Genomic DNA, 41824 nt, shown 5'->3' with positions numbered 1-41824 from the left:
GATGGGGTGTTCTGTTGTCAGGAAAAGATTCTCGGCACCATCGTTTGGGAAGTCCTTCACTGCCAGTGTATCCTTAGCCGCCTATTCAATCTCAGCTCAGCATGGTGGCAGCTCTTGCCTTGATGCCGACTGCTGAGGACCGCCAGACTCCTGCCGAGAAGACGCGCATCATGCCTGAGATATCACAGCTGTCTCTGCTGCTGGACCACCTGAATTCATGGTCACTGTACGCGTCTCCCCTATCTCCCCCTGTCACGCTGACCTTGATCCTGTTTGCAGCGCTGACCTCTGCTCTCTCGGCTGCCGTGGGGGTTGGCGGTGGCACACTGCTGATCATTGTCATGGCTCAGGTAATGCCTGTCGGTGCCCTGATTCCGGTCCATGGCATGGTCCAGCTGGGCTCCAATGGCGGTCGCATGGCCATGACCTGGCGGCATATCGATTGGCAGCGATTTCTGGCATTTCTTCCAGGCGTCGCGCTGGGGGCAATGGTCGCGTCCTGGGTATTGATCCGGTTACCGGCTGGTATCCTGGAACTTTGCATCGCAGCATTCGTGCTGCTGAGTTGCTGGGGCCCAGATCTGCCCAAACGCGCACTCACTGCGACAGGTACGCTGATTGCCGGAGCGGTCACGACATTTCTCTCCAGCCTGATCGGTGCCAGCGGCCCTCTCGTTGCCAGTTTCATCAAACAAGGCGGCGGAGAGCGTCATGACAAGGTCGCCACCTTCGCTGCCTGCATGGTGGCTCAGCATCTGACCAAGGCCTTCGTTTTTGGCATGGCAGGCTTTGTCTTTCGCGATTGGCTCGGCCTGATCATGTTGATGATCGTGGCTGGATTGATCGGGACGCGCATTGGTCTGCTCTTCCTCGACAAGGTCTCGAACCACAACTTCGAAGGGCTGTTCAAATGGTCCTTGACGCTCTTGGCACTTCGCCTTGCATGGATGGGCGTTGCCTCATTGTCAGCAGGATAGAAAGTCGAAGGCACAGTACTCATCGCCAAGGACACTCTACCCACGAAGTTCTTGCCCTGATGCATGTCGACAAGTGGTAAATGTCTTTTGAGTGGAGTCGTGTTTACATGAGCCTTCGCTTAAAATGTGTCATTCCACGACCCACGCTTATCGCATCTTCAGACCGAGCGACTCTCCGCGATGCGCGGGGATTTCACCACTCACAGGACATCATGATGACTCTCGCAAAGCATGGGATAACCTCCCTCATCGTCGGCGGCATGCTGTTCAGCAGCCAGGTATTGGCACATGCCCATATCGATACGGCCAATCCTGCCGATGGCGCCAACGTGTCCTCACCCAAGACCATCAGCCTGACCTTTACCGAATCACTGGAGCTACCGTTCAGTGGCATCGAACTGACCAATGCCGACGGTCAGGCCGTACCGCTGGGTGACTCAGCACTCAGAAACAAGGACATGACGCTGACTGCGCCAGTCACGAAGGCGCTCACGCCGGGCGAATACGAGATCAAGTGGCACGTCCTCTCGACTGACGGGCACAAGACAGACGGCGACTATCACTTCAACGTCACACCGTGATCGCGCTGTCCGGGATTGATCTGATGGACATCGACCCCACCAGTGCACTTGCCATCAGCCGCTTCGTCTTTGACGGAGCGGCTCTGTTTCTCTGGGGTGTCACAAGTTATCTGCTGATACTGAAATCGAGCGGATTACGTCACAGGCTAGTGAGTCACTGCGACTGGACGCTTCGTGTAGCACTGGGCCTGATACTGCTTGCCACACTGGGTCAATTGCCGCTGCACACTGCCATTCTCGGTAGCGGCTGGCCTGATGCTCTCTCTACGTCCCTCTTGTGGCTCGTCGCGACCCAGACCACGATCGGCCTGGCCTGGACATGCAAGGTCATCATCACGCTGGCCTGCCTGATGGCACTCCTGGTGTCACCGGGCAGGCGACTGGAAATCATCGCGATATCCAGCATGGTGCTATTGGCCAGTCTGACGATTTCCGGCCACTCGGCCATGCACACCGGGGAGCTGAAGTGGCTGCATCGTGCCAATCAGTGGGTGCATCTGCTCGCCGGAGGCTTCTGGCTAGGCGCACTATTTCCGCTGATCACGGCGCTATCGCTGCTGCGTCATCCACGATGGCACGATGCTGTCATGAGTGCCCTAATTCGCTTTTCGCGTGTCGGCCATGTCGCTGTCGCACTGGTGATCCTCTCGGGCGCACTCAATACCTGGTTGATCGTCGGCGCATTTCCGATGAACTGGTCGCACGAGTACCAATGCCTGCTCAGTCTCAAGGCCATCCTTGTGTTGGCGATGGTCAGCATCGCGCTCTTCAATCGCTATCATCTGGCACCCAAGGTGTCACATGAGCCGCACGCGGGCGTGATGCTCAGCCGCCTGTCATGGTTGGAAATCGTACTTGCGACGCTGGTGATCGCATTGGTCGCACGCTTTGCCATGCTGAACCCGCACTGAATACGCGATAATGCCACGTCACCTTGCCCCCCCAGCCTATGAGACACAAGCCATGCGCCCCGAAGACCTGCAGAAACTGACGACCCAGAAGATGCCTTATGGCAAGTATGCCGGACGCTTCTATGCCGACCTGCCCGGCGACTATCTCGGCTGGTTTGCTCGCAAGGGCTTTCCGCAGGGCGAAGCTGGCCGTCTGCTGGCCTTGATGCACGAGATTGATCACAACGGCCTGAATGCGTTACTCGAGCCCTTGCGTCATCGCTAGACGGCGCCCCTCAATTGCGCCGATCTATAGAGAGCACGACAGATGACTGAGTCAGCTCACTTCGACAGCCGTCCACTCGCGACCAGCTGATCGAACATGTCGTGCAGCGTCGTCTCGAGGGGCCGGTAGACCAGTCCCAGCTGCTCACGGCTGCGAGTGTTGTCGAACACGAAGGCATGCCCCACGTTGCGTGAGACGATCTTGCGGGTCACCGCCCTGTTGGCCAGCGGACCCGCCAGCCACACCAGCCATTTGGGCAACTGGCGAGTGGGAATCGCATATTGCGGGCCGGCGTGATGACTCAACAGGCGCCCCAGCGCAATGAAGCTTGAGGAGTGCCCGGCGACCAGATGACGCCCAGTAGCCGTGGGCAAAAATCCCGCGGCCAGATGCGCCTCGGCGACATCACGCACATCCACCACGCCCATGCCGTAATCCGGCGCGCCTATCCTGAGCGTGCCGTCACAGAGCTGCGTCATCAGGCCGAAGGATTCGCCGTGCGTGTCATCGCTGATCGCGGGGCCGAGCACCAGCGAGGGGTTGATCACCACCAGCCGCCACTGCGTTTGCTGCTCGGCGATCTGCCAGGCGGCCTGTTCCGCCAGCGTCTTGGAGTGGGAGTAGGCCTGGTGTGTCAGCGACGCCGTGGTATTCCAGACACTCTCGTCGAAACAGCCACGCGGGGTGTCCAGCGCATCGGCATTGTCACTGTAGATGGCAGCACAACTGCTGGTCAGCACCACGCGTTCGACACTGCTCTGACGATTGGCCTCCTGGAGCACGTTGCGAGTGCCCTCCACTGCTGGCCGCACCAGATCGCGCTCGGGATCCTCGACACTGACCACGAAGGGCGAGGCGGTGTGAAAGACCACGCGACATCCCGCCATCGCCTCGGCGTAAGAGCCTTGCTCGAGCAGATCACTGGCGAAGACGCGCAGCTTGCCCGGCAAGCTGTCTTCCAGTGCCTTCAGTGCCGCCAGACGCTTGTGATCACTCGGATCCCGCACGGCGGCATGGACTGTCAGCCCTTCTTCGAGCAATCGTCGCACTAGTTGACCCGCGACATAGCCGGTCGCCCCTGTGACCAGTACCGGCGCTGCGCGATCATTGTCAGAGAGAGATATCATGGAACTCCGTGAAGTATCGGTTTACATGTACCCATACTTGCATAAATACGTATATCAAGACTCGCATCAAGAAAAAGCCCCGGCGAAGGCCGGGGCTTGAAAGACGAATCACGTGACCACTGATGGACAGCAACGCTACGTCAATGTCAGGCAGACAGCTTGACGAACCAGGTCCACAGGCCGCCGAGAATCAGCGACTCGGCAGCAAAGCGGAACAGATGACGCATGTCGATGCCATCCAGCATCAACCCCATCAGACGCGCGGTCATGATGCCGGCGATACCCGCCACCGCGAGCGTCAAGAGTATCGGCAGCCAGCCAAGACCAATCGGCGGATACATCAACAGATACCCCACCGCGATCAGCCAGCCCCAGCGAATGCGTCGTGCAATCGCGGCATGGCGTTCCTTGGGAACCTGGAGTGGGGTATCGCCTGGCCCCTTGAACCGGTTCACAAGCTCCGGCACCGCTGCCAGCAACACGCCAACGGTCAGCACCAACCCACCTATCACCTGCAACACCATTTCCATCGCGCCATTTCCTTTGTCGTGTAGCCAATGGCGCACATGCTACCAACACTGTCGGGCAAATGCCTGATTTACGCGGCTAGCGTACGTGCATGGCGTGCAGATGGGCGTGAGGATCCCGGCTCACACTCCCCTATCTCATCACCAACCACCGTTTGACAGCCTGCGGGTCTTCGAGGAAGCAAGCACTTGGAGATACAAGGCCAGCACATGGCATTCCAGGGCTCTTACTCCAGGACCCGCACTCTCATTTCAAGCACTGCTGGATCAGAGGCCGGTACTGAAGCGGATGCGGATGCGGATGCGGATGCTGGAGAAGTTGGCACATCAGAACTGAACGCTTCAGCCCTGAGCTTGAAAGCCTTGCTCCTGAAGGGCCTGCACTTGAAAGATCCCTATTGAACGCTTTCCACTTGAAAACATCACGATATTGACTATCATGTCGATACATCCCGACATATGGACATGACTATCAATACCGTACCCACCGCAGTCGACCCGCAGGCCACGCTGGACACCTTCGCGGCGCTATCCCAAGCCACGCGTCTGGACACGTTTCGGCTGCTGGTACGCCATGAACCAGAGGGACTGCCGGCCGGCGAGATTGCCCGTCGTCTCGAGGTCCCCCACAACACGCTCTCGACGCATCTGGGTGTATTGAGCCGCGCCGGGCTGATCCACTCCCAGCGCGAAGGCCGTTCACTGATCTACCGCGCCAACCTCGAGCACATGCTCGCCACCGTGCAGTTTCTGGTACGCGACTGCTGCGCTGGCTCCTCGGTGGTCTGCGACCCACTACTGGCCTCGCTCACCGTGCCCGACTGCAGCGTCTCTCCCACCCCCTGTGCTTCTCAGGAGCCTGACAACGATGACTGATTCCGCCCGTTCTTCCGGCAAGATCACGATGTATCACAACCCGGCCTGCGGTACGTCACGCAATGTGCTGGCCATGCTCAAGGCCTCCGGCGAGACACCAGAGGTGATCGAGTATCTGGTCACACCCCCGACGCGCGAGACGCTGGAAGCATTGATCGACGCCATGGGCGGAGGACCGCGCCCGCTGCTGCGCCGCAAGGGCACGCCTCTTGAGGAGCTCGAACTGGATGATCCCGCCTTGAGCGATGCCGAGCTGATCGACGCCATGATGGCCCACCCGATCCTGATCAACCGCCCCATCGTGGTGACGCCCGAAGCCACCCGCCTGTGTCGCCCATCTGAAGCAGTACTGGCGTTGCTGGACAATCCGGTCGCGCAATACACCAAGGAAGACGGCGACGTCGTCCATGCTCCCAAGGCTTGAGCAATGAATTCATACCCCCCTGAGCACATGAGCGACACGATGACAGAAGAGATGAAAGCGGCGCTGGCCGACCTGCCCAATATCGACGCCGAGCACTGGCGGCCGCTGGAGATCGAGCGCCTGGTCGGGCCGGATGCACCGCGTCATGCACCGCGCATACTGGTGCTGTACGGCTCCCTGCGTGAGCGTTCCTTCTCGCGCTTTGCCGCCGAGGAAGCGGCGCGCCTGCTGCACGCATTCGGCGCCGAGGTGCGCCTTTACTCGCCGGCCGGCCTGCCATTGCCGGATGACTGCGAGGTCGATCATCCCAAGGTGCAGGAGCTGCGCGAGCTGGCGCAGTGGTCCGAGGGCATGCTGTGGGCGAGCCCGGAGCGCCACGGTGCAATGACCTCGGTGATGAAGGCTCAGATCGATTGGATTCCGCTCTCGCTCGGCGGTGTACGCCCGACCCAAGGCAAGACCCTGGCCGTCATGCAAGTCAGCGGTGGTAGCCAAAGCTTCAACAGTGTCAACCAGATGCGCATTCTGGGTCGCTGGATGCGCATGCTGACCATCCCGAATCAATCTTCAGTACCGCGGGCCTTCAATGAATTTGATGACAACGGTCGTATGCACATGTCACCGCTGTACCTGCGTATCGTCGATGTCTGCGAAGAGCTGATGAAGTTCACCTGGCTCAATCGCGAACGTAGCGACTACCTGACCGAGCGCTATTCCGAGCGAGTCGAGAGTGCCGAACAAGTTTCCAGACGCGTCAATCAGTCCACGATCTGACCGCCTCCCTTCTTCACTCTTCTCTACTTTCTCCTCCTCCATTCTCGACAAGGAAACGTCATGCTTGCCTTGGTAATCTTCGCCATCACGCTGGCACTGGTGATCTGGCAGCCACGTGGACTGGGCATCGGTACCAGTGCACTCGGCGGTGCAGTGGTCGCGCTTGTCAGTGGCGTAGTGAATCTGCCGGATGTGCTGGTGGTCTGGGATATCGTCTGGGATGCCACCTTCACCTTCGTGGCGCTGATCATCATCTCGCTGATCCTCGATGAGGCGGGCTTCTTCAGCTGGGCGGCACTGCATGTCGCGCGTTGGGGCGGCGGCAATGGACGCAAGCTGTTCCCGCTGATCGTGCTACTGGGTGCGGTGATCGCAGCCTTCTTCGCCAATGATGGCGCGGCCCTGCTGCTCACGCCGATCGTGATCGCGATTCTGGTGCGTCTGGAGTTCAGCGCTGCCACATCGTTAGCCTTCATTATCGCCACCGGCTTCGTCGCCGATTCCACCAGTCTGCCACTGGTGATCTCGAATCTGGTCAACATTGTCAGCGCCAACTATTTCGATATCTCCTTCACGCATTACGCCGCCGTGATGGTGCCGGTCGATCTGATCGCGCTGGCCGCCACGCTGATCGTGCTGTGGCTGATGTTCCGCAAGGAGTTGCCCTCGCACTATACGCTTGAGAAGCTCGAGGCACCGTCGAGCGCCATCAAGGACCCCCAGGTGTTCCGCGCGGCCTTCCCGCTGCTGGGCGTGCTGTTGATCGCCTACTTCGTCACTGCCCCGCTGGGCGTACCATTGTGCGTCGTCACGGGCAGCGCTGCCTTGATACTGCTGGCCATTGCCGGGCGCTGGCTGGGCTCGGGCGACGCAGTCATAGCCCTCGGACCAGTATTGCGCGGGGCACCGTGGCAGATCGTGCTGTTCTCAGTGGGCATGTATCTGGTGGTCTACGGGCTGGGCAATGCCGGCCTGACCGACCACGCCAGCGACATTCTTGCCTGGCTTGCGAGTCAAGGCAGCCTGATCGCCACTCTCGGCACCGGTGTACTGGCGGCTATCACCGCCTCGGTGATGAACAACATGCCTGCCACGCTGATCGGCGCACTCGCCATTGATCACCTGAGTGCACAGCAGGTCAGTGACACGACGCGGGAGCTGATGGTCTACGCCAACGTGATCGGCAATGATCTGGGCCCCAAGTTTACCCCGATCGGCAGTCTCGCCACGCTGCTGTGGCTGCATGTGCTCGATCAGAAAGGCCACCACATCAGCTGGGGGCAGTACATGAAGGTCGGCCTGATACTGACACCGCCGGTACTGATCGCCACCCTGCTCGGCCTGTGGGCTTGGCTTGGTGTGCTCAACGGCTGATCAGATCTGCTATCAGCCAAGAGACACCCTTGGCCTGAGGGCAACATTGGACTCAGGGATGAAACAGAACTGGCGCAGGGAGCAATCCCTGCGCCAGTTCTGTTTCATCCTCCCGAAGGTTTCATCGTCGCCGACAATGTACTGAAGCGCCTGACGTGGCAATCTGACAGTAGACGTCGTCTTTGCTCGATTTCATTATCCGACAATGCCGCCATCGATCCTCAATGAGAGACCAGACCTGACAAACCCCGGGAGTCCTGTCATGAGTGATGTACCTGCCGCCTATCAAGCCAGCAAGGGTTCGATTCTGGACGTCGATCGCGACTTCTACAACAGCCTCACCGAAGGCAAGGCCGAGCGCACACTCGTCACGATCCACACTGTCCCATTGCGCGATGGCCTGGCCTGGGAGGTGCCTGCCGGTCACGTATTCCGCATCAAGATCACTGAGGGCTCGCAGGTCGGTGATTTCAACATGTGGAACCTGCACAACCCTCGCGAGCGGATGTGGGCGTCGCGCACTCGTCAGCTACAACGCGCGCATGTGAGTACTTATGACCGTCTGTGGTCGACACTGCCGTATCTACGTCCGATGGCAACCATCATCGACGACACGCTCGCAGACTATGGCGTCGATGCTCAGGGTGGACGCGTACACGACCTGCTCGGCACCCGCTGCGACCCCTACGTCAACCGCATGCTGACAGGCGAGGACTTCGATCATCATTGTCACTCCAACCTGGTGCGAGCCGTTGAGCCGTGGGGACTGACCGAATTTGATATACATGATGTGCTCAACATCTTTCAGTGCACCGGACTCAACGATGACGACAAGTACTTCATGAAAGCCTGCCCGGCACGCAAGGGTGACTATCTGGAGTTCTTTGCCGAAACCGACCTTCTGTGCGCCATGTCCTGTTGCCCGGGCGGTGACTTATCGATTGATCTATGGGGCCCGGATGCCCGCGATCCGCTGGAGACCTGCAACCCGCTGGACGTGGAGATCTACCGTATCGATGCTGAGCTGCTGATCGGCTGGGAATCACCGAGCGTGGCTGCGTATGCGGGCCGCCACGGCCGTAAGGCACCGACAACGGACTGGGCCGCCATCAAGCGTGAGCACTGCTGCTGAGCTGATCCACGCTTGATTTTCAAGCTCTTGAGATAACCCCTGATACCATTACGCCCCATCGATAACAGTTGTTTGGAGACTTGCGAGCGCGACACGCCAGGCGTCAAGGCAGCACGCGTGAAACTGCCAGCCTCTGCCGTCATGACGAAGGCACGAATATCAGCCAAAGGAAGCTGCTCGAGCATGCCGCGATACCTCACAGTGAGATGACAAAGCCGAGAGTGTACCAGCCGCCTGATGCGTCACTTACCAGCCGACGCTGGCCGAGAGACTGATTTCCATCGGATCACCCACCAACACACGGGTATCGCCGCCACTGCCGTAGTAATAAGCAGTATCAAAGAGGTTCTTGGCGTTGAGCTTGAACTCGGTATCTGGACCAAAGAAATCATGGCGCCACCCCACGAAGGCATCCGCGACGGTATAGGCATCCATCGAGAAGCTGTTGTCATCATTGCCTTCGCGCTCACCGACATAACGGACTCCACCACCGATACGCCACTCGCCATAGTGCGGATCAATCGCCAAGTCATGTGCCAGATAGAGGCTCGCGGCATTGAGCGCTGCATTCGGCAGGCGATTGCCTTCGGTGCCCTCGGTATCCTCGATGACTTCAGTGTCGGTATAGGCGTAGCTGAACAACAACGTGGTCCGGTCACTCAAGGCACCTTCCAGGCTGAACTCCAGCCCTTGAGATCCCGCCTCGCCGATGGTTCGCGTGACACCATTGTCCGAGACGGCGACGTTTTCCTTGCGCAGCTGATAAAGCGCGACCGACGTCGCCAGACGCGGATTCCACTGGCGCTTGTAGCCGACCTCATATCCCTTGCCGCGCTCAGGATCCAGACCTTCTCCGCTGTCGCTATCCGTACCATTGGGCACGAAAGACTCGCTGTAACTGACGTAGGCCGAACTTGCATCATCGATGCGGTAGAGCAGGCTGACGGAGGGCAGGAAGAGGCTATCGCTATAGTCCGGATCAGAGACGAAGGCTTCGCCCTCTCCACTCTGCTGCTCGAACCAGGTGTAGCGGCCACCCAGGCCGAGAATCCACTGATCATTCAGGTACCAGCGATCATTGACGTAGAGACCGATCGCCTGGGTTTCGTCGAGACGATTGCTGCGCGAGGTATTGATGTCATCGGAGGTCACTTGCGAGAGCTGGCCGTGTGTCACGCTGGTAACGGTCGAGGTTGTGACCGAATCTCCGAAATAGCGCTCGGCCAGATAGTCACGTGTCGTTTCGTAATCCCCGCCGATCACCAGTTCATGGCGCTGGCCGGCAATCTCGACATTGCCCAGAGCATCCAACGCCGTGTAATGCTCGCTGCGATCATAGCCCTGATTTTCTTCAGCGCGCACGGTGACATCCCCCGTATCGCTGACATTGGTGACGTTGGCACGCGCATCGCTGTATTGCCGACGCGTCCAGCCATAGGTCAGTTTGAGATCCCAGTCGTCGGCGACCTTCTGCTTCCACCAGGCATTCAGGGTTTCATCATGACCGTAGACACGGTTCCAGGATTCATCGAAACGCGTGCTACGTGTGACATCCGCAGCCTCACCGTTGTAGAAGACGGTGCCACGATCCAGATCCAGCTCGTAATCCTGATACTCATAAGTGATCTGAGCACTGCTGTTCTCACCCTCCCAGCGCAGCGAGGGTGCGAGGGTGGTGCGGCGATCATTGCCAAACTCACGCCAGGAATCTTCGTCTTCATGCGAGAGAATGAAACGATAGGCAAGGCCCGTATCCCCCAGTGCGCCGGTGGTATCCAGCGTCGTGTTTGTGCCACCGAAAGAGCTGACCTCCCCACTCACCTCGGTATGCGTCTCGTACTGTGGGCGCTTGCTGACCAGATTGATCACGCCGCCGGGGTCCTGTTGGCCCTGAAAGAGCGAGGCGGGGCCCTTGAGGACTTCGACCCGATCGATGGTGGCCGTGGTATAGGTGCGCCTTGGTTGGCGAATGCCGTCAATGAGCATCGAGCCATCACTGTTGCTACCAAAGCCCCGCTTGACGAAGCCATCCTCGGTGCCGCCTAGCGTGTTACCCAACTGAATGCCGGCGACAGGCTGCAATGCTTCTTCCAGATCATCCAGGTTGAAGTCATGAATGACTTGCTGGGTCACGACGTTGATGGTGCGCGCCTGCTCCAGAAAACTGACGGACTGCTTGCTGGCAAGACTCGAGGCGTCTGCGCGATAGCTGCCCGGCACCACATCTGATTCACGCTCCCCTGTCACCACGATTACCGAGCTCACGACATCTGAGCCGTTCGCCACCCCCTCCTCTTCCGCCATTGCGGCTGACGGCAGTGCCATGAGGCTGAAGATCAAGCAGGAAAAATGCCCCTTGTACGTGTTTGCTTCGCTATCCCGAAAATGACTTGGCACCTGAAAACCTTTTGGTACGCGATGCGACAGCATCCTGCTGATTCAACATCTTACCCATGCTTCATGAGCCGAGCTTCACGCGTCGAACTGCATGGCAGGGAGTGGTCATGGCTGACGCGCCTCGCGCCAGCGAATTTGGTTGCGAATGCTAATTCTTATCAATAACAAGCGCAACATGATATGCGCATTCCTCCTCTAAAACGCCATTAATACCGTCTCATTTAAGGCTTAATAAACAGTGGCTTGTGCACCACTCGTCAAAAACATTGTTGTCCTCGCGTAGAATTCGTTAAGTCAGGATGCGATCCCGATGCCAGGTCAACAGTGCTCATGCACCAAAATTTAGTCACCGCGAGAGCGAATCAAGACGTCTTGACACAGGGAGAGTAAACATTCTACCTTGCACACGTAGAACGTTTGTTCTCCTTTGAGTTCTCTCCAATGGCCTCGACATGATTCAACACGATATCGCCGCCCGCCTGGAGTCTCTCTTCAGCCAACGCGGCTTTGCAGAACCCAGCGTTTCCGAGCTAAAGGCGGCGTCAAGCGTCAGTTTGCGCACGCTTTATCGCCACTTCCCCTCCAAGGAAAGCATGGTGATTGGAGCTCTCCAGCATCGCCATGAGCGCTATCTGGCCTTTCTGGAAGAGGATGTGCCAGCACAAGGTAGAGATGCGCTCTCCCATCTTTACCAGCGTCTGGCGCATTGGATGCAGTACGAGGCCCCCAATGGCTGCATGTCAGTCAACGCGCTGGCAGCCTTCCCAGACAACGCTGACGTTCGCGATGCCGTGCAGCGCCACAAGCAGGAAATCCTGCAATGGCTTGGCGAACGTAGCGGCCAGCCAGCCCTTGCCACTGAACTGTTTCTGATCCACGAAGGCGCTTCATCGGCCTGGCTGGTATTAGGCAAAGCAGCCATCGAAGCAGCGCGATCAGCAACCCTCACACTATTGGGAGAACCACGCTCATGAGCCCTCTTTCCGCAGGCAACGACAATATGCGCGGCGTCTACTTGACCGGCCACGGTGGCCCGGAAGTTCTGGAAGTGCGCGATGATATCCCTTGCCCGATACCCGGTCCGCGCGACGTACTAGTGCGCGTCGGTGCGGCAGGCGTCAACAATACTGACATCAACATTCGTCTGGCTTGGTACTCCAAGGGCAATGCCGACGATGAAGATGCCAGCTGGTCTGGCAAGCCGATGGAGTTCCCCCGCATTCAAGGCGCTGACGTCTGCGGCGAGATCACCGCCGTGGGCCGCGACGTGGACCCGTCACGAGTAGGTGAGCGCGTGTTGATCGACCCTTGTCTGTTCGAGCATGACGGCATCGCCCTCTCCCCACCGTGGTACTTCGGCGCCGAATGCAGTGGTGGCTTTGCCGAGTACACGACAGTCGCCGCCGGCCAGGCACATTGCATCAACAGTCCCTTGAGCGATATTGAACTCGCCTCCTTCCCCTGCTCCTACTCGACGGCTGAGAACCTGCTTACCCGCGCCAGCCTTGCTCAGGGAGAAAGCGTTCTGATCACGGGCGCTCCGGCGGCGTCGGCTCAGCGGCCGTCCAGCTTGCCAAGCGCGCGGCGCGCATGTCATTGCCGTGACCAGCGAGGCCAAGGCCCAGACACTACGTGAATTGGGGGCCGATCAGGTCGTGTCGAGAGACCAGCCACTGACGACGGCGTTACCGGGCAACAGTGTAGATGTGGTCATTGATCTGGTCGGGGGGCCTCAATGGCCACAGCTGCTTGAACTGCTGCGCCAAGGGGGCCGCTATGCCGTATCGGGAGCGATTGGTGGCGCCATGGTCGAGCTGGATCTGCGTACGTTATATCTCAAGGACTTGAGTTTCTTCGGCTGCACGGTGCTGGAGCCCGAGGTATTCCCCAATCTGATTCGCCATATCGAGCAAGGCAATATCGTGCCACTGGTCGCTGAGACGTTCCCGCTTGAGGATATCGCCAAGGCTCAGGAAATGTTCCAACAGAAGAGTCATGTGGGGAAGATCGTCCTGAGCGTCAGCCAGACTGACTGAGCTCCTGCGACTGACTGAGCTCCCGCGACTGACCGAAGCGCCGCCGTGGTCGACGATCAGATACCGCGTATCAGTCGCTTCAGTCGTGACACATGAAAAGGGCTACCCGATGGGTAGCCCTTTTCATGCCACTGATCTTCATGCCACTGATCTTCATGCCACTGAGAGATGCTGGCGATTACTGCGCGCGCTTGTCTTCAGTATTGGTCTCGAAGTCACTCGCCGAGTGACGCTCGATCAACTGCTCTTCAGGCTCACCCCAGAAGCGATTGACCATGCGACCTCGCTTGACTGCAGGACGCTCGGCAATCGACTTCGCCCAGCGTTGCACGTGGGTGTAGTCCTGCACCGCCAGGAACTCGGCAGCGTCATAGAGCTTGCCTTCCACCAGAGAGCCATACCAGGCGTAGATGGCAATATCGGCGATGGTGTACTCATCTCCCGCGATATAGGCATTATCAGCCAACTGGCGATCAAGCACGTCGAGCTGACGCTTGGTCTCCATGGTGAAGCGATTGATCGGGTACTCAAGCTTCTCTGGTGCGTAGTTGTAGAAGTGACCGAAACCGCCGCCCAGATACGGCGCGGAGCCCATCTGCCAGAACAGCCAGTTCATCACCTCAACACGCTGTGCCGGATCCTTCGGCATCAGGGCACCGAACTTGTCCGCAAGGTGCAGCAGGATGGAGCCCGACTCGAACACTCTCAAAGGCGCGTCACCCGTGTTGTCGACGAGGGCCGGGATCTTGGAGTTCGGATTGATCGCGACAAACCCGCTGCCGAATTGGTCACCATCGCCGATACGAATCGGCCAGGCATCGTATTCAGCACCCTTGTGACCCAGCGCCAACAACTCCTCGAACATGATGGTGGCCTTCACACCATTCGGCGTCGCCATGGAATACAGCTGAAAGGGATGCTCACCCACCGGTAGTTCCTTGTCGTGCGTCGGGCCAGCGATCGGGCGATTGGTGCTGGCAAACTTGCCGCCGCTCTCGTTTTCCCATTTCCAGACCTTGGGTGGCTGATAGCTATCGCTCATTATCTGAACTCCTTGTGCCCTTGGCGGGCTTGAACATTACAGTCTGCGTCAGAGAACGAGTGGACATTCCCAACTCAACCGGATGCACTAGTTATGACGGCTGACCTTAAGTATCACAAGGGGGTGAAATGGCTAAAGTTTGTTGCTAATATGCCAACAGTTTTTGGGGAGTAGCCCGCTTTCGATGCCCTATCGAGAGTCTCGGATGTCAACACAGTCGGCAGGCATTGCCGTGGCACCGAGGACCCACCATCAGATCACGCCCATGATCTGCCAGGATGAGGTTCGGCGAGACCAATGACAGAATGACGCTCCCGGCCGGTGGCGTGATTTTGTTATTGTCTCGTTACCGGCCTTGGAAATCCTGACACATGCCATTCTTTTCCATCCTGTTACTCGCCTTCTCCATGTCTTGTGATGCCTTCGCGGCAGCGCTATGCAAGGGGGCTGTCATCCGGCGACCCACCTTGTCCGACGCCCTGCGTATCGGCCTCATCTTTGGCATCATCGAAACCATCACGCCCATGCTCGGCTGGCTGATCGGACGCTCCGTCGCAAGCTACGTGGAGCAGTGGGACCACTGGATCGCCTTCGGCTTACTCTTGATGCTTGGCCTGCACATGATTCACGAAGGCCTATCAAAGAACGAAGTGGCTGATGATGACTGCAATAGTGCACAGTTATCTCTCCCTCGCCTGATCCTGACAGGCCTCTCAACCAGTATCGATGCCATGGCAGTGGGCGCCGGTCTGGCCTTTGCTGGCGTCAATATCATCACCACCGCTCTGGCGATCGGCACTGCCACCTTCCTGATGGCGACTATTGGCGTAATGCTAGGCGGCGTACTCGGCAAGATGGTCGGTAAACGTGCCGAAATTGTCGGCGGTATCGTCTTGATCGGTATCGGGACGACCATCTTGCTTGAACACACGGGTCATTTAGGCTGAGCCCTCCCCCTTGAAATGAGCGCAACTGCCTGCATGTCTTGGGTAGCCGGTTCACGCCAGCCCGCAGATCAATGCCGTGGCAGAATCACTGGTCACGGCGTGCTTTATCATTAGGGAGTTAATGTCATGTATACCCGTAAGCTGCATCCCGGCAGCGATTTCCCCGCGATTGACGTCACACGAAGCGATGGCGAGACGCTGACACTTGGCAAGCCACAGGGCGAACATGACTGGCAGCTGATCATCGTGTATCGCGGCAAGCATTGTCCGATCTGTACCAAGTTCCTCAACAAGCTAGAAAGCTATCGCGAACGTTTCAGTGCCCAGGGCGTCGATCTGGTCGCAGTATCGGCTGATAGCCAGCAACAGTTGACCGAACACATGGAATCGCTTGACCTCAACTTCCCACTCGCCTGCGGACTGAGCCTGGAGCAGATGCAGACACTTGGGCTGTTCATTTCGGAGCCTCGCAGTGAGAAGGAGACCGACCACGATTTCCCGGAACCCGCTTTCTTTGTCCTCAATGCCGAAGGCAAGGTGCAGATAGAAGAAGTGGCAAACGCGCCCTTCGTTCGTCCGGACCTCGACACGTTGGTAGGCGGCATCGAATTCATTCGCAAGCCGGATAACCACTATCCTATCCGCGGAACAAAGCACTACGAATAAGATGGCATGAACAAGATAACACCATAGAATTGGGGCAAATGGCATCATGCCAAGCCTCTGCTATCAACACCCAGTGCATCTCGTGCACTGGGTGTTTGCGTTCCAGGTTTCATCAAAAAAAGTTTTCATCCGCGACATCTGAAAACGAATGACAGGCGTTAGAGATAAGGCAAGGGAGACAACAACACACATTTTGCCGCTAGCATTATCCTTTTCTGTTTACGGAGTCGTCATAATGAAAACAACTATCTGCATCTCTGGCCTGCTGGCCGCTCTCACCCTTAGCCCGATGACACTGGCCATGGATGTACCGGAAAGTGTGATGGTGCCAGAAGGCAACAAGGTCGCCATGGAAACCGTCGGTGTTGGCAAGATCAAATGGGCATGTGAAGCCAAGGATGATGGCACCATGGGCTGGGTCTTCAAGGGCCCGGACGCCGCGCTCAATGATGCTGATGGCAAGCAAGTCGGCAAGTACTACGGCCCGCCGGCTACCTGGGAGTCCATGGATGGTTCCAAGATCACCGGCAAGCAGCTGGGTATCGAACCGAATGGCAAGGGCAACATTCCGCTGCAGCTCGTGCAGGCCAATCCTGCCGAGGGCGAAGGTCACATGATGGGCGTGACCTACGTTCAGCGCCTCAATACCCAGGGTGGCGCAGCACCGGCCATGGCCTGTGATGACGCGCACAAGGACAAGGTTGAAATTGTGACCTACCAGGCCGATTATCTCTTCTATAAGGCCATGTAAATCAGGCATTTCATGACATGATATCTCGTACACATGACACGCGAGACATTCCTGCATGAACCTGGAATGAGAAAAGCCCGACACACGAAAATGAGTGTCGGGCTTTTTCATGTCTGACGATCAATACAATGCATGGCAAGCATCGAGACTTGAGGATGACTACCTCACGTCAGTGTCAGCAAGGTATAGGGCGCTTCACAGGCATGACGTTCATCACGTGCATCAACGCTGCCCAACGCGTAATTGCGATCGTTGTCATAGACGACGAACAGTCGCTCACGATCCAACACCGCCAAACCCTCAGCCTTGTGCTCGAACTCAAGCACTTCTCCCGCTTCATTCTTCACCAGTGTCGGCGCCTTCCCAGCATGAAAGTCGGCCAGTGAGAGCACCCAGAGATAACCACCGATCACCTCCTCTCCTGCCTGTTCGGTCTCGAAACTGGTGACCAGATACAGACGCGCATGATAGGGATCATATTCGAGACTAGACAGCCCACACTCGTGTCGCACACCAGCGTACTCGGCTGGATCGAACGCGTAGACGTCGTGCAGCTCCTCGATGAACTCGATGTTGTCGCTATCAGTCAACGCATAGCGCGCACCGATGACGCGCCGCACATACTGGAAGTCATCGTGGGAATTACCCTGTTCACGGACACCGAACAACAGCAGGCCATCGCCCTTGTCACTCGGCACCACCGCCAACCCTTCTATCTTGTAGTACGGCTCACCAATCGCAGCGTCGAGTTTCTGCCGAAACTCCAATGAGCCTTCAACCCCATCACGAGGGTCAGGGTCCACCACCTGCACCTTGTCTGGCTCATCCAGCGGCCAGATCAACAAGTGATTATAATCATTGAGATCATGACTTTCGCTATCGATGCGGTCGAAACCTGTCGTTGCAAGCATGTGCCGACCGTCTGTCGTCAGTGCGAAATCCTCATATTTGACTGCCTGACGGATACGCGCCGCGGTCAGGTACTCAAGCTGACTGTCATCCGGACCGCTGGAATCCAATGGCAGCGAGAACACCGCCGATCGTCCCTCTCCCGGAATCGGCTTGTCACTCGCCATCAATAGCCGCTCACCGTCATAGGCAACTGCGGATATTTCAGCATTGACCAGCTTTCCTGATGCATCTTTCAATCCTGCTGGAAAGCAATGAATCGTGCCCTGTTGTGTAATGCGTACCTGGGCCATGTGTGCTCCCTATCGTGAAGAAAATAAATCTTGGAACGTTTTATCTCGATAGCAGATGGGACAGGCGATGAGCAGCGGAGTTCGTATTGTCATGGTCACACTCTGACGGTCGCCATTTCTGGGGCTCCAGCCGTGGCGCGACCTACCAAGCAGCACCGACACAACGGGGCAAAATCCAGCTTGTGCCGAGAAGCAGGATGCCAGCTTCTGTCAGTCAGTTTTAAGCGCCCAATACAACGATGCCCCACCATGACGGGCGGGGCATCGTTGTATCATTTTTCCAGCGCTATCTTATCGGTCTATTGCGCAGCCGTCAGGCTGGCCAGTTCAGGCATGGGCTGCCTGAAGCCTCGCGTCAACCAACACAGCCAGAGCATACCGATGGCAAGCCAGACGCCACCTAGCAACAGCGCCCGCGCATCGAGACTGACCATCAGCCATACGATGCAAACAAGCCAATCAAGGGGAAAAGTAAAAAGAAGACAGCTCCGTGCAGGCCTCTACGTTTCTCTCGAACATAGTAATGAACCATCACTGCAATATTGACCAAGGCGAAGGCGACAAAGGCCCCGAAGTTGATGAAGGATGCGGCAGAGAGGACGTCCATGGTCAGTGCCAACAGCGCCACCATCCCACTCAACACTAGCCCTCCGACAGGTGTTCCATAGCGCCCCAGCTGACCAAGAAGCCGCTTGGGAAGGAGTCCATCACGTCCCATTGCATACAGTAAGCGCGCGCCACTCGCCTGTGCTGCTATACCGGAGGCAAACTGTCCCACTACAAGGCCAATCAGGAAGATGCTGACGAAGAGGTCTCCACCGATATTGCGTGCTATCTCATACGCTGCTGCATCAGGATTTTCAAAGACCCCTCCAGGTGCTGCCAATTGCACGAAATAAGACACGACAACGAAGATGAGACCGCCAATCAACGTGATCAACAAGATGGCACGCGGCAAAGTACGCTGAGGATCACGCGTCTCCTCCGTCAGGGTCGTCACTGCATCAAACCCGAGGAAGGAGTAACAGGCAATGGCAGCACCGGCCATCAACATCGGTAGCGTCCCTGATGCTTCTCCCATTCCGGTAAAGGGCACGAGGCTGAACAACGGCTGCGAGGCATCGCCGACGATGTAGCGAATGGCCAATGCCACAAATGCCACGATCACCAGCATCTGTATCAGCATCATCACGCCATTGATGGCACTCGCCAATCTCAGCCCGACAATATTGATGAGTGTCGTGACAATGATGAAGGCAATCAACCACGCAGCAACGGGAATTGCCGGAAAAGCCGAGTTGAGGTAAGCCGCCCCAATCAGCCAGATCACCATTGGCAAGAACAAGTAATCCAGGATGATTGCCCAACCGGCGATGAACCCGAGACGCTCATCAATGGCATGCCGAACATAGGCATAGGCGGAGCCCGCCACAGGGTAGGCACAGGCCATGCGCCCATAACTATGCGCCGTGAACAACATCGCAAGCAGCGCTACCGCATAGGCACCTGACACGGCACCTGAAGTCACCATCGCCAATACGCCAAAGGTGCCCAATACGATAATCGGCGTCATGTACGCCAAGCCGAACATGACGACCTGACTCAAGGAGAGCAAGCTTTTCTGTCGAGACATCTTCATTACCTTTTATAATTATTGATCTTTATTGACTACCTTTCCCGGCAAAGGCATCAGCCCGAAAAATGTTGCGCTGAATCCCGTCGGCGCTCTCTTCAGAAGCGCCAGGCAGTGCTGTTGGAAGTGCTCGCCTGGCTGAGAGCATCCTGAGACGAGGTAGGAAGCGGAGCACTCGGCTCTCCCGCAAGTGCAATCCGACGATCAGCGAGATAGGCGTAGTCCTTGCGCGCGCGTGAAAGCAACGCAATATCCAGTGTGACGAGATAGATACCTTCTTCCCGCTCTGCCTGAAACACGGTCTCTCCTGACGGTGAAAATACGCCGCTCTCGCCCGCGAAGGTCAGCCCTGCCCCCTCGCCACACCGGTTGCTCATCGCAAGAAAACACTGATTATCCTGAGCACGTGCTTGCGCGGCACGATGATGTGTCGGGCCATAGGGGTCCATGTTGCCATTGGTTACCACGATGACATCGACGCCCAACTGCGCTAGCGCGCGTGAGGTCTCCGGGAATTCGATGTCGTAGCAGATCATCAATCCCAAGGTCAGCCCACGCCATTCAATGACACCCATGCGGTCGCCGGGAACCACCAGGTTTCGCTCGTCTGGCCACAGGTGTGTCTTGCGATAGCTCAGCGCGACACCCGATTCAGGCGTGATCAATAGCGTCGTGTTGTAGGTTTCTTGCTCGCCTTTTTCCAATAGCCCAATGGCAAGCGCACAGTCATGATGACGGCTCGCGTCGCACAACATCTCGATTTCAGGCCCGTCCAGAGACAGCGCGCGATCTGCCACGTGCCCTATTTCGGCAAATCCACTGAGGTGTGTCTCGGGGAATATCATCAAGGAAACTGCGTCACCATGACGAGTGATGGCATCAAGTGCCGTGGTAAGGTTACGTGCGATATCACCCTCGACACTCGGAACTTGTGCTAACGCTATCTTCATGCAGAACTCCAGTGCCTCATATCCAAAGGCATGACGGGGGATTGAAGGAGAGTGAGATCGAGTATCCGCATTTCACGGCAGTTGCCAATTACCTGACAGGGTTACCCCAGAAAGGGGCCTGCCAACAGCGTACAGACACGGCTCCTCTGCCATGTGCATCATGTGAGCTGCCAAAAGATTCTTGATAAAAGGGACATGCTTCACCATGAGCACCGAAGAATCAGCAGACGTGCTGACCTCGCTCGGATGGCACAGAGACTTCTCGCTACTCCTGCGCGAGCTTGAAAAGGAAACATTCTGGCGCTCGACGAGTCGCGTGCTTTCACGTCATCTGTGTTTCAACACCTGGGTCGCACTGGTATTCCACCGTGATCATCCGCCTACGATTCTGGCAGACAGTGATGAAGATGACGGTGCAGATGAGATGCTCTTCCAGGATTATCAGAAGGGGCTGTATTTATTGGATCCCTTCTATGTTGCAGCGCGTGCGACACCCGTCTGTACATTGGTCACCCTGGACGATGTCGCTCCCGAGCAGTTTACGCAGACCGAATATTACCAACGCTATTTCAGGCGCAATATTGTCGCGGATGAAGTTCAACTAAATCAGCCATTGGAAAATGGCAGTCTCTTGTGTCTCTCACTAGGGTCGGTTGAAACCTTCAATACGGCTGCACTCGGCTTGTTGCAATTGATCCAGCCATGGCTTTGCGAGTTGATGCGACTACGCATTGCCCATGAAACCTCACGAAGCCATCCTCCTCGCGTACATCCCTGGCACCCAATGGGTGATCAACAACTGCCAGGCACCTCACGTCATGGCCTGACCGAGCGTGAACGAGAGGTGAGCCAGTTGATGCTCGGAGGTTGCTCGACCAAGGAAATTGCCCGTCGGCTGGGTATTTCCATTGAAACAGTACGCGCTCACAAGAAGCATCTGTATTCCAAGCTGGGAATTAATACACAGGCCGAGCTGTTTTCGCGTTTCTGGCAGGAGCAACCGTAATCTATCTCAATGCAGCACATTGCGAATGAAACGCAATGTGCCAGTACCAGCATTATGATAACGGTAGGGTTGATCGCTGGGATAGACGTGGAAGTCACCCGCCGCAATCACATGAGTACCTGACTCAAGCTCAAGCGTCAGCTCACCTTCGGTGACCACCAACATCTCGTGCCAGCCCGCTCCGTCGGCTGCACAGAAGTATTCCTCGTCAGGCGCTAGTGTCCAGGCCCATAGCTCGACTTCCTGGGTCGCGGGCTTGCTCGCCAGAAGTACCGCGCGGCTCTCGGGAGTGCTACCCACCCAAGCCACTTCATTAATACGTGCAGAGTCCTGACTCTCCGGTGGCTGTACCAGTGCGTAAAACAGTACGCCCAGCGCTTCAGCCAGTTTATCAAGTGTGCTCAGGCTGACATTGACATCGCCCTTCTCAATATTGACCAACATGCGGCGACTGATGCCCGCCTGCTCCGCCAATAGTTGTTGACTCAATTCGGCTGCCAACCGCAATCGCCGCACATTCGTCGCGACATGAACCAATACATCAGGACGATCTTTACTGTTGTGCAATATATTGCGCATACGTACAATCCTGCTGAGCCTGAGTGCTTGGTGATCAGGTGCTTGGCGAACGAGCCCATCACCATCGAAAGTTCGCCAAGATCCCTTTCATTTCCTGAATCATGCCGCATGTGCCTGTCGCTGGCCATGCCCTACCCTGCCCTGCCAAAGGAGCCCATCATGTCAGCCGCCGTGATCTCGACTTCTCGTCTGTGGCCAGTCGCCATGCTGCTGGTCGCCATGTGTTCCATCCAAAGCGGCGCCTCGCTTGCGACATCACTTTTCCCGATGGTAGGTGCCAGCGGGGCTACTGCCATCCGCTTGCTGATCGCCTCAGCATTGCTATTGGCGATTCTACGCCCGTGGCGCAAGCCGGTAACACGTAAGGCATGGAAGTCGATCACGATCTATGGCATCGCGTTAGGCGTGATGAACCTGCTGTTCTATCAGGCTATCCAGACGGTACCGCTAGGCATCGCAGTCGCACTGGAATTCACCGGCCCACTGGCCGTCGCCCTGCTCAGCTCCCGTCGCTGGTTGGATCTCGGTTGGGTAGCACTGGCAATTCTTGGACTGGTACTGCTCCTGTTACTCGGTGAGGATACGGCAGCACCCATCGATCCGGTCGGTGCTGCCTACGCGCTGGGGGCGGGTGTCTGCTGGGCGCTATATATCTTGTTTGGTCAGAAGGCTGGTGCGGGTAACGGCACGCAAAGTGCTGCACTCGGCATCACCATTGCCGCGATTGTCGTCGCCCCCATAGGCCTGATGGAGGCTGGCACGGCTATTTTCAGCCTGGAGGTGCTCCCCTTGGCACTGGCCGTTGCCGTACTCTCGACCGCATTGCCCTATACGCTGGAAATGTGTGCCATGCCGCGCCTGCCAACGCATACCTTCGGTACGTTGATGAGCCTGGAACCTGCCATCGCTGCAGTATCGGGATTGTTGTTCCTCGGCCAAGAGTTAGGGACGCTACAGTGGCTAGCCATTGGATTAGTGATCACGGCATCAGTGGGCACTACATTGACAGGCAAGTCTCGCGATATCATCGAAGCACCAGTGCCGGATTAATCAAGATAATCTGGCATCCCATGACATCAGAGACAGTCATTTATAGGGCTAGAAGAATGGTATATCGTCATCTGCCTTGCCACGATATTGCTGCGATAAGGAGCGAGTGACATGTCTTCTGTTTCTTCCCCCTCACGCTCTACAGGCCAAATGATTGTATGGTTCGGACTGAGCTTTCTCACGGCGGCAGTCGGAGCGATTGCCTCAGTTGACGCCAAGACCTTCTATGCCAGCCTCACTCAACCTGACTGGGCACCTCCTGCAGGAGCTTTCGGGCCAATATGGACAACGCTCTTCGTGATGATGGCTCTCGCTGCCTGGCTGGTGGTACGTGATGGCAAACAAGCACGTCATCGACGCGCGCTCGGAGTGTTCATCGCACAATTGATCGTCAATGCGCTGTGGAGCTGGCTATTCTTTGCATGGCATCTAGGCGCAGCCGCTTTCATTGATGTTCTGCTATTGTGGGTGCTCATTGCATTCACGCTAGTCGCCTTCTGGCGCATCAAGCCTCTGGCGGGCCTGCTGATGCTGCCTTATCTACTGTGGGTGACACTAGCGAGCGCCCTGACCTGGTCAGTTTGGCAGGCTAACCCAGCACTATTAGGTTGACGGTATGTTTAGCCTGAACTGAGCCACGCGCTTGCCATCGCCGCGGCTCTTACAACAAGCTAGCCCGACCATTGGCCGGGCTAGCTTGTCTCTATCTGTGTGTCCTCATCATCAGGGGGCGCACCTGGCTCTCGCCCTACCATCCATCACAGGTCAACTCCCGCAGTCTTCCCTCTTCGACTACCAGCACGCGATCAGCGACCTTGCGCAGCAGGGCCGTATCATGACTGACCAGCATCAATGCCATCCCCTGCTCACGAACCATCGCGACCATCTGAGCGATCACTTCCTGCTGCACGAGTGGGTCCAGTCGCGATGTCGGCTCGTCGGCGAAGATGAAGCGAGGCTTGATCAGCATCAACTGCAGCAGTGCAAAGCGTTGCAGCTCACCGCCAGATACCTGTCCCGGCAATCGCGCCAACAGTTCTGGTGCCAGGGCCAGTCGCTCCATCAACCCGGGCAATTCACCATCATCGAGCCGGTGGCGTGAAATGATATCTTTCAGCAAGCGGCCCAAGGTGCGATACGGCGGGAAGATCGCGACAGGGTCCTGATACAGCTTCTGATAATGCATTGCCACATCATCACGCAGCACCTGCCCTTCACGGGACGCGAGCAGCCCCAGCAGCGCATCTCCCAACGATGATTTTCCGCAGCCAGATACGCCCTGAATGCCGACTATCTCGCCATTGCTCATACTGAGATTCACGTCACGCAGCAGAGGTTGCTTGCTCCGCGCTACCGTCAGACCCTCGGCACGAATGATGGCCTTGCGGGAGCTAGACTCAGCTGGCGCATCACACATGGAGCGTGGCACCTCAGGCCATGCCTCAGGTGCAGCCGCGATCAGCCGACGAGTATAAGGATGCGTCGGCGCCGCCATGACCTCGCGTGTTTCACCTTGCTCGATGACTTCCCCCTTGCACATCACCATGAGGCGCCCACCAATCTGGCGCGCCAGCGCCATATCATGGGTGATCACCAGCAGACCCGCTCGTGGCGTCTCTGCCAGTGACTTGAGCAGCATGTCGCCAATCTCGCTGACACGTACGGCGTCCAACCCCTTGGTCGGCTCATCGGCAATCAACAATGGCGCTCCACCCGCACGCGCGGCGGCGAACGCCACACGCTGCGCCATCCCGCCAGAAAGCTTGCCGGGCAGCTGCTCGCTGGCTGCGGCGATACCAAGTTGTGCGAGATCCGCCTGAGCAGCTTGACGAGATGCCTGCGCCCCACTCCTTGCCACCAGCCGATAGGCCTCACCGACTTGCTTGACTACTTTCATCAAAGGATCCAACGCAACCATGGCTCCTGTGGGAGTACTGCCATGCGACGCCCCCACAGCGGCTGCCGATTGGTTGGCGTGTGCAACGGGTACTCAGTTCCGTCGAGCCACAAGCTGCCAGAGGCAGCCAGCTCACGTGGCAAAGTCCCCAATAGCGCCTGCGCCAGGAGACTCTTGCCGGACCCTGTCTCACCGATCACCACCAGCGGCTCACCCGCCTGTAGTGAAAGCGACAGCGGCGATAGCAAAGGGGGCTGAGCTGATACTGCGCCCCGCAGCATCACACTGACTGCCTCCGCTTCCAGCACGATGGCCGTCTCGGATGCGTCTGCTGGCTTCACATGCTCTATCACGGCATTCATGCGCGTGCTCCTGCAATATTGCCTGCGGTGGATGCCTTGGTATCGCCACCGGACATCAGCAGCAGTCCCAGTAGAAGCAGAAAAGTGACCAGAACGGGAGCCAGAAGCGCTAAAGGTGCCTCACGCCAGTACGGCAACAGCTCGACCATCATGGTCCCAAGCTCCGGCGTGGGTGCCGGAATACCGACATGCACGAAGCCCAGCGCGGCAATCGCCATCAGCGCATTGGCCATGCCGAAGGCCATCGCCGTCAGCATCACGGGGGCCATCTCTGGCCACAGGTGATGACGAAAACGATAGAACGCCCCGAAACCCAACAGGCGACTGGCCTCGATACCGGGACTTGCCAGCACGCTGCGTCCGGTGGCGCGTGACAGGCGGAAGAATTCGACCCACAGCACCAGCGACAGGCCCAGCCACAGCGCCAGCGGCGTGGACGGCACAATGACGCTGACCATCAGCACCAGTAGCAGCCCGGGCAGAGCCAACAGGCTATCGGCCACGAGATTCAGAAGGCGCTCCACCCAGCCACCACGCCCAGCAGCAAGCAAGCCCAGCGAGATACCCGCTAACACGGCACAGACCACGCTCCCGCCGCGATGGACAATGACAGGCCAAGCGCTGCCACCAGACGGTGATACAGCGAGCGTCCCAGATGGTCGTAGCCCAGTGGGGCCAATGCGACCCCACTCTCTGCCCCTCCGACATTCATGCCTTGCAGTGCACGGTAAAGGTGCTGCTCCAGCGGATCACCCGGTATCACTAGATTGCCCAGCAAGGCCAGCAACACCAGACTCGCGACCAGCCCGGCACCGATCATGTGACGCAGCGACCAGCAGGAGCCCGAGAGGGTTCTTCGCACATGATGCGTTGAAGTCTGTTCAAGCAGGTTCATTGCACACCTCGGGGATCCAGTTGGCGGCCCAGCAGATCAACGAGCAGATTGATCACCACGAAACCGACACCCAGCACCAAAGCAGTGCCCTGCACCATCGGTACATCACGCGAGAAGATGGCATGCACCAACGCATGACCTATCCCTGGCCAGCCGAAGATGCTCTCGATCACGACCACTCCCTCCACCAATGTGACGAACTGCAGGCCCAGGTAGGTCACCAATGGCAACGCGACATGCCGCAGGCCATGCCGCCAGAAGGTCTGCGCAGTGGTGAGCCCCTTCCAGCGCGCGAAGTCGTGAAAGGCGGTTTGCGTCACTGCCGCCATGGCATCTCGCGCCAGGCGAGCTGATACCGCCGCGAGCCCAAGCGCGAGCGTCAGTGCGGGAAGGATGAAGTGCTGAGCCTCGCCATGTCCGGCAGCAGGCAACACCCCCATCTCCACCGCCAACAACAGAATCAATACCAGCGCGAGCAGAAACTGAGGGATGGCGCGCAGTAGACTGCAAACCGCCAGCAGGCAGCGGTCCAGTATGCCTCCGGCACGCAGCCCTGCCAGCAAGCCCAGCGGAGGGCCGATCAACAGTGACAAACCAAGCGCTGCACCTGCCAGTGACAGCGAATTACCCAACTGGTGGCGTATTTCGTTCCAGACCGGCTCACCGGAAATCAGCGATGTGCCCAGTTCAAGCCGCAGGATATCGCCCAGCCAGTAAAGGAAGCTCAGCCCGCCGGAAGACTCCATCCCCATCTCCGCACGCACCGAGGCTGCGGCTGCCGCATCCAGCGCATCGTACCCATAACGGCCAGCGGCGATTCTCCACGAAGCATCCCCCGGCAGACTTTGCATCATCAGATAGCTGGCGCCGCCCACCATCAGCACCACCATCAATAGCTGTAACAAACGTGATGGGATATTCATGGTGCCCACCGCAGATCAGAAAGGCCAAAACTACGCTCCCAGGGGTCTACCTGAGCGCTTTCAAGACGATTCGAGATCGCCAGATTCTGGTAATACCAGGCAATCGGAATCACCGGCAGTGCGTCCTGCAATACGCGACTGGCCTCGCCACGCGGGTCGCGCCCATCATCGGAAGCGCCATGTCCTTCGCGTGCCATTCGGGCAAGATCAGCCGTGAAATCCACGTCATGCCAGCCCATTGCTCCCCAATCGCCACCTGGCGCCTCAGCTGTGCCGGCATAGTCGCTCAGCAAGGTTCCGATGGGGTCTGGCACCAGGGCCAGATTCCGCGCGAACAGGGCGAGTTCAAGACTGCCATCATGATGGCCTGAAGGAATCGCGGAGAAGTTGGTGATATCGAGACGTGTCGCGATACCGATGGCATGGAACTGACGCTCCAGTACCGTGGCCACCAGCGGGAGTTCAGGACGATCAGAGAAGGTGATCAGCGAGACTGCGAGCCGCTGGTCGCCCTTGTGACGAATACCGTCTTCCCCTACCTGCCAACCGGCAGCCTCCAGTGACTCACGCGCCTTGATGACATCCTGATGCAACGCCGGCAGTGCCGCGTTGTGCCAGCCTTCGATCATCGGGGGAAACAGTTGGCTGGCACCTTCGGGATAGCGCAGCACCACCTGAGCGATGGCAGTCCGGTCAATCGCCAGACTCAATGCACGACGGACATCTGGCGAGCTGAAAGCCGCATGATTGGCATTGACTTTGAGCAGCAAGGTACGCGGGGTCGGCGCAGAGGCCAGCGAGACACGAGGTGAATCCCTCAGACGCTGGCGACTGGCAGGGTCCAGAGAATAGGTAAAATCAGCATCACCGCTTTCTGCCATCAGTGCTCGGCCTTCGGCACGACTCACCGCCTGATAGCGTGCGCGCCGTATGTCGGGCTGCTCACCCCAATAATCTGCAAAAGCAGCCACCTCAAGACTCAATGGCGGTGACATGCTCATCATGCGATAAGGCCCGGTACCAATCACGGCAAGCGCAGTCCCTGAGTCGTCATAAGCAGATGGCGCCAATATCTGCTGACGGTAATCGGCTAGATACGCAGGGAGCGCTGCGAATGGTTCACTCAAGTGAATCAACAAGGTGTCACCCTGAGCCACGATGTCGGTCACGGGGACCGACTTGAGCAACCCCGGCTTTGCACGCGCTATCTCAAGAGCCTGCACCGCCGCTTGGGCCGTCAAGAGACTGCCATCATGAAATTTCACCTTGGAGCGCAACGTGAATTTCCATATCAGGCTGTCATCACTCACCGACCACTCAGTCGCCAGCCCAGGCCGCAGCTGTCCCGTGGCATCCACATCCACCAGCGTCTCCACCATCTGCATCCGTTGGAACAGGATACCGCTGAGCAGCGGGTCTGCCCCTTTGATGTCGAACGGTGCGACGATTTCCAGTCTCCGCACAGCACTTTCTCGTGATGAGAGTGCCTCCCCTTCTGCTGCATGTACCGCCGGTGTCAAACCAGCGCTCATTGTCATCACTGCCAGCCATGACCACCGGGAAGCCTTGCTGGACAACGTCTGCCGCCAACTGTGCAGAAAATGGAGTTGGCCGAGCTTGATTGATCCAGCGGAGAAAGGCGTGGCTAGCGGCCGACCAGAAAATCGTCCACGGTGACACCATCGGAACCTTGAAAGGCTGTTGAACATCTGCATTGCGCATCCTGAAAATTAGCTTCACTGCTACCGCTCAAGGAACGCCAGCCAAGAAACGCAATGTTATAGTATAACTAACACATTCTAGCAACCATCGACTTCACTTCGGGTACTGGACAGACATTCACTTGTCAGAAAACCCACAAAACCTGAAGATGGTGTGCTTATATCAGTGTGTACTAACTGACTAGAGAGTCAGTCTGCATCATAGATATCGCGTTGGACAATTTTCCCCGTACAAACTCCAATGAAAACGGAAGGATCATGGATGATCTCAGCATTACCCCAATCAACGACACACCGGCCAACCGCTATCTAATCGATGCGGCACAGCGCCTGTGTTGTGGCAACATGCTCGTGACGTACAAACGGCATGGCCTCCACTGGAACGAGGATCAGTTCAAGGAGAAGTGGCAGGACAACAAGAATTTCGCGATACGCATCAATGGTGAGTGGATCGGTTTTCTTAGCCTGAAAATCCTGACTGATATGCTATATCTACGTGATCTGCAGCTCTTGCCTGACTGGCAACGGCGCGGCGTTGGTTCAGCATGTCTGGAATGGCTGATTTCCCTTGCTCGCCAGCCAGAGATCAGCCTGCAAACAGTAGATACTCATGAAATGAAAATACAGAAACACGCCAGATCACTACGACTGCGAGTCTTTTCTGATAGCCCCGCGCTAGCGCTTTATGAGCGTCATGGCTTTGAGCAGGTCAGCGAGCAATGCACACCGACTCGAGCCGGTGGCATCCTCGCACTGCAGCATAACCCTCACTCTACTGTCTCGACTCAGGTCATAGCGGATAGCACTCTTCATACTGACAGCGATGTGAAAGCTAGCGTGTAACAAGCAACATTGGTAGCACAGAGTCTGTCTGAAATATTCACGCAACAGCCACATTACCCTCAACAAGAAGCAGATCTAGCAAGAGAGTAGTTCAGCTTCGCTGCGCACACGGACGTAATTCAGCGACCCAGCAGTCAGAAGTGATACCTATAAAAAACGCCAACGCCCAGTCAATTGACTGCGTTGGCGTTCATGATGAGCGAGTAGTAATCACACGCCCTCTAGATCATTGCCCTGAACATTGCGACTCGATCAACGCGCCAGGAATTCCAGAATATAACGAGTCGTTTCTTGCGGTTTTTCATCCGTTACCCAGTGACCCGCATTCTCGACCCAGACAAGCTCAGCACCTGGAATAGCCTCTGCCAACATGGGTCCATAATCCGGCTTCTGAAAGCTATCCTTGTCTCCCCACAGTACCAAGGTGTCAATCTCGATATTCTTGAGGTCACCGGCGATCGCTTCAGTGTATTCCTTGTTGAGCCGGCGCATGTTGCGGAAGAAGGCTGCCTTGCCTTCAGCGCTGTTCCATTGTGCGACATAACGCTCGACCATTTCTTCAGTGGCCACTGCCGGATCATACACACCGCTCGGCATGAAGCCGCGCATGGTGCTGATGAACTCTTCGACACTGGTCGCCTCTTCAACGCCCGGCTCCAGCAATTGCTTGAACTCCGGAATCGGCCAGGAATCAAAACACACGCTATCAATCAACACCTGACGACGTATACGTTCAGGATGGTTGACCGCCATCAGTTGACCAATACCGCCACCAATATCGTGTGAAACGACGTCGGCACGTGCGATACCCAATGCATCCATCAATTTGATGAAAATACGCGTTTGAGCGTTGATGGAAACATCAGCGTCCAGCGGCATATCCGACTCACCATAGTTGAGCATATCCGGCGCAATGACACGATAGTGCTTGGCCAGCTCCGGCATCACTTCACGCCACATCAGCTTGTTGGTTGGAATACCGTGAATCAACAATAATGGTTGGCCTTCGCCCATTTCCTTGTAAGCAATGCGGTGTCCTTCGATCATTGCATATTGCGTTTCAAGGGCTTCCATCTGCGTGTTGGCGTTAGTCATCATTACCTCTTCTGGCAAAAGAACTTCAATCACTACAAGCCGTTGTGCGCTTGCATCATGAACGTGAGGTCACCTTAACCCGCTATTGAGCGGTCACTCAAGAACAATTTTGATCAATCACTCAAAATAGGGTCTAATATGTTCATCCAATTTCAGGGAAACGCCCATGGCCCGTGTCATCAACCGCAGTCTGCTCGACTTTCCTCGCTTGACGATCAACCTTGTGACCTACCCCGAAGGCCACAGTGTCATGCGTCACAATGATCCGATGGGAAGCGGCAGTTATTACAAGTTCAATGTCGTTCTCAAGAAGCCTGCACAAGGCGGTATCTTTGAAACCGATGACACCATCTTCTCGCTATTTGATCGCATCGTATTCTTCAGACCAGACCTTCATGAACACAGCGTCAGCCGTATCGAACAAGGTAAGCGCGTGCTGTTGAGCATTGCTCTGCATGCGCCGTGGCGCTGATCCGAATGGACAAATGGACAGCGAGTTGGCAGCCACACACCAAAACGCCAGTCAGCAAAGGCCGACTGGCGTTCTGACACGGGCTTGCCCTTGAGAACTAGGGCATCTTGTCCAGACCGACGCGATAGAGTGCAAAGCCAGCCTCATCTTCCCCTACCTGCGTCATCGGATAGACGGCGTGCGAATCAATGAATTCAGCCGCCTGATCCCCATTGGCAGTAGTGAAGCGGATATCCAATGCAGTATCGGCATTGATCGAGGCCAAGCGCCAGTTATGGTCAGCGGTAGGATCAACCGCGCCCTGTTCCTTTGTCTGATGACTGATGTATTGCGCAAGAATGGTGCGATTCTCGTCCGGTGAGGCAAAGACAACATGCGACTCACCAGTCCCGGGGAAGGTCTCGCCATAAGCACGATAGTTGTTGGTCGCCAACAGGAAGGTATCGTCATCCTGTACTGGCTTGCCATCACGCATCAACGAGTTGATACGATGTGACCCAGGGTTGACCAACGCACAGTCACCGTCGTAACGCGCAGGCTGCGTGACATCTACCTGATACTCCACCCCATCAATGACATCGAAGTTGTAGCTGCGGAACCCTTCCCAGTTGATCAGCATCTGCGGCTCACTGCGTTGCGGATCAATCTGATTGAACTGGCCGGCGCTACACTCCAGCCATTCGCGCACCTGCTGACCCGTGACTTTCAGGGTGACCAGGGTATTGGGATACAGATAAAGGTCTGCCGCATTACGGAAGCTGAGCTCGCCCGCCTCCATCTCGGTGAATTGGGTCGGATCATTATGCCGTCCGCCCACCTTGAAAGGCGCTGCTGCTGACAGAATCGATAGTCCCTCGAGATCAGGATCTCCCTCGACGAAGCGTTCGACATAATCAGCCTGAGCACGATTGACGATCTGGATGGTAGGATCATCCTGCACCAACGCGAGATAGCTTTTCATCGAGGCGCTGGCACGACCAATATCTCGATTGACGTACTCGCGCGTGGCATCGTGCTCTGGCTTCACCAAGGCAGCCAACTTGGCATCCTCCTCCACCTGAGGCTTGCCGTCGACTTGTATGGGACGTGCCTGTGCCTTGCCATCGATGACCTGCCATTTCCCGGAGTCATTGCTCAACGTCAGGTCCATCACCCCGACGTGGCTCCCCCAATGTCCCGGCATCATCGCAGGTACGCCATTGAGCGTCCCTCTAGCGATATCAGCCCCCGGTACCTCAGCAAATTCATCGCTGGGGAAGACAGCATGCGCATGCCCAAAAGCAATGCCATCGATACCCTTGACCTGAGACAGGTAATAGACCGAATTCTCGGCCATCACACGATAAGGGTCCGTCGAGATACCGGAGTGCGGAATGGCGATCACCACGTCAGCACCTGCCTTTCGCATCTCGGGCACCCAGCGACGCGCACTGACCGTAATGTCTTCCGCGGTCAAACGCCCTTTGAGATGTTTGCTATCCCACGTCATGACCTGCGGCGGAGCAAAGCCGATGTAGCCAATCTTCAACGCATGGGCATCGTCATTCGTATCGGTGAAAGTATGCGCAATGATCCGATAGGGAGTGAAGTAAGGCTTGCCCGTTTTTGCATCCAGCAGATTGGCATTCACATAAGGGAACTGCGCACCAGCCAGAACACGCTTGAGATACTCAAGCCCGTAGTTGAACTCGTGATTACCGATATTGCCGACATCGTAATCAAGCTGATTCATGACCTTGTAGGCAGGAAAGACCTCGTCATCCTTTAGCCCTTCATCCGCCATGTAATCGCCCATCGGACTTCCCTGAATCAGGTCACCATTATCGAGCAAGACACTGTTAACAACCTCGCTTCGCGCTTGTGTGATAAGACCAGCGGCCCGTACCAGGCCAATACGCACACTGGGGCGATCCTTGTAGTAATCGAAGTCCATCACATTGGCATGAATGTCAGTCGTTTCGATCACTCTCAGCGAAAGCGTGGCGGCAGTCGCCGAGATGCTGACAGTCATCGCAACACCTAGACTCGCCAAGGCCCAATAGGTGGGGATCAGGCGCGTATGGCTTGGCACACGAGTCTTCGTTGAGCGAGGCATTTGGGCAATGGGTGACATTCAAGACATCCTTGTCATGATAAACGGGCAAGAGAGAATACCAGTCGCAAGATAGTCCAATATCGAGACCTGACCAGATGATCAGTAAATCTTCTTCGATATTACCTCTCAGTGCTACCCTCTCAAACAAAGAAAGACTCAAGGTGGAGCGCTAACGCTAATGCTATTCAGGTAACTGGAGATTACGTCCTGCCAGGAAGCCAAAGCAGGCCATCAGAGCACAAGCCCCTACGCATACCATGAGAGCTAACTGCCAGTTACCGAACCAATCGTGCATGCCACCGATAATCGGCGGCCCCATCGCGGCGACCAGATAGCCTACCGTTTGCGCCATGCTTGATAGCGATGCTGCCTGGCTGGAATTACGAGAACGCATGCCGACAAAAGACAGCGCCAGGATAAAGGCCGCTCCAGCACCACCACCAATCAGTATCACCCACGCAAGCGCCCACTCAGGGGCCAATAACAGCCCGATGAAGCCGGCCAGAGACATGCCAGGCGCCAGACAGGCAATCATCCGCTGATCCTTGAGGCGTGGCATCAAGGGAACCAATACCAAGCCAGGAACGGCGGATGCCAGCTGTAAAACACCATGTAGCGAACCCGCCTGCTCCGCCGTAAAGCCACTATCCGCCAATATCGTCGGTAGCCAGCTATTAACGGTGTAATACACCAGTGAATTGAACCCCATGAATATCGTCACTTGCCAGGCAAGTGGAGACTTCCAGATGCTTGTACTCCGTGCGACAGGCGCACAAGCGATGAGAGGAGCCGTACGGCTTGATAATTGCGGCCACCACACGAGCATGGTGATGATAGGTAACACCAACATCGCAACCAGTGCGAACCTCCAACCCGAGGTCGTCGCTTGTTCCAGCGGAATCGCTGTCGAAGACGCAATCGCTGCCATGATGCCCATGGTCAGGACATAACAGGAGGTCAACAAGGCGATGTGATTGGGGAAGTCTCGCTTCACAAGGCTAGGCAGCAGCACGTTACCTATAGCAATACCCGCACCAACCAATGCCAGACCAAGATAGAGGGCCAGCACTGAACCTTGGGCACGCAGTACAATGCCTAGCGCGATAATGAGCAACGCTAGAAAAGCACTACGCTCAAGTCCCAGTCCTCGTGCCAGACGTGGCACCAACGGGGAAACAATCACGAAAGCCAGTAACGGCAGAATCATTAACAAACCTGCCGCGGTAGCGTTAAACCCCAGCGCCTGCTGCAAACTCTCCAGCAGCGGCGCTACGCTGGTGAAAGGCGCACGCAAGTTCATCGCAATCAACAAGATACCCGCAACCAACACCGCTGGGTGATGTCCCCATCGTCGAGAAGGCATTACACGAGTACAGGAAGTATCAGACATTTCGAATTCTCATTTTCAAAGTCAGTCAGGCACACGATAGGAGTGTAACCATCACAACTTCGCCTGAATTAAGCCATAATGACTTTAGATACCTAAAAACTGACAATCTACTGACACCATGATCGACTTATCCCGTGAGACATCTTTCCTCTGTCAATTTGATCCTGACCAGACCAACACTCCGGGCATCGCATTGCATGTCGATTCAGAACGACAAGCGATGGAGCTGCCCTTTCATCAACATCGCAAGGGCCAGCTGGTCATCGCTCTACATGGCGTCGTGACCTGTCGAGTGCCGGACGGTCTCTGGATGGTACCGCCACGCAGTGGGGTCTGGATTCCCGGTGGCGTCGCCCATAGCAATCGTGTCACGCGTGGTGGACGCCTCTGCTTTCTATTCGTGGAGCCCGGTATCATTGAAATGCCGAGCCACAGTTGCACTCTTTCCATCTCTCCCCTGCTGAGGGAGCTCGTACTGCGTTTGGCAGACATTCCCGTGAATGACCTTCCAGTGAAAGGCGCGACTGACAATCCCATCGGACGCTTGGTATCGGTACTGCTGGAGGAATTGGTACACATGCCAGCAGAACGCTTGCACTTGCCTCTGCCAAATGATCCTCGCCTCATCCGTATCAGCGAGGCCTTGATCAGCGCCCCAGATGACCGTCGAACGCTAAAAGAATGGGCAAGTGGGCTCGCGATGAGCGAACGCACCCTCGCACGTCTTATTCAGCGAGATACTGGACTCACCTTCAGCCGCTGGCGCCAACAGCTGCATCTGATCGTGGCGATTCGCCATCTCGCCGAAGGCATGAGCGTGCAGCGTGTCTCCGAAGAAATCGGCTATCAGTCCGTCAATGCTTTCATCAGCATGTTCAAGAAATTATTGGGGGCTACGCCTGCGCGTTATGTCATCACTCCCGGTGACAATAGATCCTTGAACGAGTAAGATATTAAAATAACAATCATCTTTACCAAATAATACCAGCGCTATCTTTAAACACTCGATAAGGACATGCAATGAGCGACATGGATGGACGGCGTCCACTTAAAATACGCAACATCAAATTAATGAATACTATCGCCATCGTGCTGAGTCAACGAAACATCACTCCCAATCAAATTTCGATGACAAGTATTATCTTTGCGCTATTATGTGGACTCTGTTTACTCGCCATTGGTGCAGGATACAGTATATGGTGGAGCTGGCTTGCCGCACTCTTTGTGCAATGTCGCCTATTATGTAATCTTTTCGATGGCATGGTAGCGATGGAAGGAGGAAAATCAACGCCTTCGGGCGAGTTATTCAATGACATCCCGGACCGAATTGCTGACCCCCTTATTCTCGTCTCTGCCGGTTATGCTATCGCCCTTTTCCCATGGGCTATTGAATTCGGTTGGCTAGCAGGTCTCCTGGCCGTCAAAACAGCCTACGTGCGTACATTAGCCAGCTCCATTGGAGCACCCACCTTGTTCACAGGTCCGATGGCCAAGCAACACCGGATGGCGGTCATGACGATCGGGTTACTGGTGATGCCACTAGAATCTCTCTGGTTCGGCACTCAAGGTTACGTATTGTTGATCGCATTGATCATCGTTAATCTCGGCTCGCTGCTGACTCTTTATTACCGTGCGCGAGATGCTTATCAATACCTTGAATCAGCCTCTCCTCAGGAGTCGCGTCATGTTTGACATACCTCTTCACTCTCTTTACATGATGCTGTTTGTCGTCGGTCTTCTCATTATTGCCTCGTTCGCACGATGGAGCATAAAACGTAAAAAGCCACATGCTGACCATACTGAACTAAAGCAGAGAATTCAGTCTTGGTGGTGGATGATCGCTATCCTCTTCGGGATTTTGGTTGCGTCAGATACGGTCTCTATCGTCTTTTTCGCGTTGCTAAGCTTCCTCGCACTGAAAGAATTCTTTTCAATCATGCCCACACGACAAGCTGATCGACGGATATTACTGTGGGCCTATTTGGCGATACCCATCCAATATTATTGGGTTGCGACGGAATGGTATGGCATGTTCCTGATATTCATCCCTATTTATGTATTCTTGTTCCTACCAATGAGAGCTGTTTTCGTAGGAGAAACCAGCGGCTTCATACGCTCTCTTGGGACGATACACTGGGCTGTCATGCTGTCGGTATTATGCATCAGCCATATTGCCTACCTGCTACAACTGCCCGTCAAAAATGAGCAGGCTGGTGGACTGGGGCTTGTATTGTTCTTGATATTCATCACGCAATTCAATGATGTATGCCAGTATATCTGGGGAAAGACATTAGGGAAGCATAAGATCATCCCCAAGGTCAGCCCTAAAAAGACGTGGGAAGGATTCATTGGCGGCGTCATTACAGTCACTATCATCTCAGGAATGCTCGCTCCCTATCTAACCCCCTTGACGACAGGGCAAGGCTTTATTGCAGGCGCTCTGATAGCTATCAGTGGATTCATTGGCGATGTAGTTATTTCATCAGTAAAGCGAGACTTAGCCATCAAGGACAGCGGAACACTAATTCCAGGGCATGGCGGACTGCTGGATAGAGTGGACAGCCTCATTTATACAGCTCCATTATTTTTCCACTTCCTTTACTACACCCACTATTGAGAATTTCCATGAATCGTATTCTAAAAATACTCTTTTTTGGATTGTTCATAAAACCTATTGTCTTGCTAGGACTGGGATTGAATGTATTCTTCAAATTCAGACTCCCACAGACAGGCCCTGCCATCATCGTCGCCAATCACAATAGCCACCTGGATACAATGGTGCTGATGAGTCTCTATCCTCTCAGCCAGATCCATAGAGTCAGACCTGTTGCGGCGGCAGATTATTTTCTGGCAAACAGATACATTGCGTGGTTCTCATTGAATGTCATCGGTATCATTCCTATTACACGCAGCCAGATAACAGACAAGACAGTACTATTCGACAAGTGTTATCAGGCACTAGACAATGGCGATATACTATTGATATTTCCAGAAGGTTCACGAGGTGCCCCCGAGCAATTGAGTGCATTGAAAAAAGGAATCTACCATCTCGTCAAAGCACGCCCTGACGTCAACGTCGTGCCTGTCATGCTACATGGCCTAGGACGTGCGCTTCCTAAAGGCGAAGCAATTCTGGTGCCCTTCAATTGTGATGTCGTGATCGGCGAGTCTCTACCTTTCATCGAGGATTCCCCGCGATATATCGCCTCAATATCCGACGCCCTCAATACTCTGCTGGCACTGTGCTTGACGCGTCAGGCCGTTGTGGAGGACGACGAGTAGCGCTCCAGCGCGTTGTCTTTATCAAGAAATGCCCCCTCAGCATCATGCTTCATGCCATGAGTGAACATCTCCTATCGCCTGAATGAAAAATAGGTCATTGAACAAAAAACAGGAATGTCGTGAAATGCGCCACTCCTGTTTCAAGAGTAATGAGACACTCAGTCAACAAGCACTATTACTTGCTTGTGATATCCAATCGAGTTATCGGTGCAACGGTATTGCTGTCCTTCTGGGTCAGAATATAAATCCCACTCAGGATGATCACACTAGCCCCAATGAGCGTCATGGCGTCAGGCGTCTCGTTAAAGACCACTACTCCTAATATCAGCGCAAACAATAGTCGTGTATAGCGAAATGGCGTCACAATTGAGACCGCTCCCTTACGCATGGCAATAGTCAGGGCGTTATAGGCCATGACCCCAAAGACCACGATGCCTGCGATCAACCAGGCCGCTTCTGACGCAAAGCGAAATGGTGCTGGCTGGTACAGCTCAAACAGAATGCCTGCGGGAATCAAGGCAAGAAAACCATAGATCCCCAGCTGCACATTGGAAATGGTCGAAGAAGCGCCTCGCGTGGCCAGATCTCGTCCTGCAAAGCCTAGTGTGCTGATCACAGCGAACAATGAGGCAGCATTGAAGCTATCGAGGCCCGGGCGCACGATCATCAATACCCCGATGAAACCAATGCCAATGGCTAGCCAGCGCTTCACGCTGACCGATTCTCCAAAGATCAGTGCTGCTCCCAAGACCACGACAAGCGGCGTTGCCTGCAAAATGGCGGATGCACTGGATAATGGTGTCAACGTGATGGCCAGTGCGAAACATAGCCGGGCGGTTATTTCGCATGCGACACGAATGAAGATAGGACGAGAGAAAATAGCGAGGGGCACGAGAGTTTCCCGTCGACGCCAGGTAAGCACCATGAAAATCGACATACCCCCCAAGCCAAACATGATCAGTAGAATACCGATAGAGGTATAATCCGCCGCCAGTTTGAACAGCATATCCTCAACGGAAAATGCAGCCATTGCTAAAATCATGAATAGGCTACCACGTGTATTATCCAATCGAATCACCTCCAAGCATGATATTTTTATCGTTATCAATGGCCCATTCTTGACCCACTATACCTTCCATCATTCGTGCCACACGCCCATGACATATCTTTAATTATTACAGGCTGCCTAGTCGCCATTGAACACCTTCTTGAATGGCCTGCGATAACGTCGCATCGAAATATCCACTCACTTCTAGATGACTCAAAGGTGTCTCAGCGACTCCATGCAACGCAAAGCGCCCGCGGCACTGAGAATATCATCACGTGCCGCGGGCGCTCTTGCTAGTAAAAAACCTCGAGGATCAGTCCTGCTGATTTTCCAGCAAATGCTTCAGACCATGTGGCTGACACCGCAGATACTGCGGAGATGCCTTGAGTGTCTCGCCCAACGCTGCAGCGGCGTGCCATGGCCAACGTGGGTCATAAAGAATGCCACGTGCCAGCGCCACCGCATCGGCACGCTCATTGCTCAGCAAATCTTCTGCTTGTTGCGGCTCCGTGATCAGCCCTACCGCAATGACCGGCATCACGACATGCGACTTCAGTGCCTCTGCATGCGGTACCTGGTAATTGGGCTCAACCGGTATCTGCTGCTGTTCACTCAAACCACCGCTGGACACATGCAGATAATGGCAGCCACGAGTGTCCAGCTGTTTGGCAAGCTCGATGCTTTGTGCCAGATCCCATCCTCCTTCGACCCAATCCGTGGCACTGATGCGGACACCTAGCACGATGTGATCTGGAATCGAGGCACGCACGGCATCGAAGATATCCAGTGTCAGGCGCATGCGGTTTTCGAGTGTGCCGCCATAGGCGTCTTCACGCTGATTGCTCAAGGGCGACAGGAACTGATGCAAAAGATAGCCATGTGCCGCATGCAACTCGATGCCCTCAAGTCCTGCATCGACAGCACGCCGCGCTGCCAGAACAAAGTCTTCGATGGTCCGAGCAATCTGCTGAGCCGTCATGGCCTCTGGCAGCGGCCCCCCTTCACTGAAGGGAATGGCGCTGGGTGCAAGCGTCTGCCAGCCATTGTCCTGTTCCGGGGAAATGGCTGCCCCGCCATCCCAAGGTTTCTGACATGATGCCTTGCGCCCTGCATGGCCTATCTGCACAGCCAGTGGCATCGGTGAATAGCGGCGAATGTTATCGACCACCGTCTTCATTGCGTCACGTGTCGCATCATCCCAAAGCCCAACATCACCTTGGGTAATGCGCCCTTCAGGGGTGACGGCACTAGCTTCAAAGATCAACAGGCCAGCGCCAGACTGAGCAAGACTGCCCAAGTGTTGATCATGCCAAGCCTGCATGTGCCCGTCTTCGGCAGAGTACTGGCACATGGGGGCAATGATAATGCGGTTATTCAGCGTGACTGGCCCCAGGCGCAGTGGGGAGAATAATGTGGACATGATGATTCCCTGAAGATGACGAAGCGAAAAGAAGACAGGAAAGCCTACGACCTCAACGACAACGGGGATGGCGTTGATCGCCATCCCCGTATTTCCTGATGCATATACAACAGATGCGGGCATTCATGCCTTCTCACAAGGCACCTTGCGCGCCCATAGGGCAACTGTTCGTTGCCGGAGGTGAGCCGGACTCTCTACCTGCTATTCTGCCGCCCCCCTTAACGCTGCTGTGTCTGGCTGACCAACAGGCGCCCAATGTCTGCAATCGCCGCATTACGCTCGGCGATACTGGCAGTACTTTTCGTGAGATAGACCGCGACGATCAGTGGAGCATTTCCTGGCGGCCAGATGATCGCGATATCATTGTTGGTGCCATATCCCCCGCCGCCAGTCTTGTCGCCGATCTGCCAGTCAGCAGGCAAGGCAGCACGCAACTTGTCGTCACCCGTGGTATTGGCCAGCAACCAACCTTGCAGCTTGAGTCGCGAGGTTTCTGATAGCGCATCCCCCAGCAGCAGCTTCTCCAACGTCATCACCATGGCAGTGGGTGTCGTGGTATCTCGCACATCGCCTGGAGTCGCTTCGTTGAGCGCGGTCTCGGTGCGATCCAGTCGCGTCTTCTCATCTCCCAGCGAACGCAGATAGCCGGTCAATCCTTGCGGCCCACCCAAGGCGGCAAGAATCAAATTACCTGCGGTGTTATCACTGGTAGTGATAGTTGCGCTACACAGCTCGGAGAGTGTCATGCCATCACCCTCGGTTTGCGTCTCCGTTACCGGCGAGTAGGTCACAACATCGTCCGGCATGATCTTTACCTTGCGCTGCAGAGACTCTTGCTTGTCATCCACCAATGCCAGCAGACTGCCGCACGCCAATGCTTTGAAGGTGCTGCTCATCGGAAACCGCTCGTCGCCACGATAACTGAAGCGAGAACCATCCGCGGTATCCAGTACGGTCACACCAATACGTGCATCCACCTTTTTCTCAATCGCGCGAAGTGCCTCCTGGGACAGTCCACTCGACGTCTGAGCAACGGCAGGCACGGATAACAGCGCCACGACGCTCATCAGTGCAATACGTGAGAGAAATCGGCTTGTCAGGCCTCGCGAATGGCCTACCGATGTAGACGCCGTATCCCCCAGTGTCAGGATGAG

The 41824-nt window shown here is 56.0% G+C and carries 44 protein-coding genes and 1 pseudogene; 24 read left to right on the top strand and 21 right to left on the bottom strand.

Features of this window, described 5'->3' with window-relative positions; translation table 11 throughout:
* The first annotated feature begins 170 nt into the window (after window positions 1-170).
* The 4 genes from BF12_RS0103200 (at window position 171) to BF12_RS0103185 (ending at window position 2734) form a co-directional block, all read left to right on the top strand.
* Entirely contained in the window at window positions 171-977 is an 807-nt protein-coding gene (locus BF12_RS0103200) for a sulfite exporter TauE/SafE family protein (RefSeq protein ID WP_084487951.1), read from the top strand.
* 215 nt (window positions 978-1192) lie between these two features.
* Window positions 1193-1558 (top strand): copper homeostasis periplasmic binding protein CopC, encoded by a 366-nt coding sequence (gene copC, locus BF12_RS0103195; RefSeq protein WP_024951009.1) that lies wholly within the window; start codon window positions 1193-1195, stop codon window positions 1556-1558.
* A gap of 23 nt (window positions 1559-1581) precedes the next feature.
* A complete protein-coding gene (gene copD / locus BF12_RS0103190) occupies window positions 1582-2469 on the top strand; it encodes a copper homeostasis membrane protein CopD (protein ID WP_156941123.1) in 888 nt (295 codons plus the stop codon).
* Window positions 2470-2521: 52 nt separating this feature from the next.
* Window positions 2522-2734, top strand: coding sequence for a DUF3820 family protein (locus tag BF12_RS0103185; protein WP_024951007.1), 213 nt, complete (start codon window positions 2522-2524; stop codon window positions 2732-2734).
* 56 nt (window positions 2735-2790) lie between these two features.
* On the opposite strand, the gene BF12_RS0103180 is transcribed toward BF12_RS0103185, so the two are convergent.
* Window positions 2791-3861: an NAD-dependent epimerase/dehydratase family protein gene (locus tag BF12_RS0103180; RefSeq protein ID WP_024951006.1), complete on the bottom strand. Its 1071-nt coding sequence runs from the start codon at window positions 3859-3861 to the stop codon at window positions 2791-2793.
* A 146-nt stretch (window positions 3862-4007) separates the two neighbouring features.
* The gene (locus BF12_RS0103175) at window positions 4008-4391 is read right to left on the bottom strand and encodes a hypothetical protein (RefSeq protein WP_024951005.1); all 384 of its coding nucleotides are present in this window, start codon (window positions 4389-4391) and stop codon (window positions 4008-4010) included.
* Between the two features lie 462 nt (window positions 4392-4853).
* On the opposite strand from BF12_RS0103175, the gene BF12_RS18465 reads away from it, so the two are divergent.
* The 5 genes from BF12_RS18465 (at window position 4854) to BF12_RS0103145 (ending at window position 8968) form a co-directional block, all read left to right on the top strand.
* Window positions 4854-5264, top strand: a complete 411-nt coding sequence (locus BF12_RS18465; protein ID WP_051510700.1) for an ArsR/SmtB family transcription factor — start codon at window positions 4854-4856, stop codon at window positions 5262-5264.
* A complete protein-coding gene (gene arsC / locus BF12_RS0103160; protein WP_051510693.1) occupies window positions 5257-5688 on the top strand; it encodes an arsenate reductase (glutaredoxin) in 432 nt (143 codons plus the stop codon). The genes BF12_RS18465 and arsC overlap by 8 nt, the downstream gene beginning before the upstream one ends.
* Window positions 5689-5739: 51 nt before the next feature.
* Window positions 5740-6462, top strand: a complete 723-nt coding sequence (gene arsH, locus BF12_RS0103155) for an arsenical resistance protein ArsH (RefSeq protein WP_439644461.1) — start codon at window positions 5740-5742, stop codon at window positions 6460-6462.
* A 60-nt stretch (window positions 6463-6522) separates the two neighbouring features.
* Window positions 6523-7836 carry an arsenic transporter gene (locus tag BF12_RS0103150; protein WP_024951000.1) on the top strand — a complete coding sequence of 438 codons (1314 nt, stop codon included), beginning with the start codon at window positions 6523-6525 and terminating at the stop codon, window positions 7834-7836.
* A 262-nt stretch (window positions 7837-8098) separates the two neighbouring features.
* Entirely contained in the window at window positions 8099-8968 is an 870-nt protein-coding gene (locus BF12_RS0103145) for an urea carboxylase-associated family protein (RefSeq protein WP_024950999.1), read from the top strand.
* A gap of 77 nt (window positions 8969-9045) precedes the next feature.
* Here the strand turns inward: BF12_RS0103145 and BF12_RS23535 are convergent.
* Together BF12_RS23535 and BF12_RS0103140 are read right to left on the bottom strand one after the other, a co-directional pair.
* Window positions 9046-9153 (bottom strand): annotated as a pseudogene (locus BF12_RS23535) (LysR family transcriptional regulator); the annotation flags it as partial.
* A gap of 61 nt (window positions 9154-9214) precedes the next feature.
* Window positions 9215-11293, bottom strand: a complete 2079-nt coding sequence (locus tag BF12_RS0103140; RefSeq protein WP_084487950.1) for a TonB-dependent siderophore receptor — start codon at window positions 11291-11293, stop codon at window positions 9215-9217.
* 524 nt (window positions 11294-11817) lie between these two features.
* Between BF12_RS0103140 and BF12_RS0103135 the strand changes: the two genes are divergently transcribed.
* From BF12_RS0103135 to BF12_RS22655, 3 genes are read left to right on the top strand one after another with little or no spacing between them, the layout of a single operon-like run.
* Entirely contained in the window at window positions 11818-12339 is a 522-nt protein-coding gene (locus BF12_RS0103135) for a TetR/AcrR family transcriptional regulator (protein WP_024950997.1), read from the top strand.
* Window positions 12336-13001, top strand: a complete 666-nt coding sequence (locus tag BF12_RS22660) for an alcohol dehydrogenase catalytic domain-containing protein (RefSeq protein WP_248623610.1) — start codon at window positions 12336-12338, stop codon at window positions 12999-13001. Before BF12_RS0103135 ends, BF12_RS22660 begins: the two co-directional genes overlap by 4 nt.
* Window positions 12967-13401, top strand: coding sequence for a zinc-binding dehydrogenase (locus tag BF12_RS22655; RefSeq protein ID WP_248623609.1), 435 nt, complete (start codon window positions 12967-12969; stop codon window positions 13399-13401). The genes BF12_RS22660 and BF12_RS22655 overlap by 35 nt, the downstream gene beginning before the upstream one ends.
* Before the next feature lie 178 nt (window positions 13402-13579).
* On the opposite strand, the gene yghU is transcribed toward BF12_RS22655, so the two are convergent.
* Complete coding sequence (gene yghU / locus BF12_RS0103125) at window positions 13580-14443, bottom strand: glutathione-dependent disulfide-bond oxidoreductase (protein WP_024950996.1); 864 nt, start codon at window positions 14441-14443, stop codon at window positions 13580-13582.
* A 371-nt stretch (window positions 14444-14814) separates the two neighbouring features.
* On the opposite strand from yghU, the gene BF12_RS0103120 reads away from it, so the two are divergent.
* The 3 genes from BF12_RS0103120 to BF12_RS0103110 all read left to right on the top strand — a co-directional run bounded on the left by BF12_RS0103120 (window position 14815) and on the right by BF12_RS0103110 (window position 16807).
* On the top strand, window positions 14815-15390 hold the full coding sequence (locus BF12_RS0103120) for a manganese efflux pump MntP (RefSeq protein WP_024950995.1): 576 nt from the start codon (window positions 14815-14817) through the stop codon (window positions 15388-15390).
* Window positions 15391-15516: 126 nt separating this feature from the next.
* A complete protein-coding gene (locus tag BF12_RS0103115) occupies window positions 15517-16056 on the top strand; it encodes a redoxin domain-containing protein (protein ID WP_024950994.1) in 540 nt (179 codons plus the stop codon).
* A 235-nt stretch (window positions 16057-16291) separates the two neighbouring features.
* Window positions 16292-16807 carry a DUF3455 domain-containing protein gene (locus BF12_RS0103110; protein ID WP_024950993.1) on the top strand — a complete coding sequence of 172 codons (516 nt, stop codon included), beginning with the start codon at window positions 16292-16294 and terminating at the stop codon, window positions 16805-16807.
* 164 nt (window positions 16808-16971) lie between these two features.
* On the opposite strand, the gene BF12_RS0103105 is transcribed toward BF12_RS0103110, so the two are convergent.
* The 3 genes from BF12_RS0103105 to BF12_RS0103095 form a co-directional block, all read right to left on the bottom strand.
* Window positions 16972-18009 (bottom strand): hypothetical protein, encoded by a 1038-nt coding sequence (locus BF12_RS0103105; RefSeq protein ID WP_024950992.1) that lies wholly within the window; start codon window positions 18007-18009, stop codon window positions 16972-16974.
* Between the two features lie 433 nt (window positions 18010-18442).
* On the bottom strand, window positions 18443-19642 hold the full coding sequence (locus tag BF12_RS18455; RefSeq protein ID WP_248623608.1) for an APC family permease: 1200 nt from the start codon (window positions 19640-19642) through the stop codon (window positions 18443-18445).
* Window positions 19643-19740: 98 nt separating this feature from the next.
* Window positions 19741-20592, bottom strand: a complete 852-nt coding sequence (locus BF12_RS0103095) for a carbon-nitrogen hydrolase family protein (RefSeq protein WP_024950991.1) — start codon at window positions 20590-20592, stop codon at window positions 19741-19743.
* Between the two features lie 205 nt (window positions 20593-20797).
* Between BF12_RS0103095 and BF12_RS0103090 the strand changes: the two genes are divergently transcribed.
* A complete protein-coding gene (locus tag BF12_RS0103090; RefSeq protein ID WP_024950990.1) occupies window positions 20798-21598 on the top strand; it encodes a helix-turn-helix transcriptional regulator in 801 nt (266 codons plus the stop codon).
* A 6-nt stretch (window positions 21599-21604) separates the two neighbouring features.
* Here BF12_RS0103090 and BF12_RS0103085 read toward each other — a convergent pair whose 3' ends face one another.
* Window positions 21605-22177, bottom strand: coding sequence for a helix-turn-helix domain-containing protein (locus tag BF12_RS0103085; protein WP_024950989.1), 573 nt, complete (start codon window positions 22175-22177; stop codon window positions 21605-21607).
* Window positions 22178-22336: 159 nt separating this feature from the next.
* On the opposite strand from BF12_RS0103085, the gene rhtA reads away from it, so the two are divergent.
* Both rhtA and BF12_RS0103075 read left to right on the top strand, forming a co-directional pair.
* The gene (gene rhtA, locus BF12_RS0103080; RefSeq protein ID WP_035158829.1) at window positions 22337-23227 is read left to right on the top strand and encodes a threonine/homoserine exporter RhtA; all 891 of its coding nucleotides are present in this window, start codon (window positions 22337-22339) and stop codon (window positions 23225-23227) included.
* A gap of 111 nt (window positions 23228-23338) precedes the next feature.
* On the top strand, window positions 23339-23839 hold the full coding sequence (locus BF12_RS0103075; protein WP_024950987.1) for a TspO/MBR family protein: 501 nt from the start codon (window positions 23339-23341) through the stop codon (window positions 23837-23839).
* Window positions 23840-23975: 136 nt separating this feature from the next.
* Here BF12_RS0103075 and BF12_RS23080 read toward each other — a convergent pair whose 3' ends face one another.
* Genes BF12_RS23080 through BF12_RS0103055 form a run of 6 tightly spaced genes read right to left on the bottom strand, consistent with a single transcriptional unit; the run spans window position 23976 to window position 28842 of the window.
* Window positions 23976-25124 carry an ATP-binding cassette domain-containing protein gene (locus tag BF12_RS23080; RefSeq protein WP_211242381.1) on the bottom strand — a complete coding sequence of 383 codons (1149 nt, stop codon included), beginning with the start codon at window positions 25122-25124 and terminating at the stop codon, window positions 23976-23978.
* Window positions 25124-25486, bottom strand: a complete 363-nt coding sequence (locus BF12_RS23075) for an ATP-binding cassette domain-containing protein (RefSeq protein ID WP_211242380.1) — start codon at window positions 25484-25486, stop codon at window positions 25124-25126. Before BF12_RS23075 ends, BF12_RS23080 begins: the two co-directional genes overlap by 1 nt.
* Entirely contained in the window at window positions 25483-26061 is a 579-nt protein-coding gene (locus BF12_RS18445; RefSeq protein ID WP_211242379.1) for an ABC transporter permease subunit, read from the bottom strand. The genes BF12_RS23075 and BF12_RS18445 overlap by 4 nt, the downstream gene beginning before the upstream one ends.
* Entirely contained in the window at window positions 26055-26381 is a 327-nt protein-coding gene (locus BF12_RS22285) for a hypothetical protein (protein WP_211242378.1), read from the bottom strand. Before BF12_RS22285 ends, BF12_RS18445 begins: the two co-directional genes overlap by 7 nt.
* The gene (locus BF12_RS0103060; protein ID WP_035158827.1) at window positions 26378-27304 is read right to left on the bottom strand and encodes an ABC transporter permease; all 927 of its coding nucleotides are present in this window, start codon (window positions 27302-27304) and stop codon (window positions 26378-26380) included. The genes BF12_RS22285 and BF12_RS0103060 overlap by 4 nt, the downstream gene beginning before the upstream one ends.
* Window positions 27301-28842 carry an ABC transporter substrate-binding protein gene (locus BF12_RS0103055; RefSeq protein ID WP_035158825.1) on the bottom strand — a complete coding sequence of 514 codons (1542 nt, stop codon included), beginning with the start codon at window positions 28840-28842 and terminating at the stop codon, window positions 27301-27303. Before BF12_RS0103055 ends, BF12_RS0103060 begins: the two co-directional genes overlap by 4 nt.
* 441 nt (window positions 28843-29283) lie before the next feature.
* On the opposite strand from BF12_RS0103055, the gene BF12_RS0103050 reads away from it, so the two are divergent.
* Complete coding sequence (locus BF12_RS0103050; protein ID WP_024950984.1) at window positions 29284-29868, top strand: GNAT family N-acetyltransferase; 585 nt, start codon at window positions 29284-29286, stop codon at window positions 29866-29868.
* Between the two features lie 252 nt (window positions 29869-30120).
* On the opposite strand, the gene BF12_RS0103045 is transcribed toward BF12_RS0103050, so the two are convergent.
* The gene (locus BF12_RS0103045) at window positions 30121-30963 is read right to left on the bottom strand and encodes an alpha/beta fold hydrolase (RefSeq protein ID WP_246116523.1); all 843 of its coding nucleotides are present in this window, start codon (window positions 30961-30963) and stop codon (window positions 30121-30123) included.
* Between the two features lie 166 nt (window positions 30964-31129).
* Here BF12_RS0103045 and BF12_RS0103040 point away from each other — a divergent pair, with 166 nt between their 5' ends.
* Window positions 31130-31435, top strand: a complete 306-nt coding sequence (locus BF12_RS0103040) for a 2OG-Fe(II) oxygenase (protein ID WP_024950982.1) — start codon at window positions 31130-31132, stop codon at window positions 31433-31435.
* A gap of 97 nt (window positions 31436-31532) precedes the next feature.
* Here the strand turns inward: BF12_RS0103040 and BF12_RS0103035 are convergent, their stop codons facing one another.
* Both BF12_RS0103035 and BF12_RS0103030 read right to left on the bottom strand, forming a co-directional pair.
* Window positions 31533-33548, bottom strand: a complete 2016-nt coding sequence (locus tag BF12_RS0103035; RefSeq protein WP_211242377.1) for a bifunctional 2',3'-cyclic-nucleotide 2'-phosphodiesterase/3'-nucleotidase — start codon at window positions 33546-33548, stop codon at window positions 31533-31535.
* A 163-nt stretch (window positions 33549-33711) separates the two neighbouring features.
* Window positions 33712-34920, bottom strand: coding sequence for an MFS transporter (locus BF12_RS0103030; RefSeq protein WP_246116524.1), 1209 nt, complete (start codon window positions 34918-34920; stop codon window positions 33712-33714).
* A gap of 220 nt (window positions 34921-35140) precedes the next feature.
* On the opposite strand from BF12_RS0103030, the gene BF12_RS0103025 reads away from it, so the two are divergent.
* From BF12_RS0103025 to BF12_RS0103010, 4 genes are all read left to right on the top strand, one after another.
* Window positions 35141-35869: an AraC family transcriptional regulator gene (locus tag BF12_RS0103025; protein WP_211242376.1), complete on the top strand. Its 729-nt coding sequence runs from the start codon at window positions 35141-35143 to the stop codon at window positions 35867-35869.
* Window positions 35870-35940: 71 nt separating this feature from the next.
* Window positions 35941-36612: a CDP-alcohol phosphatidyltransferase family protein gene (locus tag BF12_RS0103020; RefSeq protein ID WP_024950978.1), complete on the top strand. Its 672-nt coding sequence runs from the start codon at window positions 35941-35943 to the stop codon at window positions 36610-36612.
* A complete protein-coding gene (locus BF12_RS0103015; RefSeq protein WP_024950977.1) occupies window positions 36605-37537 on the top strand; it encodes a phosphatidate cytidylyltransferase in 933 nt (310 codons plus the stop codon). Before BF12_RS0103020 ends, BF12_RS0103015 begins: the two co-directional genes overlap by 8 nt.
* Window positions 37538-37545: 8 nt before the next feature.
* Entirely contained in the window at window positions 37546-38202 is a 657-nt protein-coding gene (locus BF12_RS0103010) for a lysophospholipid acyltransferase family protein (protein ID WP_024950976.1), read from the top strand.
* Between the two features lie 175 nt (window positions 38203-38377).
* Here BF12_RS0103010 and BF12_RS0103005 read toward each other — a convergent pair whose 3' ends face one another.
* The 3 genes from BF12_RS0103005 to bla all read right to left on the bottom strand — a co-directional run.
* Window positions 38378-39280, bottom strand: coding sequence for a DMT family transporter (locus BF12_RS0103005; RefSeq protein ID WP_248623611.1), 903 nt, complete (start codon window positions 39278-39280; stop codon window positions 38378-38380).
* Between the two features lie 283 nt (window positions 39281-39563).
* Window positions 39564-40670 (bottom strand): NADH:flavin oxidoreductase/NADH oxidase, encoded by a 1107-nt coding sequence (locus tag BF12_RS0103000; protein WP_024950974.1) that lies wholly within the window; start codon window positions 40668-40670, stop codon window positions 39564-39566.
* Window positions 40671-40888: 218 nt separating this feature from the next.
* On the bottom strand, window positions 40889-41824 hold a 936-nt coding region (gene bla / locus BF12_RS0102995), incomplete at its 5' end, for a class A beta-lactamase (RefSeq protein WP_345917347.1).

Origin of the sequence: Cobetia crustatorum (assembly GCF_000591415.1) — a bacterium.
In the GTDB taxonomy this organism is placed as follows: Bacteria; Pseudomonadota; Gammaproteobacteria; order Pseudomonadales; family Halomonadaceae; genus Cobetia; species Cobetia crustatorum.
This window is presented reverse-complemented; position numbering and strand designations above follow the sequence as displayed.

Bases quoted from the DNA above. Each gene is read 5' to 3' on its own strand.
- BF12_RS0103055 (WP_035158825.1), bottom strand. From the start codon at position 28,842: ATGACAATGAGCGCTGGTTTGACACCGGCGGTACATGCAGCAGAAGGG.
- BF12_RS22660 (WP_248623610.1), top strand. From the start codon at position 12,336: ATGAGCCCTCTTTCCGCAGGCAACGACAATATGCGCGGCGTCTACTTG.
- BF12_RS0103090 (WP_024950990.1), top strand. From the start codon at position 20,798: ATGAGCACCGAAGAATCAGCAGACGTGCTGACCTCGCTCGGATGGCAC.
- rhtA (WP_035158829.1), top strand. From the start codon at position 22,337: ATGTCAGCCGCCGTGATCTCGACTTCTCGTCTGTGGCCAGTCGCCATG.
- BF12_RS0103140 (WP_084487950.1), bottom strand. From the start codon at position 11,293: ATGGCACTGCCGTCAGCCGCAATGGCGGAAGAGGAGGGGGTGGCGAAC.
- BF12_RS0103180 (WP_024951006.1), bottom strand. From the start codon at position 3,861: ATGATATCTCTCTCTGACAATGATCGCGCAGCGCCGGTACTGGTCACA.
- BF12_RS0103105 (WP_024950992.1), bottom strand. From the start codon at position 18,009: ATGGCCCAGGTACGCATTACACAACAGGGCACGATTCATTGCTTTCCA.
- BF12_RS23080 (WP_211242381.1), bottom strand. From the start codon at position 25,124: ATGAAAGTAGTCAAGCAAGTCGGTGAGGCCTATCGGCTGGTGGCAAGG.
- arsC (WP_051510693.1), top strand. From the start codon at position 5,257: ATGACTGATTCCGCCCGTTCTTCCGGCAAGATCACGATGTATCACAAC.
- BF12_RS0103085 (WP_024950989.1), bottom strand. From the start codon at position 22,177: ATGCGCAATATATTGCACAACAGTAAAGATCGTCCTGATGTATTGGTT.
- BF12_RS0103000 (WP_024950974.1), bottom strand. From the start codon at position 40,670: ATGTCCACATTATTCTCCCCACTGCGCCTGGGGCCAGTCACGCTGAAT.
- BF12_RS0103200 (WP_084487951.1), top strand. From the start codon at position 171: ATGCCTGAGATATCACAGCTGTCTCTGCTGCTGGACCACCTGAATTCA.
- BF12_RS0103025 (WP_211242376.1), top strand. From the start codon at position 35,141: ATGGAGCTGCCCTTTCATCAACATCGCAAGGGCCAGCTGGTCATCGCT.
- arsH (WP_439644461.1), top strand. From the start codon at position 5,740: ATGAAAGCGGCGCTGGCCGACCTGCCCAATATCGACGCCGAGCACTGG.
- BF12_RS0103020 (WP_024950978.1), top strand. From the start codon at position 35,941: ATGAGCGACATGGATGGACGGCGTCCACTTAAAATACGCAACATCAAA.
- yghU (WP_024950996.1), bottom strand. From the start codon at position 14,443: ATGAGCGATAGCTATCAGCCACCCAAGGTCTGGAAATGGGAAAACGAG.
- BF12_RS18455 (WP_248623608.1), bottom strand. From the start codon at position 19,642: ATGTCTCGACAGAAAAGCTTGCTCTCCTTGAGTCAGGTCGTCATGTTC.
- BF12_RS0103035 (WP_211242377.1), bottom strand. From the start codon at position 33,548: ATGTCACCCATTGCCCAAATGCCTCGCTCAACGAAGACTCGTGTGCCA.
- BF12_RS0103015 (WP_024950977.1), top strand. From the start codon at position 36,605: ATGTTTGACATACCTCTTCACTCTCTTTACATGATGCTGTTTGTCGTC.
- BF12_RS0103095 (WP_024950991.1), bottom strand. From the start codon at position 20,592: ATGAAGATAGCGTTAGCACAAGTTCCGAGTGTCGAGGGTGATATCGCA.
- BF12_RS0103150 (WP_024951000.1), top strand. From the start codon at position 6,523: ATGCTTGCCTTGGTAATCTTCGCCATCACGCTGGCACTGGTGATCTGG.
- copC (WP_024951009.1), top strand. From the start codon at position 1,193: ATGACTCTCGCAAAGCATGGGATAACCTCCCTCATCGTCGGCGGCATG.
- BF12_RS0103110 (WP_024950993.1), top strand. From the start codon at position 16,292: ATGAAAACAACTATCTGCATCTCTGGCCTGCTGGCCGCTCTCACCCTT.
- BF12_RS0103010 (WP_024950976.1), top strand. From the start codon at position 37,546: ATGAATCGTATTCTAAAAATACTCTTTTTTGGATTGTTCATAAAACCT.
- BF12_RS0103045 (WP_246116523.1), bottom strand. From the start codon at position 30,963: ATGACTAACGCCAACACGCAGATGGAAGCCCTTGAAACGCAATATGCA.
- BF12_RS0103040 (WP_024950982.1), top strand. From the start codon at position 31,130: ATGGCCCGTGTCATCAACCGCAGTCTGCTCGACTTTCCTCGCTTGACG.
- BF12_RS22285 (WP_211242378.1), bottom strand. From the start codon at position 26,381: ATGAACCTGCTTGAACAGACTTCAACGCATCATGTGCGAAGAACCCTC.
- copD (WP_156941123.1), top strand. From the start codon at position 1,582: ATGGACATCGACCCCACCAGTGCACTTGCCATCAGCCGCTTCGTCTTT.
- BF12_RS0103145 (WP_024950999.1), top strand. From the start codon at position 8,099: ATGAGTGATGTACCTGCCGCCTATCAAGCCAGCAAGGGTTCGATTCTG.
- BF12_RS0103075 (WP_024950987.1), top strand. From the start codon at position 23,339: ATGTCTTCTGTTTCTTCCCCCTCACGCTCTACAGGCCAAATGATTGTA.
- BF12_RS0103060 (WP_035158827.1), bottom strand. From the start codon at position 27,304: ATGAATATCCCATCACGTTTGTTACAGCTATTGATGGTGGTGCTGATG.
- BF12_RS0103175 (WP_024951005.1), bottom strand. From the start codon at position 4,391: ATGGAAATGGTGTTGCAGGTGATAGGTGGGTTGGTGCTGACCGTTGGC.
- BF12_RS0103115 (WP_024950994.1), top strand. From the start codon at position 15,517: ATGTATACCCGTAAGCTGCATCCCGGCAGCGATTTCCCCGCGATTGAC.
- BF12_RS0103135 (WP_024950997.1), top strand. From the start codon at position 11,818: ATGATTCAACACGATATCGCCGCCCGCCTGGAGTCTCTCTTCAGCCAA.
- BF12_RS18465 (WP_051510700.1), top strand. From the start codon at position 4,854: ATGACTATCAATACCGTACCCACCGCAGTCGACCCGCAGGCCACGCTG.
- BF12_RS23075 (WP_211242380.1), bottom strand. From the start codon at position 25,486: ATGAATGCCGTGATAGAGCATGTGAAGCCAGCAGACGCATCCGAGACG.
- BF12_RS0103030 (WP_246116524.1), bottom strand. From the start codon at position 34,920: ATGTCTGATACTTCCTGTACTCGTGTAATGCCTTCTCGACGATGGGGA.
- BF12_RS0103050 (WP_024950984.1), top strand. From the start codon at position 29,284: ATGGATGATCTCAGCATTACCCCAATCAACGACACACCGGCCAACCGC.
- BF12_RS0103120 (WP_024950995.1), top strand. From the start codon at position 14,815: ATGCCATTCTTTTCCATCCTGTTACTCGCCTTCTCCATGTCTTGTGAT.
- BF12_RS0103185 (WP_024951007.1), top strand. From the start codon at position 2,522: ATGCGCCCCGAAGACCTGCAGAAACTGACGACCCAGAAGATGCCTTAT.